Here is a 53896-nt window from a genome sequence, read left to right on the forward strand (position 1 = left end):
GAAAGCCATACCCGACATCCCTGGGTGATTCGAAGCCTAAGGCCGACGACCCCAAACACCCTTCAAGAAAGGTAAGGAAGCCGATGAAGAAGAAGCCGATGATCGAGATGTCCCCCAACAGGATGTACGGCTCGGCGATCGCACGCAGGCGCGGTGTCATCGGTAGCAGCACGGCGAGCCAGATCAGGCCGGAGAAGATCGCGGCGTGGAGGAACTTCTGCCTTCGCGCGAGGGTGACTTCCAGGCGCAGCGCGTTGACGACCCGTATCACGTCAGCCACCTCCCGGTGGTCTCGACGAAGACGTCGTCGAGTGTCGCCTCCCGGCTGTGGATGGTTTCGACGCGATGGTGTCGCAGCACGTCGTGAAACACCGGATCATCAGCCAGACCGTCCAGGTCGAATTCGCTGACTTCCAGTTCTCCGTTCGCAGCACGGTATTCGACCCGCACCCGCCGCTGGCTGCGGGCGATCTTGGGCTCGGTCGGGGTGTCCATGGCAACGATGCGTCCGTCGACCACGAAAGCGACCCTGTCGCAGAGCTCGTCGGCGGTGACCATGTCGTGGGTGGTCAGAAACACCGTGCGGCCACGCGCCTTCATGTCCAGGATGATGTCTTTGACCTTGCGGGCGTTGACGGGGTCCAGCCCCGACGTCGGCTCGTCCAGGAAGAGCAGCTCCGGGTCATTGATCAGCGACCGCGCGAATGTCAGGCGCATCTGCATACCCTTGGAGTACTTGCCGACTCGGGTGTTGGCGTCGTCTGCCAGCCCGACAGCGCGCAGTAGCGTCATCGGGTCGACTGTGTCGACCGAGTACAGCGACGCGAAGAACTGCAGGTTCTCCAGTCCGGTGAGTTTCTGGTAGTGGTTGGGCAATTCGAACGAGACGCCGATCCGCTCGTAGTAGTCCGGCCCCCACGCGAGCGGATCCTTCCCCCACACCGTGCTCTCGCCGCCGTGCCCGCGTAGCAGCCCGATCAGGATTTTCTGTGTGGTGGACTTGCCCGCCCCGCTCGGCCCGAGGAAGCCGAAGATCTCGCCGCGGCTCACCGAGAAGTCCATGCCCCGCACCGCCGGCTCTGCCGACTTCGGATATCGGTATGTCAACCCGCGCACGCGGATGACCTCTGTGGCAACGGTGCTCGATGCGGTTGCCGACGCTGTGGTGTCCATGTCCGGCGAAGTCCTTCCGAAGGAGCGCTTGATTCGTTCCGACCAGACTTCCCGGAGCACCACGAGCCACTATACTGACATTTCAGAGATTACTGAAGACAGTGAAGACACTGAAAAAGGGATGACCGTGGCCGATCTCGTCGGGCAGGACGCAGCCGAAGAGCTTGCCCTTGTCCTCACCAACCACGGGCTGCAACGAATGACCGCCCGCGTGCTGGCCACCCTGCTGTTCACCGAGCAGCCGACGATGACGGCCGGCGAGCTGGCCGACCGGTTGCAGGCCAGCGCCGGCGGGATATCGGGCGCATTGAAGATGCTGATCTCAGTCGGTCTGGCCGAGAGGGTGCCCGCGCCGACCAGCCGACGCGAGCACTACCGGCTGCGCGACAACGCTTGGGCGGTGCTGTACACGAACCAGAACGAGGTGATCGGGGCCATCCGGGCGGCGGCGCAGGCGGGCATCGCTGCGACCGAGAACGGCAGCCTGGCGCGTGAACGTCTGACCGAAATGCGCGATTTCTACGAATTCCTGTCCAGCGAAATCCCGGCGCTGGTCGAGCGGTGGCATCAGACCAGAAGCAGAACGTAGACCCATAACGGCGTGGCGTGCAGCGCTACCGTCGAACCATGATCGTCGAGCGAGCCGCCGTCATCGACGCACCGGCGGAGCGGGTGTGGGAGCGCATCGTGACCCAGGAGGGCATCAACGACGAACTGCGGCCGTGGATGACGATGTCGATGCCACGCGGCCGGGAATCGCTGACCGTCGACACCATCCCGGTCGGCACCCCGGTGGGCCGCTGCTGGATGCGGCTGTTCGGCGTGGTGCCGTTCGACTACGACAACTTGATGCTCGTCGAGCTGTGGCCGGGTCGCGGCTTTCACGAGGAGTCGACGATGGCGTCCATGCGGCTGTGGCGCCACGAACGCACCCTCGAACCGCAGGGCGAAACCAAAACCCTTGTCCGCGACCGGCTCACGTTCGAGATGCGCACGCCGCTGCGGTGGCTGACACCGGTCGTCGGGCCCGCTGTCGGCGCCCTGTTCAGTCACCGGCAGCGACGGCTGGCGCGGCACTTCACCGACCCAGCTCGTCGATCACGCACGTGACATACAGCGCCACCGCGAGCCCCGGCTCGTCGCGCTTGCGGTCCAGCAGTTTGGCGATCCTGTCGAGTCGGTAGATGAGCGTGTTGCGATGCACGTGGAGTTGATTGGCCGCCCGTGTGGTGTTGAAGGCGTTGTCGGCCCAGGCGATCAACGTCGACCGCAGCGTGGGCCAGTCCCGGTCGGCCAGTAACGGCGCGAGCATCGCGTGTACCAGACGCGTGCGCGAATCGATCGGCACCACGGCCAGCGCCTGCTGCAGCCGCACATCGTCGATTTGATGAATCGTGTTGTGCGGGTGAGCGATCGGACCCAGTTGCAGCGCGTCGAAGGCGTCGCGAGCCGACAGGTTCAACTCGGCGACGCCCTTGCCTGCCGATCCGATCGCGACCCGTACCCGCAAACCGCGCTCGTCGGCTTCGCGGACGAAATCCGCGCAACGCTGCGCGGTTTCATCGGACAGCAGCGCCACCGCGACCACCATTCGCGCCAGGAGCGCCACCAGTCGCCGCTCGCTGCCGAGCGCCTTCGACACGGCGCGGACGAGCGGTTCGGAATCCCCTTCCCCGGCTGTGCTGACGCCCTGAACAAGCACGATCCGCCGCGGCACGTTCAGGTCGTGTCCGAGCGTGCGGGCTCGCCGCAACAGCTGCGCCTTCTCGCCGCCGGCGTGATGCCACTCGCAGATCTCGCGCAGCAGCTCGGCGCCCGCGCGCTCCTGGGTGACCTGCAACCCGATTCGGGCCGCCTCCTGCATCAGGATCTCGGTCTGCCTCTTGACGACGAGACCGAACCGCTCGACCTCCTGCGGAGCCCCGGAGAGGCCGACGGTGCCCACCACTTCGTCGTCGATGATGAGCGGAACCGTGACCCCGGGCAGTGTGCCGACCAGATCGCGGACGTCCTCGGCGGAATGCGCCATCGTGCGTCTGCTGCGGATCACCTCGACGGATGCCTCATGGAACTGCCCGACGCGGGACTCGTCGCCGCTGCCCACCACGATTCCCGTCTGGTCGGTGATCAGCACGTTGTGTCCGATGACGTCGGTGATCTCGTTGGCGATCTGCTGGGCCAGCGCCTGTCCGAGCATGAAGCTCCTGTTGGTTAGGCATAGTGCACAGTTCGTGAGCGATAGCAGCTCGAATGCTAGTCGGTTTGCCTAGTGACCGCGGTCACGCGCACTTTTTACGATGGCGGCGTTCGTCGGCAAGGGAGTGGGGATGACAGCACTCGACTGGATCATGATCGCCGGGTATTTCGCACTGCTGATCGTGATCGGCGTCCAGACGATGAAGCGGGTGAAGGACCCCGACGACTTCGCGGTCGCCGGCAACAGGATCATCTGGCCGGTCTTCTTCGGCAGCCTGGCGGCCGCCTTCCTCGGCGGTGGCGCATCGATCGGCTTCGCCGGCGCAACGATGCGCGACGGCTACGTCTATATGTTCGCGTTCTGCGCGTTCGGCATCCAGACCGTGCTGGTCGGGCTTCTGATCGCGCCGCGACTGAAGAACTACGCCGGCGCGCACACGTTGGGCGACGTGATGGAGGAACACTACGGAAAGCCGGCCCGCATCGTCACCGGTGTGCTGTCGGTGGCGCTGTGCGCAGGCATTCTCGGCGCACAGGCGTTGGCGATCGGCACCATCGTCAACGCCACCCTCGACGTGCCGACCGGGCCCGCGGTCATCCTCGGCATGGGCATCGTGGTGCTGTATTCGTCCTTCGGCGGCGCGTGGGCGGTGATCCAGACCGACATGGTCCAGTTCGTGTCCTCGGCGTGTTCCTGCCGGTCGCACTGCTGATCGGCCTGCACGCGATCGGTGGCCCGAACGCGTTGCTCAGTGAGGTTCCGGCGTCGCATCTTTCGATGTTCGGTGACTACAGCGCGCTGAAATTCCTGACGTTGTTCTGCGCGCTGCTGCTCGGCGAAACGCTGGTGCCGCCGTATGCGCAACGCACCTTCTCCACCCCCGACTCACGGCACGCCCGGATCGGATTCACCACGGCGGGCGTCTTCTCGTTCTTCTTCTACTTCGTCTCGGCGTCCATCGGCCTCGTCGCATTTGTGCTCTACCCCGACATCGAGAGCGACCAGGCGCTGCCGACGGTGGTGATGAACCTGATGCCTATCGGCATCCTCGGGTTGGTTGTAGCTGCCCTACTCGCCGTCGTGATGTCCACTGCCAGTTCGTATCTCAACTCGACGGCGGTGGTGCTGACCAAGGACATCTACCAGCCGATCCGGTCGAGCGGCCTGCCCTCCGAGCGGTCGCTGACCCTCGAGCGGGTGACGAGTGTCATCGTCGGGGCGGCGGCGACGGTGTTCGCGTTGAGCGTGCCCACCATCGTCGACGCACTCCTGTACAGCTACTCGCTGTGGGCGCCCACCATCATCGTTCCGCTCTTCGGCGCCGTTCTGTTCGGGGTACGCTCGGCGCCTGCGGCACTCGCCGCCATCGCCACCGGCGCCGTCGTCACTGCGGTCTGGCAGTGGGTCCTCGGCGGACCGTTCGGGCTCGACGACGGCCTGATTCCCGGCGTCCTGGCCAATCTGATCGTCTATACGGCCGTCGCGGCGGCGACCGGGAAACGCTATCCACGCCGCAGGCAAGCGCCCCTCGTCAGGCAAGGAGGATCGGCATGATCGGCTATCTGCTCTACTACGGCGTGCCCGTCCTCGTCATCGTCGTGACCCTCGTCGTCGGGTTCCTCGGCTGGCGGTTCTACGTTCGAGAAGTGGTACGCGGCAACGACACTGAGGAGCCAACTACATGAAGATCGTTGTGATCGGCGCCGGCATCGTCGGCGTCACGACAGCGCACGCGCTGGCCGAGCGCGGCCACGAGGTGCACGTGTACGACCGCCGCTCCGAGGTGGCCGCCGACACCAGCGCCAGCACCGGAGGGTTGATCGCTCCCGGCCATTCCTACGCGTGGGCCTCCCCCAGCGCGCCGCGGATGCTGGTGCGGTCGCTGTTCGGGGCAGAGACCTCGATCAAACTCACCCCCCGTGTCGACGCCGACCTGATCCGGTGGGGCGTGAAGTTCCTGCGGGAGTGCACACCGGCGCGCTCGCGGGCGAACACGCTCGCCAAGTTCACGCTTGCCCGCTACAGCCAGCAGTTGACCGACGAACTCGCCCACCGCGAGGGCCTGGAGTTCTGCCACACCGACAAAGGGGTGCTCTACCTCTACCGCGACCAAGCTGAATTCCGTTCCGCGCAAGACAAATCCCAGCTACTTGTCGAACACGGCCGAAACCAGCGGCTGCTCGACGCCGACGAGTTGGTCGCCGTCGAACCCGCACTGCGGCACAGCAGCGCCCCGATCGTCGGCGCCATTCACGACACGTCCGATGCCTCAGGTGATCCGCACCGGTTCGCGGTCGGACTGGCCGAAACGTGCCGCAGGCTCGGTGTGCAGTTTCACTTGTCGACGCCGGTCACCGCGCTGAGCACCGACGGGATCCAGCGTCACCGAGGTCCACACGGCCGACGGCCCTGTCCGCTCGGAGGCCGTCGTGCTGGCCGCCGGCGCCGCCAGCCCGCTACTGACCAGGTCGATCGGTCTCGACATTCCGGTGTATCCGGCCAAGGGCTACTCGCTGACCGCACCGGTCAAGGATCCCGAGCGCGCCCCGTACGTCGGCGGCATCGACGAGCGCACCCTGGTCGCCTGGTCGCGCTTCGGCGCCGAAATCCGTATGTCGGCCAGCGCGGAATTCGTTGGCTACGACCGTAGTTCGTCGCCACGGGATTATGCGGGCATCGTCGCCACCGCCAACCAGTTGTTCCCCGGTGCGATCGATTGGGATGGTGCGCGCTACCGCACGGGCCTGCGCCCGATGACGCCCGACGGGCCGCCGCTGATCGGGCTCTGGCGACTGGACAACCTGTATTTCAACACCGGCCACGGCCATATCGGCTGGACGATGGCGTGCGGTTCGGCGCGGATGCTGGCCGACCTGGTCGACAGGCGCGCACCCGACATCGACCCCACCCCGTACAACCCGGTGCGCAGCAGGCGGCACCGCTAAGCCAGGAGCCCCAGCTCGCGGGCCTTGCGGACCGCGTCGCGGCGCTTGTTCACCTCGAGCTTGGCCAGGATCGCCGACACGTGATGGTCGACGGTCTTGGCCGAAAGGAACAGGCGGTCGGCCATTTCGGTGTTCGTCAGCCCGTCGTCGAGCAGCCGCAGCACGTCGACCTGCCGCGCGGTGAGGCCCGCGGGGTTGGCCAGGGTGGTTGACCGCCGCCGCGCAGGCACGACGGATTGCCCGCACGCCCGCAGATCGCGGCGCACCTTCGCGGCGACGGCGTCGGCGCCCAGCCGGTCCAGGATGTCGAGTGCGCGCGCCGCGAGCGGGACACCGCCGTCGAGCAACGCCAGCGCGGCGTCGTACGGCATCGAGAGCCGGTGGAACTCGTCGGCCGCCGCCTCGGCCGCCCCGTCGAGAGCCAGCCGGTACGGTTCCGCGACGCCCGCCGCCTCGACACGCTGTCCCACCCGTCGCAGCCACACCGCAAGTTCGCCGCGCGACCACTCCAGTCCGGCAACCGGGCCGTCGGACAGCATGTCGCGGCACAGCGCTAAACGATTGTCGGAAGCGCCGGTGAGCCAGCACCTTTCGACAATGGCCGCGGCGGCGGGAAGCATCCGGATCGGTTCGGCGAACCGGCACGCCAGCTGCCAAGCCTCGTCGAGCGCGGCCACCCCTGTGCCGTGTCTGCGCAAATCCACCAGCCCGCGGATGAGCGACGGCCAGGTCCTGGCCAGCGGGGCGCTGGGGCCGTCGAGGACACGGTCGGCGTCCGCGGTGGCGTCGTCCCACTCGCCCACCATCAGCGCCAGCCGGGCGCGGGAACCGAGCTGCCATGCCCGACAGATCGGCAGGTCGTGTTCGAGCATCAGCGGGATGCTGACGTCCAACAGTTCGGCCGCGGTATCCAGCCGGCGTTGCTCCACGTCGAAATAGGTGAGGTTGCTCCACCCGGACGAGTGCAACTCGTCGACGTGCCGCGGCGCGGACGCCAGGATGGACAGGATCTCGTCGCGCCCGGACGCGTCGCCGGTGAGCACCGCGGCATAGCCTTCGATGAGCCGGACCCGCACCAGCAGTGCGAAATCACCGGTCGTATCCGCGATTTCGCGAGCACGAGCCACCGATCGCCGAGTGCGCTCGAGGTCGCTGGCCTGCACCGCGAGAAAGGCCTGCATCGCGAACGCCTGACCCAACTGGGCCCGCTGCTGCGCCTCCTCGGCGTCGCACAGCACTGTCACGGCCTGGGCCGCATGATCTTCGGCGAGTCCGCGGTTGGCGTTGTACCACTGGTAGACCGACAGCGCGTGGTGGTTGGCGCTGGCGGCCGCCGTGTCACCCAGTTGCTGCCGGACCCGCAGTGCGCGGCTGCAGGCAACGATGGCGTCCGGCAGCTTGTCGATCAAATACGACTCCCACGCGATCCACTCGAGGAGTTCGGCCTCGTCGGCGGCCGTTGCCGCACCACCGTGCTCCAGCGCGATGTTGAGGAATTCGACGGCCTGCGTGTGCGCGCCGGCGCGGGCCGCCGCGACCCCCGCGTCGTACGCGGCCGCCCTGATCCGCGACTCGTCGCCCGCGCCGAGCGCGTGGAAGGTCAGCACCGCCGGATCTGCTTGTGGCGCAGCTTCATACGCATCGAGGAGGCGCCGGTGCAGACCGGCCTCGGCGCCGGGCGGGAGCACGCTGCGCAGCGCGCCGCGGCACAGATCGTGGCGTAACGCCACCCCGCGGCTCCCCCTCGCGATCAACCCTGCGTCGGACAGCTGCCGCAACGCGGGCAGCGTCACGCCCAGATCGGCGAGCAGGCCGTCGGGCACCGCGCCCGGCGAGCAGCTCAACAGGTTCAGCGCATCCCAGGCGGCTGCGTCGAGCTTCCTCGTGCGGGCCAGCACGGCGTCTCGCACAGTAGTGGGCAGGTCGGTCTGCGCGCCGCCATGCGCGAGCATCTCGCACACGAAGAACGCGTTGCCGCCCGTGACGCGGTGCAGCCACACAGAATCCACCGCGCTTGCCGAGGCAAGCCGTGCGACGGCGTCGGGTTCCAGCGGCGGCAGCGCCAGCGACACCGCCCGTGGCGAGCGTGCGACATCACCGAGCAACTCCCGCAACGGATGTGCGACGCCCACCTCGTCGTCACGGACGATGCCGACGGCAAGCGACCGCGTCCGCCCGACGCGCCGCAACACGAACCGCAGCAGATCGATCGTGCCCTGATCGGCCCACTGCAGGTCGTCGAGAACGAACACCGACGGCGCGGCGCGCAAATCTTCGGAGACGGCGGTGAATATGTCATAGGCCACCGCGCTTTCGGCCAACACCGTCTGCGTGGTAGGCGCAAGCCGGGTGCGCGACGTCGTGAACGGGCCCAAGCGGGCGCGGGGTGGGCAGCGGGTCGCACGCGCCCCACAGCACGCGCTCATCGCTCACCCAGCGCTCGATGAAGGATTCGACGAAGGCGGTCTTCCCCGCACCGGACTCGCCGGTGACGAAAAGCATGCCGCCGCGGCCGGCTCGCGCATCGTCGGCCCTGGCGATGATCTCGCCGAGCTGGTGATCCCGGCCGGCGAGCATCACGAGGGTCGATCGTAGTCCGCCGAACAGCACAAATAGCCAAACAGGCACAAAGATGGGGAACTTCTCCCCATGTGCAGGCGCCAAGTCTGCCGCAGCGTTGACCCTGCCCGCCACACAGTCGGGCGACCGATAACCAACAGGAGCGAAAACACCATGAAGCGCTACGTCATCGAACGCGAGATTCCCGGCGCCAGCGACCTGAGCCAGCAGGAGTTGGCCGCGATCGCATCCAAGTCCAACGACGTCGTTGCCTCATTGGGGGTGCCGTACCGGTGGATCACCAGCTATGTCGCCGGCGACAAGGTGTACTGCATCCACGAAGCCGACGACGAAGAGGCCATCCGCGAGCATGCTCGCCGTGGCGGATTCCCGGCGAACGCTGTCACCGTCGTCGCCAACGAGTTCGGGCCCGACACCGCGACGCGCTAACGGGTCAGCAGCGCGGCGCTTTCGATGTGGTGGGTGAGCGGGAAGGAGTCGAACACCCGAAGCTCCGCCACGCGATAGCCGTGCGACAGGTACAGGCCGATGTCGCGCGCGAATGACGCCGCTTCGCAACCGATGTGGATGATCCGCGGTACCTCGGCGGCGGCCAGGAGGTCGATCACCTCTCGGCCGGCGCCCGAGCGCGGCGGGTCCAGCACCGCCACGTCGGCGCGCCCGGGCTGATCGGCGAGCGCACGTCGCACCGAATCGGTGACGACCGAGACGCTGGGCAGGTCGACGAGCGCCGCCCGCGCCGAGCGCGATGCGCCACGCGAGGTGTCGACGCTGACGACTCGACCGGATTCGCCGACGGCTTCGCCGAGCACGGCGGCGAAAATGCCCGCCCCGCCGTACAAGTCCCACGCCACCATGCCCTCGCGGGCTTGCGCCCATTCGGCCACCAGGGCGCTGTAGCACCGGGCCGCGTCGCGGTGGGCCTGCCAGAACGCCGTCACCGGAACGCGCCACACCCGGCCGTTGACCCGCTGCGTCGCCTCGTAGGCGCCCTCGACGACGCGTGTCGACGTGCGCTTGCCGACCCGAGGGCCGGACTGCACGACGTGGCGGGCGCCGTCGTCGTCGAGCGCGACGTAGAGATGCGCGCCCGCCGGCCAACCGTTCTCGCTCAGACCGTCGAGAGCCCCCTGCGGCAATTGTCCGCAGCGCAGCTCGGTGACAAGCTCCGCGCTGTGGTAACGGTGAAATCCGGCGCGACCGTCGTCGGAGGTGTCCAGCCGGACCCTGGTGCGCCATCCCCTGGCCTCACCCGTGCCGAGCGGTTCGGCCGTCGCCTCGGATTCGTCCCGCCAGCGGTAGCCGCCCAACTTCGCCAGCTGGTTGGCCACGACGGCGCCCTTGAGCCGGCGTGCCGCCTCGGGTGTGGCGAACGCCAGATCGCAGCACCCCGCCCCGTCGACACCCGCGATCGGGCACAGCGGTTCGATGCGATCCGGCGAGGGGTCGAGTACCTCGATAACGTCGGCGTGCCAATACGATCCGCGGTCGGCCACCACCCTCACCCGCACGCGTTCGTCGGGCAGTGCGTAGCGCACGAAAACCACCCGGCCTTCGTGGCGGGCGATGCAGCTTCCCCCGTTGGCCGGCGGACCGGTGACCAGTGTCAGTTCGCCGATCACTCCAGGAAGCCTCGTCGAGCGTCACCCGGGGCGGCATGCGGCTGTAGTGTTTTCAACCGCTCCGACGAACTCAACTGCCAGGGCACCGAAGTCACCATCACGTTCGGCATGAACCGCAGCCTGCCCTTCAGCCGCAGCGCGCTTTGGTTGTGTAACAACTGTTCCCACCAATGGCCGACGACGTATTCGGGGATGAACACCGTGACGACGGTGCGTGGCGACTCCTTGCTGATCCGTTTGACGTAGTCGAGCACGGGACGGGTGATTTCGCGGTAGGGCGATGCGATCACCTTGAGCGGCACCGTGATGTCGCTCTCCTCCCACTTGTGCACCAACTCGCGGGTTTCGGCGTCGTCCACGCTGACGGTGATGGCCTCCAGCTCGTCGGGCCGGGTGGCGCGGGCGTACGCCAGCGCGCGCAGCGTCGGCAGGTGCAGTTTGGACACCAACACGATGGCGTGGTTGCGGCTGGGCAGCACCATGCCGTCCTCCTGGGCGGCGCGCTGCTCCTCCAGTTCGCGCGCGACCGTGGCGTAATGCTTGTGAATGGCCTTCATCATGAGGAACAGGAGGGCCATCGTGAGGATCGCGATCCAGGCGCCTGCGACGAACTTCGTGACGACGACAATGACCAGCACGATGCCGGTGCACACGCAGCCCACGGCGTTGATGATTCGTGACCGCTGCATCTTGGTGCGCGCGGCGGGATCGTTCTCGACGCCGAGCAGCCGGGTCCAGTGCCGGACCATGCCGATCTGGCTGAGGGTGAACGATACGAACACGCCGACGATGTACAGCTGAATCAGGGCGGTCACCTGCGCCTGGAACGCGACGATGAACGCGATCGCCGCGAACGCCAAGAACAGAATGCCGTTGGAGAACGCCAGCCGGTCGCCGCGGGTGTGCAGTTGGCGGGGCAGGTAACTGGCCTGCGCCAGAATCGAACCCAGCACGGGGAACCCGTTGAAGGCGGTGTTGGCGGCCAGCGCCAGGATCAGCGCGGTCACCCCGGCGATCAGATACAGGCCGAGCGGAAAGTCGTGGAAGACAGCGTCGGCGAGCTGGGCGATCAGTGTCTTCTGGTGGTAGTCGGGCGGGGCGCCGATGAGCTGCTCGTGCGGGCGTTCGGCGATCTGCACGCCTGTTTCCCTTGCCAGCATCACGATGCCCATGAACAGCGTCACCGCGATGATGCCGAGCATCAGCAGCGTCGTTGCGGCGTTGCGGGACTTCGGTTTCCGGAACGCGGGTACTCCGTTGCTGATGGCCTCCACACCCGTCAGCGCCGCGCAACCCGACGAGAACGCCCTGGCCACAAGGAACACCATCGCGAACCCGAGCACGTCACCGTGTTCGGCGTGTAATTCGAAGCCGGCCGATTCGGCGCGCAGCGGGGTGTCGAGCACGAATATCTGAAAGAAGCCCCAGCCCAGCATGGTGAAGATGCCGACGATGAAGGCGTATGTCGGGATGGCGAACGCGGTGCCGGATTCGCGGATGCCGCGCAGGTTCGCCGCGGCCAGAATCAGGACAGCGAGGACGGCGAACAGCACCTTGTGCTGGTTGATGAACGGCACGGCCGAGCCGATGTTGGACATCGCCGATGACATCGACACCGCGACGGTGAGCATGTAGTCCACCAGCAGGGCGCTGGCCACCGTCAAGCCCGCGGTGGCGCCGAGGTTGGTCGTCACCACCTCGTAGTCGCCGCCGCCGGACGGATATGCGTGCACGTTCTGGCGGTAGCTGGCGATCACGATCAGCATCACGGCGCCGACTGCCAGCCCGATCCACGGCGCCATGGAATAGGACGCCAGGCCGGCCACCGACAGCACCAGAAAGATCTCCTCGGGCGCGTAGGCCGTCGAGGAGAGCGCATCGGAAGCAAACACCGGCAGGGCGATCCGCTTGGGCAGAAGCGTGTGGGAGAGCCTGTCGCTGCGGAAAGGTCTGCCGAGGACCAGCCGCCGGGCGGCGGTCGAAAGCTTGGACACGAGAGCCAAGAGTAAGCCCAGACGAGATTGGCGGTAGCGTTCCCAGTGCGCAGACTTGAAGACGGCGATTTCAAGCTGCAGCCGAAAGGACCGCGAAGGTGCGAGTAGTGGTGATGGGATGCGGCCGGGTGGGCGCATCGCTGGCCGACGGCCTGGCCCGGATCGGCCACGATGTCGCAGTCATCGACCGTGACAGCACGGCGTTCAACCGCCTGTCCCCCGAGTTCCCCGGCGAACGGGTGCTGGGCATGGGTTTCGACCGTGATGTCCTGCTGCGGGCGGGCATCGAGGAGGCTTCCGCGTTCGCGGCCGTGTCCTCCGGCGACAACTCGAACATCATCTCGGCGCGGGTCGCCAGGGAGACCTTCGGCGTCGAGCGCGTGGTGGCCCGCATCTACGACGCCAAACGCGCCAAGGTCTACGAGCGCCTCGGCATTCCGACCGTGGCCACCGTGCCGTGGACCACGGACCGGCTGCTCAACGTCTTGACCCGCGAGACGGAAACCACGAAGTGGCGCGACCCGACCGGCAACGTCGGCGTAGCCGAACTGGCGTTGCACGAAGGCTGGGTGGGCCGCCGGGTGAGCGAGCTGGAGGCGGCCACCGGGGGACGGGTGGCGTTCATGATCCGGTTCGGCGGCGGGCTGCTGCCTGAGCAGAAGACCGTGATCCAGGCCGGTGACCAGGTATATCTGGCCGCCATCGCCGGACGCATCGGCGAGGCGCTGGCCATTGCGGCGCAGCCGCCGAGCGAGGACAGCGAGGGCTGATGAAGGTCGCTATCGCCGGTGCGGGCGCGGTCGGCCGGTCCATCGCCCGCGAGCTGCTGGAAAACGAGCACGAGGTCACGCTGCTGGAGCGCAACCCGGACCACATCGACGTCGATGCCATTCCGGGCGCGCACTGGCGTCTCGGCGACGCGTGCGAGCTCAGCCTGCTGGAGTCGGTGCATCTCGAGGATTTCGACGTGGTGATCGCCGCCAGCGGTGACGACAAGGTCAACGTCGTGGTCAGCCTGCTGGCCAAGACCGAGTTCGCGGTGCCGCGCGTGGTGGCCCGTGTCAACGACCCCCGCAACGAGTGGCTGTTCGACGAGGCGTGGGGCGTCGACGTCGCGGTGTCCACTCCACGGATGCTGGCCTCGCTGGTGGAGGAGGCCGTCGCCGTCGGCGACCTGGTGCACCTGATGGAGTTCCGCACCGGGCAGGCCAACCTGATCGAGATCACGCTTCCGGTCGACACGCCGTGGGGTGGCAAGCCGCTGCGCAAGCTGCAACTCCCCCGCGACGCCGCGCTGGTGACGATCCTGCGCGGCTCACGGGTGATCGTGCCGCAGGCCGACGAGCCGCTGGAAGGCGGTGACGAGCTGCTGTTCGTCGCGATCACCGAGGTCGAAGACGAGCTGCGCGAACTACTGCTGCACCCGCAGCCGCGCTAACGCGTGCCGGTCGGATACGCCGGCGGCGGTATCGCCCGGCTATGGAAGTGCGCCACGGTCTTCGCCGACACCCGGCTGTAGTCGTACTCCTGGTTTCGGATGCCCGCCCAGGAGACGAGTCCGGCGCTCACGAACAGCGCCACGGTCACATACGCGCCCTGCCGGAAACCGGCGAAATCGATTGTGTTGCCGACGATTACACCCATGAAGGCTATTGCGATCAGTCCCGCGATGCGGGAGATGGCGTTGTTGATCGCCGACCCGATGCCGCTCTGCTCCGGATTGACCGCGGCCAGGATGGCTGCCGTCAGCGGCGACACCGTCATCGACAGCCCGAACCCGAACACCACCAGACCCGGTAGCAGCTGAGTCCAGAAGTTGAACGGTTCGCCCGCACGGGTCATCAGCAGGTAGCCCGCCGCGGCGATGACCGGCCCCAAAGCCATGTACGCCCGCGGTCCGTGTCGGCCGGCGAGCGCGCCGAACCGTCGCGCCAGCGCGAACGAGAAAACCGGGATCGGCAGCGTCGCGACGCCCGCCTCAATGGCCGACATGCCCGCGGTCTCTTGAAGAAACAGCACCACCAGCAGCGTCCCCAACGACACCGCGGCATAGAAGAACACCGTCGCGAGATTGCTGACGGCGAAGTTGCGGGCGGCGAAGATTTCCAGCGGCATCATCGGATGCGCCGTCCTGGCTTCCCATAGCGGAAACGCTGCCAGACAAGCGATTCCGAGCACCAACGCGACCATCACCGAAGGGTGCGACAGCCCGAGGCGTTGCTGTTCGATCAACGCGTAGACGGCACCGGTCAGGCCGACGGCGGTGAGCACGGCGCCGACGACGTCGATTCTGGCGCGGCGCCGCGAGGCCAATTCGTCACCGGTGACCTTGGCGGTCAGAAACAGCGTGACCGCCAACGGCACGATGTTGACCCCGAAGATCCAGCGCCAGTTCAGCCCGTCGACAAGGACCCCTCCGAGCAGCGGGCCGACGACGAAAGCCGTTCCCGTCCAAGCGGTCCAGGAACCGATCGCCTTGGCCTGCGCGGCGCCGGAGAACCGGGCATTGATCATCGCCAGCGAGCTCGGCACCAGGAACGCGGCGCCGACGCCCTGCAGGCACCGCGCCGCCACCAGCATCGCGCCGCTCAGCGCGAACGCACACAGCAGCGACGAGGCGGCGAAGACACCCAGACCCACCCGCAGCACGAGCAACCGGCCGAAGGTGTCGGACACCGCGCCTGCGACAAGGATCAGCGCGCCGAGGGTGAGCAGGTAGCCGTCCACCACCCACTGCTGCAGCGCCAGCCCGCCGCCGAAGTCGCTGTCGATCGCCGGCAGCGCGAGGTTGACCACCGAGCCGTCCAGAAACGCCACGAACGAGGCGAGAATGGCGACCGCCAGCAGCGGCCGGTCGGTGTTGGCGCGGGTGTCGGCCAACTAGCTTTCCTGCACTGCGTCCTCGGTCTTCGCCGGTTCGTCGGTCTCGACGTCGTCGACGTCGGCTTCCGCCGGGGCCGGTGGATGCGCGGCGTGGATGGCCCGCTGCGCCGACCGGATGGCCAGATACGTCACCAGCGCCGCCAGCGCCGTCAGCGGCCATCCCATCGCGATGCGTGCGACCCCGAGCCATCCCGTCTCGTCGGCGTCGTAGAGGTGGCGCTGCACGACGAAGCGGGACGCGAACACCAGCACCCAGGTCATCGTGGCGAGGTCGAAGGCAAGCACCGCTCGGCGCACCTCGCGCCAGCGGGAGTCGTGGGTGTGGACCCAGTTCCAGATGTAGCCGACGACGGGCCTGCGGATGAGCACGGAGATCAGGAAGACCACCGCCCAGAACAGCGACACCCAGATGCCCCACAGGAAATAGCCCTTGGATTCACCCAGCACATAGGCGATCAGTGCGCAGAACGCGACGCCGATAAAGCCCGAGACCGCCGGCTGGGCGGTTTCCTTACGGGCCAGCCGCCACACCAGAACCAGCGCGGCCACCCCCACCGCCGAGATGATCGCGGGCATCAGCCCGAACAGCGACGAGACAGGCACGAACACCACGACGGGTAGGGAGGAATGAATCATTCCGCTGATGCCGCCCATCTGCTTGAGCAGGACCTGGGCGCCGGATCGCTTTTCGGTCACAAGTCAACGGTACGGGGTCGCGCGACTGTGATCGCGATCTCTACATCTAAAGACGCGCTACTTCTGAATTTCGTAGTGCGGGTTGTAGATCGCTTTGGTGCCGTTCTCCAGCTTGCCCATCCGTCCGTGCACGCGCAGCGTGCGCCCGGACTCGATGCCGGGGATTCGACGCTGGCCGAGCCAGACCAGCATCACCGTGTCGGTGCCGTCGAATAGTTCGGCCTTGATGCCGCCCGCGCAGCCCTTGGCGTTGGTTTCGACACTGCGCAAAGTGCCGACCATCGTCACTTCTTGGCCGCGTTGGCAGTCAATCGCTTTCTGCGCGCCGGTGTTGGCGGCTTCTTCGGTCAGTTCCGCGACGTCGAGTTGCTCCGGGTCTTCTGTAAGCCGACGTGTGAGCCGGCGTAGATACCCTTCGGCCGTAGCCATGGCGCCTCCCGCCATTTCTCTGTGAATCCACCGTGGATTCACAACCAACGCCACGGTAGACCTCTTACTGCCGAGACGCCATGACCGGGATGACCCGCCACGCCGGTGATTTAAACCACACTGCACCATCAATTTATGGCGGTCGATCTACGGGGTGTGACGGCGGTCCTATTGCCCGGCACCGGATCCGACGATGACTACGTCTACCGGGCCTTCGCCGCCGCCCTGCACGACGCCGGCGCCGTCGTGGTAACGCCTGCGCCGCAACCCGACCGACTCATCGACGGCTACGTCGCCGACCTCGACAGCGCCGCCCGAACCGGCCCGATCGCGGTGGGCGGGGTGTCCATCGGGGCGGCGGTGGCGACCCACTGGGCGTTGTCGCACCCGAGCCTCGCGGTGGCGGTGCTGGCCGCGCTGCCGGCGTGGTCCGGATCACCGCAGAGCGCACCCGCCGCGCAGGCCGCCCGCTACTCCGCCGACGTGCTGCGCCGCGACGGCCTGGTGTCGGCCACCGCGCAGATGCGGGCGTCGAGTCCGCCCTGGTTGGCCGACGAGCTGACCCGTTCCTGGCTCGGACAGTGGCCTGCGCTGCCCGACGCCATGGACGCCGCCTCCCGCTATGTCGCACCGACCTGCACCGAACTGGAGACGTTGGCGGCGCCGATGGGGGTGGCCGCCGCGGTGGACGATCCGGTGCATCCGCTCGAGGTCGCGCTGGAATGGGTGGCGGCGGCGCCGCGGGCGGCGTTGCGGACGGTCACGCTCGACGAAATGGGCGCCGACCCGTCGGTGCTCGGCGCCGCGTGCGTGGCGGCGCTGAACGACCTGTAGAAGTCATCTCGGCTGTGCGTCAGCCGCCGGTGATGGTGCGCAACTGCTGCATGGCCGTTCCGTGCTCGCTGCGGCGCGCGGCCGGCTGCGGCGGCGGCTGTTGTTGCTGCTGCTGTGCGGCCTGTTGCTGCGCGGCCTGTTCGGCGGCGGCCTGCAATTGCCGTGCCATCGGCTCCGGCAGCTGGATTGGCAGCGGCGTGCGCACCGGCAACGGGGTGTTGCCGCGCCGAACGACCGTGTCCGCCAACGCTTCTCGGGCTTCCTCACTGAGCGCATCGATGGTCTGGGCCGGCCCGTTGACCACACAGCGGATCATCCAGCGGTAGCCGTCGACGCCGATGAAACGCACCACTCCGCCCTGCGCGGCGCCGACCACCTCGCGCCCCCACGGCCCGTCCTCGATGCGCACCTCGGAGGCTTCCTTGCGCAGCGACTCGGCCAGCTCACTGGCGACCTCACGCCACAGCGGCGACGTCTTCGGCGCGGCATAGGCCGCGACGGTGAAGCGGCCGTTGGGTGTGACGACCCACACCGCGCTCGGCGCACCGCCCTCGGTGAGCTCGACTTGCACTTGCCCGGCAGCGGGCATCGGAATGAGCACCGAACCGAGATCCAGCCGCGCCACCTTGGCCGCTTCCGGATCGTCGAAATCGTCGATGTCGAACGGGCCGTCCAGCTCGTCGTCACCGAAGTCCGACTCGACCTGCACGGCCTCGTCGTCGTCGAAATCGTCGTCTTTGGCGTGTTTTCCCATAGCCATCACAAACTCGCATGTCCGCCGGAAGAACCGTAGCCGCCCTCGCCACGGGTAGTGCCCGCCAAGCCCGCCTCGTCGAACGAGGTCACCTCGACCAGCTCAGGCAACTCCACTCGCTGCACCAGCAGCTGAGCGATCCGATCGCCCCGGTGCACGACGATGGGCTCCTCGGGATCCAGGTTGATCAGCGACACCTTGATCTCGCCGCGGTAGCCGGCGTCGATCGTCCCCGGGCTGTTGACGATCGAAAGTCCCACGCGCGCAGCCAATCCCGACCGCGGATGCACCAACCCCACCATCCCGTGCGGAATGGCCACCGCGATGCCCGTCGGCACGAGAGCGCGATGGCCGGGCGCCAGCGTGACGTCGATCGCACTGAACAGATCGATGCCGGCGTCGCCGTCGTGGGCACGGCTGGGCATCGGCAAATCGCGGTCTAGGCGCACTACTGCCAAAGGGGTGGACACGAGGCTGAGATTACCCTTGGCCACGTGTCAGACACGCGCGCAGCACCACAAGTCGTGCGGTATTCCGAGCGGCTTCGGGTGCCGTGGTGGTGGTGGCCGCCCGGCCTGGGCCTGGCCGCGCTCATCGCCGTCGAGGTGAACATGGGAGTTCGCAGCCTGCCCGACTGGGTGCCCTACGCCGTGCTGCTGCCCGTGGCCGCTGTCGTGCTGGTGTGGTTCGGCAGAACCGAGGTGCGGGTGGTGTCCGGCACCGGTCCCGACCAGGAGACCGAACTGTGGGTCGGTGACGCGCACCTGCCCGTCAGCGTGATCTCTCGGTCGGCCGAGGTGCCGCGGTCAGCCAAATCCGCCGCCCTCGGGCGCCAGCTGGATCCGGCCGCATACGTCGTGCACCGGGCCTGGGTTGGTCCTATGGTGTTGGTCGTCCTCGACGACCCGGACGATCCGACGCCGTACTGGCTCATCAGTAGCCGCCACCCGGAACGGGTGTTGGCCGCGCTGCGCAGCTGAGCCGCGCTTCCCGCCACTGACGTGCGCTCTAGGCGGCGCAGTCAGAGCAGATCATCACGCCGTTCTTCTCGCTGGCGAGCCGGCTGCGGTGGTGCACCAAAAAGCAGCTCGAGCAGGTGAACTCGTCAGCCTGCTTCGGGATCACCCGCACCGACAGTTCCTCCCCGGACAGGTCGGCACCAGGCAGTTCGAAGCTTTCGGCGGTTTCTGACTCGTCGACGTCCACTACGGCTGATTGAGCTTCATTGCGCCGAGCCTTCAGTTCCTCAAGCGAGTCCTCGGAAACGTCGTCGGTCTCGGTGCGCCGTGGGGCGTCGTAGTCGGTAGCCATCTTTGTCCCCTCCGTGAACCTTGCGACAGAGCTTTGTACCAGCGTCGAACGCTTGCGCCAAACGATTCGTGCCCATATTGCAGTCTGAACAAGTGTGATTTACGTCACAATAGCTTGCTGACCGGCGCCGGGGGCCGACACCGAGAGTTTTAGAGTGCAGGGGTGGTCGCACAAATCACCCAGGGCACGGCGTTCGACAGACACGGTCGGCCCTTCCGCCGGCGCAACTACCTGCCCGGGATCCTGATGTTCGCGGTGCTGGCGGTGGCGACGATGACCATCTGGGTGATGGCGCTGAACCGGCCGGTCGACGTCGCCGAGCCCGTGGCCTGCAATCCGCCGGCAAATACACCCAACGACCCGGCCCTGCCCAAGCTGGGCGAACAGGTCAACCGCGCGTCGATGACGGAGGTCAGCCCCGCCCATCTCGTCGACACCAAGGTCCGCGTCCTCAACGCCAGCGGCCGGGGTGGGCAGGCCGCCGACGTGGCCAGTCAGTTGCGCGACCTCGGGTTCGCCGAGCCGGTCGCCGAGAACGACCCGCTCTATGCCAACAACCGGCTGGCGTGCCAGGGCCAGATCCGGTTCGGGCCCAACGGCAGGGCGGCCGCCGCGGCGGTGTGGCTGGTCGCCCCGTGCGTCGAGCTGTATCAGGACGAACGGCCCGACGACACCGTGGATCTGGCGATCGGCACCGAGTTCAACGAGTTGGCGCGCAACGACGACATCGACGCGGTGCTGTCCAGCCTGCGGCCCGACGCCACTCAGCCCGCCGACCCGGCACTGCTGTCGAAGATCCACAGCGGAACCTGCTGACCGATAGCGCTGCGGCACAACATCTTCCGTTAGCCGACGCCCGCGTCGCGCAGTGCGCTGGTCAGCGTGGCTTCGACGCCCGGCGCGGCGGCCACCACCGTCCCGCCGCCGCCGACCGCTCCGCTGGGAGCCGGTAGCCGCACCCGCGCACCGGCCTCCGCCGCGATCAGCGCGCCCGCCGCCCAGTCCCACACGTTGAGGTTCTCCTCGTAGTAGGCGTCGAGTTGGCCCGCGGCAACGTGGCACAGGTCCAGCGCCGCCGAGCCGAACCGACGGATGTCGCGGACCCGCGGCAGCAGCGTCGCCAGCACCGCCGCCTGGCGCTGACGAAGATCCGGGTCGTAGGCAAAACCGGTGCCCACCAACGTCATTGACAGATCGCCGACGTCGCTGCAGCGCAGCGGCGTGGTCGTGGTGCCGCGGCGCAGCTGAGCACCGTGACCCAGTGCTGCCGAATACAGCGAGCCTTCGGCGACGTGGGCGACGGCGCCCGCCACCGATCGGCCGTCGACCTGGGCGGCCACCGACACGGCGTAGGCGGGCAACCCGTAGACGAAGTTCACGGTGCCGTCGATCGGGTCGACCACCCAGGTGACCGCGCCCGCGGACTCCCGCGGCGCGCCCCCGCCCTCCTCGCCGAGGACATGCTCGCCCGGTCGCAGTTCGGCGAGCCGATCGCGCACCAGCCGTTCGGTTTCGGTGTCGACGATGGTCACCGGGTCGGTCGGGGAGCTCTTGGTGCGCACCGCCGGTCCGCCCGATTCCGGCGCGTCCGTGAACACCTCTTCCCTGCGCCGCCGCACGAAGTCGGCCGCTTCGACCGCCAGGCGCTCGGCGACCGAGCGCAATTCCACCGGGTCCTGCTCGAGACTTTCCACCGGTTCATCGCAACACAAGTTGTTGGCACCGGTTGCGCAGCACGCCCACTTAAGGGCTTCGGAGCTACTAGTGTGTGGGCACATGACCGCTACCGACACGCCCGCCGCCGAGCCCAGCACCAACGGTGCTCCGCAACACCGGGGATTCGGCGTTGACGTGGGCGGCAGCGGCGTCAAGGGCGGCATCGTCGACCTCGACACCGGCAAGCTGATCGGCGAACGATTCAAGATCGCCACCCCGAAGCCGGCCACCCCCGAGGCGGTCAGCAAGACCGTCGCCGCCGTCGTCCGCGAGTTCGGCTGGACCGAGAAGGTCGGCGTCACCTACCCCGGCGTGGTCACCGACGGCATCGTGCGCACCGCCGCCAACGTCGACAAGGGCTGGATCGGCTGCAACGCCGCGGAGTTCTTCAGCAGGCAACTGGACGGGCAACCGGTGACGGTTCTCAACGACGCCGACGCGGCGGGCCTGGCCGAGGAGAAGTTCGGCGCGGGCCGCGACAACACGGGCGTGATTGTGTTGCTGACATTCGGCACCGGGATCGGTTCGGCGGTGATTCACAACGGCGTGTTGCTGCCGAACACGGAGTTCGGCCACCTCGAAGTCGGCGGCAAAGAAGCCGAACACCGGGCCGCCTCGTCGGTCAAGGAGGCCAAGAAGTGGAGCTACGAGCGCTGGACCAAAGAGGTCACCAAGGTGCTCGTCGCGATCGAAAACGCAATCTGGCCCGACCTGTTCATCGCCGGCGGCGGGATCAGCCGCAAAGCCGACAAATGGATTCCGCTGCTGAAGATCCGCACGCCCATCGTTGCCGCCACCCTGCAGAACACCGCGGGCATCGTCGGTGCCGCGATGGCCGCCGACGTGGACGTCACTGCTACTGCCAAGTAGCACACGTCACAATTGCTGGAAACACGGATTGCGGTGTGTCAATTTGCCGCACGGCGCAGCGTTATCCAACACTGTCGTTACAATGGTCGTCGGCGGCCGCACCGGAGAAGCGGCGAAGTAACCGAGAAGGTATCAACGCCACATTCGACATAGAAGACGCTTTTCGATGGTGCATGCCCCCGAGACCATCGGAATCCCCAGGACCGAAAGGGTGACGTGGCAGCGACAAAGGCAAGCCCGGCAGCCACAAAGTCGGTGAAGCGCACCGCTACCAAGACTACTGCGAAGAAGGCCACGGCAGCCAAGAGCGCCAATGGGTCGGCGCCCGCCAAGCGCGCCACGAAGGCGGTCGGCAAGACCGAGAAGCCGGCGGCCAAGGGGCGCGCTGCGAGCAAGCCTGCCAAGGCGAGCAAATCCCGGGCCGGGTCGGCGAAGGCAGACGGCGCATCATCGCGTAGTCGCGCCAAGAAGGCCACCTCGCCCGAGCCGACGGCCAAGGCCGACCTCGTCGAAGACGACGACCTCGAGACCACCGACGAACTCGACGGCGAGCCCGAGAACCTGGTCGAGGAGGACCTCGATCTCGAGGAGCTGGCTGACGACGACGTCGCGGCCGAGGACGAGACGGACGAGACCGACGACGAGGCGGAAGACGAGGCCGACATCGACGTGAAGGCCGAAGAGCCCGCCGAGGACGTGGTCGCCGACGACGAGGAGATCGCCGAGCCCAGCGAGAAGGACAAGGCGTCGGGCGACTTCGTCTGGGACGAAGAGGAATCCGAGGCGCTGCGGCAGGCTCGCAAGGACGCCGAACTCACCGCATCGGCCGACTCGGTGCGCGCCTACCTCAAGCAGATCGGCAAGGTGGCGCTGCTCAACGCCGAAGAAGAGGTCGAGCTCGCCAAGCGCATCGAAGCAGGTCTGTACGCCACGCAGTTGCTCAACGAGATGGCCGAGCGGGGCGAGAAGCTGCCCGCCGCGCAGCGCCGCGACATGATGTGGATCTGCCGCGACGGCGATCGAGCGAAAAACCATCTGCTGGAAGCGAATCTGCGTCTGGTGGTGTCGCTGGCCAAGCGCTACACCGGCCGCGGCATGGCGTTCCTCGACCTGATCCAGGAAGGCAACCTCGGCCTGATCCGCGCGGTCGAGAAGTTCGACTACACCAAGGGTTACAAGTTCTCCACGTATGCCACCTGGTGGATCCGTCAGGCGATCACCCGCGCGATGGCCGACCAGGCCCGCACCATCCGCATCCCGGTGCACATGGTCGAGGTCATCAACAAGCTCGGCCGCATTCAGCGTGAGCTGCTTCAGGATCTGGGCCGCGAGCCCACCCCTGAGGAGCTCGCCAAGGAAATGGACATCACGCCCGAAAAAGTGCTGGAGATTCAGCAGTACGCGCGTGAGCCCATCTCCCTCGATCAGACCATCGGCGATGAAGGTGACTCGCAGCTAGGCGATTTCATCGAGGACTCCGAGGCCGTCGTCGCCGTCGACGCGGTGTCGTTCACGCTGCTGCAGGATCAGCTGCAGTCGGTGTTGGAGACGCTGTCGGAGCGCGAAGCCGGCGTGGTCCGGTTGCGGTTCGGCCTGACCGACGGCCAGCCGCGCACACTCGACGAGATCGGCCAGGTGTACGGCGTCACGCGCGAACGCATACGGCAGATCGAGAGCAAGACGATGTCAAAGTTGCGGCACCCCAGCCGTTCTCAGGTCTTGCGCGACTACCTCGACTAGACCGCCTCAGCACGCTCCGGGGAAGTTCAGGCCGAACGGGTTCGGGATACAAGGGCCATTCGGCGGCGGTGCGTCGTCGGCTGCCGGCTCCGGTGCCGGAGCGCGTTCTGCAGGTGGCGGGGCCTCTGCAGGAGCAGGCTGCTCGGCCACGACCGGCTTGGGTTCCTCCGGAGGGGCCGCCGGCGGCGGTGGCGGTGGCGCGGGCACACATTTGAACGCGGTGAGGCTGTCCCACGTACCCGAGTCGGCGCCGTCACGGAACGTGTAGCTGCCATGTCCCCTGTCGTCGCCGCCCACCGCGCCGTCGAGGACCAACGGCGTATAGGAGCGGCCGCTGCCCTGACGGCTGACCTCCAGGTGGATCTTGTTGCCGTTGATGTCGCCGACCACGGTGCCGGGCATGCTCGTCCCGTTGGGATAGAACGTGGTGCCCTTTGTGTCAACGTGCGTGCCGCCGGCGACGGTGGAGAACTTCGTCTCGCCGATGTTCGGATAGTGCAAAACGACTTCCCCGCCGGGAAACTGGTAGCCCGCGCACGCATTCGGTGCAAGCGGAGCGGGCGGATAGGCGTGGGCGGGTGCGGGGCTTCCCAGAAGCGTGGCCGCGGCGACCACCACTGCGCCGCCCGTGAGTTTCTTGCCGTACGAGGAAGACATGAGCGGACGCTAACAACGCGCGAGCAGCCAAGATATAGGGTGATTCCCTAGATTTCGGCGGATGTCGGACGCGCGTTGAGTCAGCCGACCACGTCGAACGCGACTCGCTTGACCAGAAGATCCCCCGCGGGCAGACAACTGGTGCCCTGGTCGGCGGAGAATCCGTCGCACACCGGGCCGGACAGCTTCCAATACACCTCGGCGACGTGTCGCCCGACCGGCAGCGGGTTCAGCGCGCCAAGATTCGAGGTGTTGATGGCAGGCAGGCCGGGCGCTTCGGGAAGCTGGCCCACCCAGATCTTGTTGTCGGCGGGAAACGACCGGTTGAATCCGGAACCGGCGCCTCCGTCAACGATGTATTCGACGGACTTGAGTTTGCCCCGGAAGTCGGCCGTCGGCGTGGGGTAATCGGTGGCAAAACCCGGCGGCTTCTGGTCGAATGCGTCGGCCATGATCCACGGGACCGACACCGCCCACCGCTCGCCCGCCGCGAGCTGGGTGCAGTCGGACGTGACGACCGCGACCGAGTAGCCGTACTGGTTCTTCAGCGCAGTACCGCTCGACGAGACGCACGGCTCGTCGGTTGCCCACTTCGCGACCGCCGACGGCGCGGCCGCCAACGCCGCCGAGCAAACGACGCCGGTGCAGACCAGCGCGCGCCAAACCCCACGAAAATTGGCAAGTATCGGCATCGCCGCCCCTCCCCTTTGCTACCAATGCACTAAGCCAACTGCCAGCGAAGGGTGGAAGTCAACGAGCTCGCAAAGGTTGACGACTGCGACAATAACCGTGAACAGTACAACTCGTCGTCAGCCCGCAAATGCGTTGCGGCAGAGCGTTTGTCGGCGCTCATGTTGCGCCATCACTTCTTCTTGGGGCGCACTTTGTATGTGGCAGGCCATGATTCGCGGGTCTCGTCGGAAGACAGCGGGACGCCCTTGCTGCCGATGCGAATGTCGTACGGCTCCTTGTTGGGCCCGACTTCGCGTTTGACCGCCTCGGTGGCCGCATACATCAACTGGTCGATCTCGGCTTCGGCGAACGTGACGAAGGATGTCTTGCGCACCTCGTCGTCGCCGGGCGCCATCCTCTCCGGTAACACTCGCGATGCCAGCGCCGCCAGGCCAAGCAGCGTGAACGGGATGACCCAGTAGCAGACGAACGACAGCGGCGTCCTGGTGTCGAGAATCGTTGCCTCGCCGTAGACGATCGGCGGGATCATCGACGACACCGTCATGCCGCCGAACGCGGCGATCCAGATCCAGGTCAGCAGCGTGGTGATGCGCTTGAACGTATCGCTCTCGATCACCTCTTCGGGCTGGTCGACTTCGGCGAACTCCCGCACGAACGGCCGACCGGCCAGCAGGCTGCCCAGCGCCACCAGGAAGATGCCGGCGTTGCTCAGCGGCTGCATCCATTGCTCCATGAACGTCTGGCTCACCGTGAACGTCAGGATCGCCAGCACGACGAAGACAGCCATGGCCCCGACCTCCAGGGTTCGGCCCGGTGTGCCCTTCATCCGCCCGATCACGAACGACGCCACCGCGACCGCAAGCGCGACCAGCACGGCGGTCTCGAAGGGCACATTGCCGACCAGCACCCAGTAAACGATCCAGGGCGCGAAACCCACCAGAATGCTCACGGTGGGTCAGTGTAGGGAGTGGCGCTTCGCCGAGGCGACACTCCGCAGTAATTTTGTAACGGTGAGTCCTCGCCTCAACGTCTCGTCGGGATCCGAGTTCGAAAAAGTGGTCGGATACTCGCGTGCGGTGCGCATCGGACCCCACGTCGCGGTGTCCGGCACCACCGCCGCGGGTGACACGATCGCCGATCAGACGCGAAATGCGTTGCGACGCATAGAGATCGCACTCGCCGAGGCAGGCGCGTCGTTGACCGATGTGATCCGGACCCGGATGTTTGTCACCGAAATCTCCCGGTGGCGGGAGGTGGGGGCCGTGCACGCCGAGGTGTTCGGCGACATCCGGCCTGCGGCCACGCTGGTGGAGGTGTCGGCGCTCGTGTCGCCGGAGTTGATGGTCGAGATCGAGGCCGACGCCTACGTGCCGGACAAGTCCAGCGGCGCGAACGAGCCGTCCGGCCCCGGCAGGTAGGGCGTGACACTGCTCACAGCCGCGATCGGCAGCGGTCCATACAAATGCGGGAAGAGCATCGACGCCGGATCGGTGGGTACGCCCGGCTCCCACCGCACGCGAGCGGTCAACCGGTCGGGGTCGACATGTAACAGCATCAGATCGGTGCGGCCGGCGTAGAGCCGATTGGCGGGCAGATGCACCTGGTCAGGGGCGGAAAGGTGGATGAAGCCAACGTCATCGAGCGACGACGGGCGGTGCTCGCCGCGCTCCTGGGCAAGGCGCCAGTCGTCAATGGCACAGATGTGCAGAAGCATCTCTTCAGCGTGCACGGTCGGCAACTTCGCTAGCCGTGAAAAACGACACACCCGGGTACGGCCGGGGAACAACGCTCAAACCGAATACGTCTGAGAGAGTGGAGATGCGCCAAAGCGGGTATTAACCCGGCACCACACGAGCAGATGCGGAGGAGCCATGAACGCAACTCTGACCAGTCCGCCACTGACCCGGGCTGATCGCTGCGATCGTTGCGGCGCCGCTGCTCGCGTTCGGGCGAAGTTACCGTCGGGAGGCGAGTTGCTGTTTTGCCAGCATCACGCCAACGAACACGAGGCCAAGCTTGTTGAGTTGGCGGCAGTGCTGGAAGTCAGCCCATCGGAACCGGTCGACGCCTAACCCGATAACCCCCAGCCTGGGTACGACGACGCTACGTCAGGAATGCTGGACTGGTCATGAGTGACCAGCCTCCGGTGTCGCGCCATCACATCTGGCACATTACGAAGCGGACGCTGTCGAAAAGCTGGGACGATTCGATCTTCTCTGAGTCCGCGCAGGCGGCTTTCTGGTCTGCGCTGTCGTTACCGCCACTGTTGTTGGGGATGCTCGGCAGCCTTGCCTACATCGCGCCGATGTTCGGGCCGGACACGCTGCCGACGATCGAGGACCAGTTGATCGGCACCGCGTCGCGGTTTTTCTCGCCCAACGTCGTCAACGAGATCATCGAGCCGACGGTGCGCGACATCGTGCGAGGCGCGCGCGGTGAGGTCGTCTCGATCGGGTTCGTCATCTCGTTGTGGGCGGGGTCGTCGGCGATCTCGGCGTTCGTCGACTCGATCACCGAAGCCCACGACCAGACGCCGCTGCGGCATCCGGTGCGCCAGCGGTTTTACGCGCTGGGGTTGTACGTGGTGATGCTGATCGGCGTCATCGCCGCCGCCCCATTCGTCGCGCTGGGGCCGCGCAAGATCGCCGAGTACATCCCGGACAGCTGGGATCACATCCTGCAGTATGGCTACTACCCGGTGTTGTTTCTCGCTCTGGTGATCGCGGTGGGCATCCTCTACCGGGTGTCGCTGCCCAAGCCGCTGCCGTCGCATCGGCTGATCTACGGATCGCTGCTGGCCGCCATCGTCTTCCTGATCGCGACGTACGGGCTGCGGGTCTATCTGACGTGGATCACCACCACCGGCTACACCTACGGCGCGCTGGCCACGCCGATCGCGTTCCTGCTGTTCGCGTTCTTTCTGGGCTTCGCGATCATGCTGGGCGCCGAGCTCAACGCCGCCATCGAGGAGGAATGGCCCGCGCCGACCACCCACGCCACGCGGCTGCGGCAGTGGCTGGGAAGCAAAACCGCCGAGTCGCGGGTGTCGCTCAACGGCAACTCGTCCGGCGACTCCGGCGGCGATTCCCCCGGCGATTCGGCGCCGCAGGCGACGACCGCGCCCGCGGCGGCGAAGGGCGAGCCGTCTACTTCTTGAGCCGGTCGTAGATCTTCTTGCAGTCCGGGCACACCGGCGACCCGGGCTTGGCGGCCTTGGTCACCGGGAAGACCTCACCGCACAACGCGACCACGTGCGTCCCCATGACGGCGCTCTCGGCGATCTTGTCCTTCTTGACGTAGTGGAAGTACTTCGGGGTGTCGTTGTCGGTTCCATCGTCGACGCGTTCGTCGACGTCGGTGCGCTCGATGGTCTCGGTCTGCATGCCTTCATTGTGCCTGGCGACAGACCCGTTAGAAACCGCTCGGTTCAGACACCGGCGAATGTGAAACAGTGGAGGTATGAAACACGGCCCACAGCTGGGTTTCGACGACGACGGACGTCCCGTCCTCATCACCGCCGCCGCACCCGCCTATGAAGAACAGCACCGCGCGCGGGTACGCAAGTACCTCACGTTGATGGCGTTCCGGATCCCCGCATTGGTGCTCGCCGCCATCGCCTACGGGGTGTGGGAGAACGGGCTCATCTCGCTGGCGATCATCGTCGTGTCGGTGCCTTTGCCTTGGATCGCCGTGCTGATCGCCAATGACCGGCCGCCGCGCAGCGCCGAAGAGCCGCGGCGCTATGCCGCCAGGCGCACACCGCTGTTCCCGACCGCGGAGCGGCCGGCGATCGAGCAGCGACCGCAGGGGGCACCGCAACACGACGGCACCGCCCCGATAGACGATTTCCCTTCCTGAGCAGCGTCTAGACGTATTCTCAGACGATTCTCAGGTCGTCGGCGCAAAACCGCTGATCAACGTGTGTGAACCGGCCGGTTCGTGGGAACTCTTCAGCGCAATTGAGCGTTGAAAGTCTTGACAGTTCGAGCCGAGCAGGAGGCCCTGATGGCAAATGCCACGATAAGCCGCGTTGACCAAGATCTGGACGCGCAGAGTCCAGCCGCTGATCTGGTGCGCGTGTACCTGAACGGCATCGGCAAAACGGCTTTGCTCAACGCCGCAGATGAGGTGGAACTCGCGAAGCGCATCGAGGCAGGCCTTTACGCGCAGCATCTGCTGGAGACACGGAAGCGCTTGGGAGAGAACCGCAAACGTGATCTTGAGGCGGTCGTGCGCGACGGCGAGGCTGCCCGTCGCCATCTCCTCGAGGCGAATCTGCGCCTGGTGGTCTCCCTGGCGAAGCGTTACACCGGCCGTGGTATGCCGCTGCTGGACCTGATCCAGGAAGGCAACCTGGGTTTGATCCGCGCGATGGAGAAGTTCGACTACACCAAGGGCTTCAAGTTCTCCACCTATGCCACGTGGTGGATCCGCCAGGCGATCACCCGCGGCATGGCCGACCAGAGCCGCACCATCCGGCTGCCGGTGCACCTCGTCGAGCAGGTCAACAAGCTGGCCAGGATCAAGCGCGAAATGCACCAGAACCTCGGCCGGGAGGCCACCGACGAGGAACTGGCCGCCGAGTCGGGCATCCCCGTCGAGAAGATCACCGATCTGCTGGAGCACAGCCGCGATCCGGTGAGCCTCGACATGCCCGTCGGCACCGATGAGGAGGCCCCGCTGGGCGACTTCATCGAAGACGCCGAGGCGATGTCGGCCGAGAACGCCGTCATCTCCGAGCTGCTGCACACCGACATCCGGTACGTGCTGGCCACCCTCGACGAGCGCGAACAGCAGGTGATTCGCCTGCGGTTCGGCCTCGACGACGGCCAGCCCCGCACGCTCGACCAGATCGGCAAACTCTTCGGGTTGTCCCGCGAGCGGGTCCGCCAGATAGAGCGTGAGGTCATGGCCAAGCTGCGCAACGGCGAGCGTGCCGATCGCCTGCGCTCCTACGCCAGTTAGCGGCTGATTTCGTGAAAGACCCGCCGGTGCACGCCGGCGGGTCTTTTGCTACACGCCGAACATGTAGCTGCCCTATCCGCCCAGCTAGGACGGTAGACTTTGGCGTGACGAAGGGTTGGTTATGAACGATCTAGTCGATACCACCGAGATGTATCTGCGGACCATCTACGACCTCGAGGAAGAGGGCGTGGTGCCGCTGCGTGCCCGAATCGCCGAGCGTCTCGAGCAGAGCGGCCCGACCGTCAGCCAGACGGTGTCGCGGATGGAGCGCGACGGGCTGCTGCACGTCGCCGGTGATCGACATCTCGAGCTGACCGAGAAGGGCCGCGCGCTGGCCATCGCGGTCATGCGCAAGCACCGGCTCGCGGAGCGTCTGCTGGTCGACGTGATCGGACTTCCGTGGGAGGAGGTCCACGCCGAAGCCTGCCGCTGGGAGCACGTGATGAGCGAGGACGTGGAGCGTCGCCTCGTGCAGGTGCTCGACAACCCGACCGTCTCCCCGTTCGGTAACCCCATCCCGGGGCTGGCGGAGCTGGGCGTCGACGACGCCATGGCCTCCGAGGACCGCAACCTGGTCCGGCTGACCGAGCTGCCCGCAGGCTTCCCCGTCGCCGTGGTGGTGCGCCAGCTGACCGAGCACGTGCAGGGCGACGTCAGCCTGATCGCCCGGCTGAAGGAGGCCGGCGTGGTGCCGAACGCCCGCGTGACCGTCGAAGCGGGCCCCAACAGCGGCGTCATGATCGTCATCCCCGGCCACGAGCAGGTGGAGCTGCCGCACGAGATGGCCCACGCCGTCAAGGTCGAGAAGGTCTGACCGTCCCGCTGACGGGCCGCCACCACTTCCGCGGCGTCTAGCCCGCTCGCCTACCCCAGCTTCTGCGTTTGGGTAGTTCGACGCCGAGCTTCTTGGCGAGCCGGTAGCCGGTCGCGGCGAGTTGGCGGATCTCCTCGGGTCGCATCCCCGAATGCAGGGCCCGATCGAGCATGCCTGCCATCCGGTGGCTCGGGTCGCAGCGCAGCGCCGCCTCCAGCGACACCCCGGCCAGCGGCCCGTCGCCGCGCGCGTAGGCGGAGAACGCCAGCAGCACCAGCGCCTCGACCCGCCACGGCGCCGGCAGCGCCCGGCACATCGCCGCCCACAGCGACTCGGCCTGTGCGGCCTTGTCCCCCACCGCAAGCGCGTACAGGGTGTCACGCACCTGCGGGTCGGTCAGGGCATGCGCGAGTTCGGCCATCGCCGGACCGGCCAGCTCGTCGCCGTCTGCCACCTGCGCGGCCGCCGACATGGCCTGCCGGACGGCGCTCGCCGCGTCGACGTCACCGTCGGCCAGCCCGCGAATGACGTCGGCCAACGCCTCGCTGGCGGCCTGGTCGGTGACCGCGATGACCTGCGCAAGGTCGTCGCGACGCGCGTAGAGCCTGCGGCCGTCCAACACGGCCGCCATTGCCAGAGGAGAGGCACCGGGATCGTCGACGGTGCCCCACGCACCGTCGAGGCAATGCCACCGCCCGCCCGGCGCGATCCGGTCGACGACGTGGAAGTCGAGCAGTTCGACCTCCAGGTCGGCCAGACAGGCGGCCAGTCGGTCCCCCAGCTCCCGGTACTCGTCGTTGCACAGCCGGCAGTTCGCCCCGTCGGCGTCCACCACGACCGCGATCGCGGCATCGGGGTGGGCCGCCGCGGCCACCTGCGCCAGATGATCGATCGAGTCATGCAGCTCGTCGGAGAGGTCCACCCGCATCACACACCCCATCTCCCCGGCGTCGGCGGTGACCAGGACGAGGGACTTCTCGGGAACGAAGCCCAGAATCGCGGGCAGCGCCGCGATCAGCGCGCCGGGTCGGTTGAGGCGGAAGTCGAAACGCGATGTCGTCATGCCTCGACCGTTGTCGCTTCGACCGACGTTCGGGTGACGTGGCGGGCCGGCGACGGCAAACTTGGGGATGAACGCGCAACTGGGGATGGTTACCGCGGCACGAAGCGGCGCACCTTGAGCACCGCGTCACTGAACAACGTGTCGAGCGCGTCGGTGGCGGCGTCCGGTTCCGCCCCGGAGGTGTCTTCGCCCTGCCAGGACGCCGTCACCCGCACGTCACCCACCAACGCCACCAGCGTCAACATCCGCGCTGCGCCACCCGCGGGCTTTGATGCGGTCTGGTCGACGGCGTAGGCGTCGTCGGCGTCCACGGGCGGGGGCGGCGTCAGCTTCACGGTCACCTTCTGGCTGGAATCGTCGTCGCCCGTGACCGTGACCGAGGGACACTCCTCGAGCTGGCTGATTCGCGCACGCAGCGACGGCACCGGTCGGATGACCGTGACGGTGAGGCGGGCGCCGTTGTCGTCGACTCCCTGTACGGCCGCTTTCTGCGGCGCCAGCACCGGCAGCGGCGCGCACTCCGGCGGCGTGACGTCCGAACCACCTGCGACGCCGTCGATTTCGGCGACCACCCTGTCGGTGTCCCTGGGGTCGAGGACGGCAGCCGGGTACTGCGGCGGGAACTGTGACGGCTCGATCAGCAGGTCGGCCACCCGGACCGGCGCGGCGGGCGTCGGGGCCGACTCGGCGGCCCTGCCGGTGCCGGTGACGACTCGGGTACATCCGCCGACCAACGCCGTCGCCGTCACCACGAGGACCGCGGACAGCCATATTCCGCGCGGATCCTTCCGAACCGTGCTGATCATTGCCCTCATCGTCTCATTGCGCGCTCTCGGGTGCCTTCAGGCGCGCGGTCGAGGCAGCGGCGGCGCGGCGGGGCCGGAATTGTTCATCAGGTATTGACCGAGTCGGCATGCGAGACGGCCGCAAACGGCGTAGAGATTCTGTTATGCCTTCGGAGCTGGAGTACGACCTTGTGGTCATCGGTTCGGGTCCCGGCGGTCAGAAGGCCGCCATCGCGGCGGCAAAGCTGGGCAAGTCGGTCGCCGTCATCGAGCGAGGCAGGATGCTCGGCGGTGTCTGCGTCAACACGGGCACCATTCCGTCCAAGACCCTGCGCGAAGCGGTGGTCTACCTGACCGGTCTGAGTCAGCGGGAACTCTACGGCTCCAGCTACCGGGTCAAGGAGAAGATCACCCCGGCCGACCTGTTGTCGCGCACCGCCCACGTCATCAACAAGGAACAGGACGTGGTGCGCAGCCAGCTGATGCGCAACCGGGTCGACCTGTTCACCGGCCACGGCCGGTTCCTGGATCCGCACAGGATCTGCGTCGAGGATCAGTCCCGCGGTGAAAAGACAACTGTGCGTGGCGAATTCATCGTCATCGCCACCGGCACCAAACCGGCTCGGCCCGCCGGTGTCGAGTTCGACGAGGAGCGGGTGCTGGACTCCGACGGCATCCTGGACCTCAAACAACTGCCGTCGTCGATGGTGGTGGTCGGCGCCGGCGTGATCGGCATCGAGTACGCCTCGATGTTCGCCGCGCTGGGCACCAAGGTCACCGTGGTGGAAAAGCGCGAGAACATGCTGGAGTTCTGCGACCCGGAAGTGGTCGAGGCGCTGAAGTTTCACCTGCGCGACCTGGCGGTCACCTTCCGCTTCGGCGAGGAAGTGACGGCCGTGGACGTCGGTTCGGCAGGCACGGTGACGACGCTGGCCAGCGGCAAGCAGATCCCGGCGGAGACGGTGATGTATTCGGCGGGGCGCCAGGGCCAGACCGAACATCTCGACGTGGAAAACGCCGGCCTCGAGGTCGACAGCCGCGGCCGCATTTTCGTCGACGACCAGTTCCAGACCAAGGTGGACCACATCTACGCCGTCGGCGACGTCATCGGCTTTCCCGCACTCGCCGCCACGTCGATGGATCAGGGCAGGCTGGCGGCCTACCACGCGTTCGGCGAGCCCGCCAAGGGCATGACCGACCTGCAGCCCATCGGCATCTACTCCATTCCCGAGGTGTCCTATTGCGGCGCAACCGAAGTCGACCTCACCCGCGACTCGATCCCGTATGAGGTCGGCGTGTCGCGCTACCGCGAACTGGCCCGCGGCCAGATCGCAGGCGACTCGTACGGCATGCTCAAGCTGTTGGTGGCAACCGAGGACCTGAAGGTGTTGGGCGTGCACATCTTCGGCTCCAACGCCACCGAGTTGGTGCATATCGGTCAGGCCGTGATGGGATGCGGCGGCACCGTCGAATACCTCGTCGACGCCGTCTTCAACTATCCGACGTTCTCGGAGGCGTACAAGGTGGCGGCGCTCGACGTGATGAACAAGTTGCGGGCGCTCAACCAGTTCCGGTCCTAGCAGTCGTCGTCGAGCACCGCCGGCGCCGTGTCGCCGGGCCCGCCCGCTTCCGCGCGGTTGCGCAACGCCACCACCGCGTCGTCGAAAGGCGGTGAGAATGACAGGTTTTCGTCGCAGCCGCCGCCGTGCGGGCCGCCGGTCAGCCCGATGATCGTCGACCCGCTGACCCACGGCGCGCCGCTGGTCCCGCCGACCAGCCCTTCGCACGGCAGCGACGGAAAGCCTTCCGGCGTGATCTCCGTCGTGGCGCGGCAGCCGATCGGCCCTCCGCCGACTCCCATCGGATAGCCGGTGACTTCGACGGCCGTCCCAGGCTTTGGCGAGGGCCCCAGCCCGAGGCCGCCGCCAGCTTCGGCCCGCACCGACCCGCCGCCGTCGCGCGACACTCGCAGAATTGCGAAGTCCGCCAACGGATCCTGGCTGTCGATCCATCGCGGGTCGAGGAACACCGCATCCACCTTCCAGATGTCGGGCTCGTCGGCGCTGTCCTTGAAGCCGGCGACGAAGGTGGTGTCGATGCCTTCGACGACACAGTGGGCGGCGGTGAGAATCAAGTTTTCGCTTGCCGAATCGAGCACGCCGGCGCTGCAGGTGTGTAGATCGCCCGCCCCGAGAAACAGCGCACCGACCCGGCGGTCGGGCGGCACCGGCGTCGCGGTCTTCTCCACCACCGCCTGCTCAGACACCGCGGTCGAGTCTCCGCTCGGATGGGTGCCCGGATCCGGGTCGCCGGCGCAGCCGACGGTCAGCGCGAGCAGCCCACTCGCCAACACCGCCCGCACCCGCATAATTCGAATCCTGCCCGATTGCCCCGAAACGGACCCGCTGGACGGGCACATCGACGCCGGGCCAGACGTTGGCGTAGACAGGCCTGGATACGGGACACGGACCCAGACCGTGAAGCCTCCGTGCTGGCGAATGAGACACTGGAGGCAGCGGTGTAGAAGGAGGTGAGCCATGGACGACCAGCACAACCAGCGCTACGAACCCGAGCAGAGTGGGATGTATGAGCTCGAGTTCCCTGCGCCGCAGCTGTCGTCGCCAGATGGCCGCGGACCTGTGATGATTCATGCCCTCGAAGGTTTCTCGGACGCCGGCCACGCGATCCGGCTGTCGGCCCAGCACCTCAAGAACAGCCTGGACACCGAGCTGGTGGCGTCGTTCGCGATCGACGAACTGCTGGACTACCGCTCGCGGCGACCCCTGATGACGTTCAAGACCGACCACTTCACCCACTACGAGGAACCCGAGCTGAGCCTGTACGCGCTGCACGACAGCGTCGGTACGCCGTTCCTGTTGCTCGCGGGTCTGGAGCCGGACCTGCGCTGGGAGCGCTTCATCACCGCGGTGCGGCTGCTGGCCGAGCGGCTCGGGGTGCGCCAGACCATCGGGCTGGGCACCATTCCGATGGCGGTGCCGCACACCCGCCCGATCACGCTGACCGCCCACTCCAACAACAAGGAGCTGATCGCCGACCACACGCCGTGGGTCGGTGAGGTGCAGGTGCCCGCCAGCGTGTCCAACCTGTTGGAGTACCGCCTGGCCCAGCACGGCCACGATGTAGTCGGGTTCACCGTGCACGTGCCGCACTACCTGGCCCAAACCGACTACCCGGCGGCCGCCGAAGCGCTGCTCGGCGAGGTCGCGCGGTCGGGTCAGCTGGAGTTGCCGCTGGCCGCGCTGTCCAAGGCGGCCGCCGAAGTGCACGAGAAGGTGCAGGAGCAGGTCAACGCCAGCGCCGAAGTCGCTCAAGTGGTGGAGGCGCTGGAGCGCCAGTACGATGCCTTCATCACGGCGCAGGAGAACCAGTCGTTGCTGGCGCGAGAGGATCTGCCCAGCGGCGACGAACTCGGTGCCGAGTTCGAACGGTTCCTCGCCCAGCAGGCCCGGGAGAAAAAGGGCAAAGACGGCTTCCAAGACAGGGACGACGATTAGGCCGTCCCCTGTCCGACGACGAGGTTGGCGACCATGACCGTACGAAAGGCCAATCTTCGTCCTGTGCGGGAGGTGACGCCGTCGCTGCAGTACCGCACGATCCACGGATACCGGCGCGCGTTCCGCATCGCCGGATCCGGTCCGGCGATCCTGCTGATTCACGGCATCGGCGACAACTCCACCACGTGGAGCGCCGTGCAGTCCGCGCTCGCGCAGCGGTTCACCGTGATCGCCCCGGATCTGCTCGGCCACGGCAAGTCGGACAAGCCGCGCGCCGACTACTCGGTGGCCGCCTACGCCAACGGCATGCGGGACCTGCTCAGCGTGCTCGACATCGACCGGGTGACGGTCGTCGGGCACTCGCTCGGCGGCGGTGTCGCGATGCAGTTCGCCTACCAGTTCCCGCAATTGGTGGAGCGGCTGATCCTGGTCGGCGCGGGCGGCGTAACCAAGGACGTCAATTTCGCGCTGCGGATCGCCTCCTTGCCGATGGGCAGCGAGGCGCTCGGACTGCTGCGGCTGCCGCTGGTCCTGGACGCGGTGCAGACGCTGGGCCGCATCGCGGGTTTCGCGATCGGGTCCACCGGCCTCGGCCGCGACCTGCCCCAAATGCTGCGCATCCTCAAGGATCTGCCCGAGCCGACCGCGTCGTCCGCGTTCGCCAGGACCCTGCGCGCGGTCGTCGACTGGCGCGGTCAGGTGGTGACCATGCTGGACCGCTGCTATCTGACCGAATCGGTTCCGGTGCAATTGATCTGGGGTTCGCGTGATTCAGTGATCCCTGTCAGCCACGCGCGGCTGGCGTACGCCGCGATGCCCGGCTCGCAACTCGAGATCTTCGAGGGCTCCGGGCACTTCCCGTTCCACGACGACCCGGACCGGTTCGTCGAGGTCGTAGAGCGCTTCATCGATTCCACCGAGCCTGCCGTCTACGACCAGGAGCTGCTGCGCCGCCTGCTGCGCACGGGCGCCAGCGAGAACACCATCAGCGGGTCGGTGGACACCCGTGTCGCGGTTCTCGACGCGATGGGCACCGACGAGCGCAGCGCCACCTGACCCGGCGTTCGTCGTCTGCGTCGTAGCATCGGCCCATGGCAATCGATGTGACGGTGTTGCGCGTCTTCACCGATGAGGACGGCAAGTTCGGTAATCCGCTCGGTGTGGTCGATGCGAGTACGGTGGCCCCCGGCGATCGACAACGCGTTGCCACCGAACTGGGTTACAGCGAAACGATTTTCGTCGACCTGCCCGAGCCCGGCACGGCGACTGCTCACGCGCGGATCTTCACACCGGCAACCGAACTGCCGTTCGCTGGACACCCCACCGTTGGTGCGTCGTGGTGGCTGCGCGACATCGGCACGCCGGTGCACACGTTGCGGGTGCCCGCCGGGGTGGTGCAGGTGACCTACGACGGCGACATGGCGGCGGTGCGGGCGCGCGCCGAGTGGGCGCCGGAGTTCGCGATCCACGACCTGTCCTCGGTTGACGAGTTGTTGGCCGCCGATCCGAACGACTACCCCGACGACGTCGAGAACTATCTGTGGACGTGGACCGACCGCGACGCCGGCGTGATCCGGTCACGGATGTTCGCCCCCGGGCTCGGCATCCCCGAGGACGAGGCGACGGGCGCGGCGGCGGTGCGAATCACCGACTACCTCAGCCGCGACCTCACGATCGTGCAGGGCAAGGGTTCGATCATCCAGACGCAGTGGAGCCCGGACGGCTGGGTGCGGGTCGCCGGGCGCGTGGTCAACGACGGGACGCGGCAGATCGACTGAGCCCTTCGCACAGTCGGCGCAGCCGGGCCGTCAGCCCGACGTGGAGACCTTGCGATGGGCGCGCAGCGCGGCGATTTCGCGTTCGAAGTCGTCGGCGGAGGAGAACGACCGATACACCGACGCGAACCGCAGGTAGGCGACTTCGTCGAGGTCGCGCAGCGGCCCCAGAATCGCCAACCCGACCTCGTGGCTGGGCACCTCGGGCGAGCCCGTGGCCCGCACGGTGTCCTCCACCTGTTGCGCCAGCAGATTCAGGGCGTCGTCGTCGACCTGCCTGCCCTGGCAGGCACGACGCACGCCGCGGATGACCTTCTCGCGGCTGAACGGCTCGGTGACGCCGCTGCGCTTGACGACGGCCAGCACCGCCGTCTCCACCGTGGTGAACCGACGCCCGCACTCCGGGCAGGATCGGCGGCGCCGAATGGCCTGACCCTCATCGGTTTCCCGGGAGTCAACGACCCGGGAATCGGGATGACGGCAAAACGGACAGTGCATGACTGCTCCTTCGCCGCGCCGACAAACACCTAACTCGAACGCCTCCGAGCCTACCTTTGTACCGCACTGCGAACCCACCCTCCGGGTGTTTGGCCCCTGCCCGATCCGTCCAACGGCCACCGCCGTTGTGCGGCATCGCGTTTCGTACCGCATGACTTGCCGCGCCGCCCGGTCAGCCGACGGGCGCGATCAGCGTCCGCCCGGCGTCCAGCGCCGCGGACTCCAGCTGGTTGAGTTCCCGGATGCGGTCGACGACGTGGGCCACGGGCGCATCGGGCGCCACGCGATGGGCCACGTGCTCGAGCGTCTCCCCCTCCTGGACCTGAACCACGGCCAGCGTGTTGGGCACCGGCGCCGGCGAATCGGTGGCGCCGACGACACCGCCGAACTCGGCGATTACGCCCAGCCACACCGTGATCAGCGCGGCCAGCAGGGCCAGCCCCACGGTGGCGGCCGGGGTGATGGGGCGCCTGCGGTGCGAGGCACGCGACATCAGCACGCCGGTGCCGCGGTACCGCAGCGGTGCCCCTGCGGGCCTGCGGCGGTTCTGCGGGCCACGGTGAGGCGGCCGGATTCGGGCCGGCCGCTGCGGCACCCGCACGGGCCGCGCATAGGGCTCTGCCAGGGGTCCTGCCAGGATTTCTCTGCTGTCCAGAACGGTCATCCGCCTCGCCTTCCGCTCCACCGGTTCGCTCCTGTGTTCGAACTGTACTCGATCATGTGTTCGATGAATAGAACGTGTGATCGAACTGTTGCGAAACGATAGAACAGCCCACCGACAAGAATCGGCGCCGGGTTTTCCGGGGGTCACCGACAACGGCGACATACCGCGACACACCTCGAACACATGTTTGATTCTCGGGTGTTTCCCGACTACATTCGGCGCCATGAGCGACGACCGCACCGACACTGCGCAGGGCACCGTCGGCACCGACAGCAACGACAACCGCCGCGGTAGTGACAGCGGCCTGACCGAGCGGCAGCGCACCATCCTCGAGGTGATCCGTGCTTCGGTCAGCACGCGCGGCTACCCGCCGAGCATCCGTGAGATCGGCGACGCGGTGGGCCTGACGTCGACGTCATCGGTCGCCCACCAGCTGCGCACACTCGAACGGAAGGGCTATCTGCGCCGAGACCCGAACCGGCCGCGCGCGGTGGACGTGCGCAGCGCCGACGACGTGGTGACGCCGATCGTGACCACGGATGTCGCCGGCTCCGACGCGTTGCCGGAACCGACGTTCGTGCCGGTGCTCGGCCGCATCGCCGCGGGCGGCCCGATACTGGCCGAGGAGGCCGTCGAGGACGTCTTTCCGCTGCCCCGCGAACTGGTCGGTGAAGGGTCGCTGTTTCTGCTCAAAGTGGTCGGTGACTCAATGGTCGACGCGGCCATCTGCGACGGCGACTGGGTGGTGGTGCGTCAGCAGAACGTCGCCGACAACGGCGACATCGTGGCGGCGATGATCGACGGGGAGGCCACCGTCAAGACGTTCAAGCGCACCCGCGGCCAGGTCTGGTTGATGCCACACAACCCGGCCTTCGACCCGATCCCGGGCAACGACGCGGCGATCCTCGGCAAGGTCGTCACCGTCATCCGCAAAATCTAGGGGCCGCTAGTCCCGTCTGACGAAACCGTTGGCGCGGGCGAAATCCTCGTTGACGAAATAGACCTCGGCGGGCACGTGGTCGTAGTACTCGTCGTCGGGCAGCCAGTACAGACCCGACCTGGTGTCGGCCTTGATCGGATAACCGTCGGGCGCCAGGTAGGGATCATCCAGCGGTAGGTGAATTGCGGTGTGCGCCTCTGAGGTTTCGGTGGTGTCCTCTTCGACATCGTCCTCGTCGGCGTCGTCGGCGTCGTCGTCTTCGGCGTCGTCGACGTCGTCAGATGTCGCCTCGTGCAGACCCGCGGCACCACTCACCGCCGCCGCCGCTGCGGCCGCCTCACCGGCACCTGCCGCGTCATAGCCGCCGTTGCCGCGTGGCTCGTCGAGCGCCATCGCCGCGTGCCGACCGGGGCTCAACTCCTCTTCGGTGGGGATGGGTGTCGGCGCGGTGTCGGACTCGTCGGGTTCGGGTTCGAGGTCGCTGAACTCGTCGGCGACATCGTGGCTGTCGTCCTCGGCGCGCTCGAACGGGTCCTGGTCCGAACGGCCGAGTCCGCCGAGCCCGTATGGCTCCGAACCCGGTGGGCGGGCGTAGCTTTCGGCCAGCTTCGCGGTCGAGTCGTCCTCACCGGCACTATCGGCATCGGCCGACCGCGGCTCCTCGGCCTCGGCCGTCTCCCGGGCGGTGTCGAAGTCGAAACCTTCGTCCAGCGACTCCTCGTGCCCGCCGCCGCGGTTGCGCAGCGTCGCCACCAACACCAGCGCGACCAGCACCGCCAGCGGAATGCCGGCCAGCAGCCACCACCACGACGGCGTGAACCAGTTGCGCTTGCCGGGCTCGGCCGAAGCGGGAGCCGCCGGCGTCTCCGGTGGTTCGTAGCCGGGCACCTGCAGGTCGCTCAGACCCGCGGCGAGGTTGGCGGGTTCGGTGCTGAACTTGTTGGTCTGTCTGTCCCACGAGATCTGGCCGCCGGTGAACCGCTGGGAGACGACGTTGCCGTCCTCGGTTTGATCGGCCACCGGCGGTCCCATGGATCCCGTGGCGCCGCCGAGCTTGGTCCACGCCGCGTTCATCGCCCCGCGCACGATGAAGGCCCCGTAATCGGGCGTCCAGAAGATGACCGGCTTGTCTTTGGCGGCGAATGCGCTGACCCGGCTGCCTGTCTTCCACCCCCCGTCGGTTTCACTGCTGATCGGAAGGCCCAGATCCCCTTCCGGCCCGCCGACGGACTCGTACTTCTTGAGGACCTGACCGGTCACGACATTTGCGCCGGTGGCCGGACTGTAGAAGATCTTGCCGCCGGCGAAATCCTGGCCTGCGCCGTCCTTGCCGATCGCGTACTGCTGCCCCTGCTTGGCGCCCAGCGGACCCAGCGCACCGCCGGCCGCCCGTCGCGCCGCGTTGATCGCCGACGTGGCGTCTTCGGGGACGTTCAGTCCGTCCAGCTGGCCGGCGAGTTCCGGCGGCACCGTGGCGAATTTCTTGCTGACGCGGTTCCATGACAGCTCGCCGCCGGTGAACTTCTGTGTGACGGCGTCGCCGTTGTAGACCTCGTCCTCGGTGGGGACACCCAGCGGGCCCGCAGACCCGCCGAGCTTGTCCCACGCCGCGTTGATGGCGCCGCGCACGACGTGGGCCCCGGTTTCGGGAGTCCAGAAGATGACCGGTTTGTCGGACGCGCTGAAGGTGCTGTTGCGGCTTTCCGGGCTGATCCGCCCGGGTCCCTCATCGATCGTCGGGAAACCCAGGTCGCTGTCTGCGGGACCGCCGAGCGACTCGTATTTGGCCAGGATCGCGCCGCCCATCAGATGCGCGCCCGTTTCCGGCGTGAAGAAGATCTTGCCGCCGGCGTAGTTCTGGCCGAACCCGGCGCCGATCGGGTAGACGCCGCCGTCGGGCGGTCCCATCGGGCCGGCGGGGCCGCCGCTGCCGTCGTAGGTCCGGGTGATCACATCCGCGGCATCAGATTCCGGCGTTGCCAGCGCGACGGGAGCCAGCGCAAAGGCGACCATCGCAGCCAGTAACGCTGCTGTTGCCCGGCCCAATGTGGTGATCAGCAGGGCACCCTCCCCGTGAGACGCTAAGACCCCCCTGAAACTAGCGCGTTGTACAGCCCTAGGTCAGAAGGACACGATATCGAAGGTTTCCCAGCGCTGCGGAGAGGCCTTCGCCGTGGCGTCTCTACACGCCCAGCGAACGCCCGATGATCTCCTTCATGATCTCGGTGGTGCCGCCGTAGATGGTCTGCACCCGGGCGTCCAGATATGCCCGCGCAACCGGGTATTCCCGCATGTAGCCGTAGCCGCCGTGCAGCTGCAGGCAGCGGTCGATGAGGTGGACCTGCTTCTCGGTGGAGTACCACTTGGCCATCGCGGCCTGTTCCGCGGAGAGTTTGCCCTCGAGATGCAGCTTGATGAACTCGTCGACCATGATGCGCACGACCGTTGCCTCCGTGGCCAATTCGGCCAACAGGAATCGGCTGTTCTGCTGGCTGCCGATCGGCTTGCCAAAAGCCTTGCGCTCCTTGGCATATTGCAGCGTGTCAGTCAGCACGGCCTCCATGGCGGCGGCGGCCATCACGGCGATGTTGAGCCGCTCCTGGGGCAGGTTCTGCATCAGGTAGATGAAGCCCATGCCCTCCTCACCGAGGAGATTCTCGGCGGGCACCTTCACGTCGGTGAACGACAGCTCGGCGGTGTCCTGGGCGTCCAGGCCGATCTTGTCGAGGTGACGGCCGCGTTCGAAGCCCCCCATGCCGCGTTCGACCACCAACAGCGAAAAGCCCTGCGCGCCTTTGTCGGGGTCGGTCTGGGCGACCACGATCACCAGGTCGGCGTTGATGCCGTTGGTGATAAACGTCTTGGCGCCGTTGAGGATGTAGTGGTCGCCCTGCTTGACCGCCCTGGTTTTGATGCCCTGCAGATCGCTGCCGGTGCCAGGTTCTGTCATGGCGATCGCGGTGATCATCTCGCCCGTGCAGAACTTCGGCAGCCAGCGCTGCTTCTGCTCCTCGTTGGTCAGGTTGAGCAGGTACGGCGCGATGATGTCGTTGTGCAGGCCGAAGCCCAGGCCGCTGTAGCGTCCCGCGGTGGTCTCCTCGGTCAGGATGACGTTGTAGCGGAAGTCGGGGTTGCCGCCCCCGCCGTACTCCTCGGGCACCGCCATGCCCAAAAAGCCCTGCTTGCCGGCCTCCAGCCAGACGCCGCGGTCGACGATCTTGTCCTTCTCCCACTGGTCGTGGTACGGCGCGACGTGCCGATCGAGAAACGCGCGGTAGGACTCGCGAAACAGCTCGTGCTCGGGTTCGAACAGGGTGCGCTCGTACTTGACGACGTTGCCCATGGCGGACCTCCGGTGATAGGCGAGGGCTTTGCCTCGACGATATACCAGCCAACCGGATGGTTGGTCGCTGGGGGCGGCGCGCGGCCTAGAATCACGCGGATGGCTGCGGGGGAAACGCTGCAGGTCGACGACGGTGGGCGGCTGATCGCGTTCACCTACGACGACATGATGCGCTACCACGGTCCGCACTCCCCCGCCGGTGTCGCGGTCGCGTTCAAGGTCATGCAGCGCGCGTTCGGCGAACTCTGCGCCGACGCGCCCCCGCCGCGCCGCTCGGTGGCCGTGCGTACCGCTTTCCGCGGCCCGGGCGCCCGTGACGGCTTCGAGGCGGTGCTGCGGGCCGTCACCGGCGGCCGTTATGTCGTGGACCGCTCGCTGGTGCGCGGCGACCGCGGTCGGCTGCTCGAGGACTTCGTCTTCGAGGTCACGATCGGCCGGCGCGCGGCGACGCTGCTGCTGCGCGACGGGTTCGTCACCGAGGAGTTCATCGACCTGGCGCGCATCGAGGGCCGGACCCCCGAGCAGGAACGCCGGCTCGATGAACTCAAGGCCGCGCTGGCGCAGCAGGTGATGGCCGCCGACGCGCGCGATCTCTTCGATCTCGAATGATCCGGCGGTTGTTGTGAGCCCGGCCACGGCTTTGCCGATAGGCGTTTAGCGAAGTGGGCATACGGGGAACGAACACCGCAACATCCGATCTCGCAGGAAGGCAGCGCAATGGCGGAGAACAACAGCGGTCCCGAGGAAGCCATCAAGGGCGTCGTCGAGGGCGTGAAGGGCAAGGCCAAGGAAGTCGCAGGCGCAGTCGCCGGCCGCGACGACCTCTATCGCGAGGGCCAGGCTCAGCAGGACAAGGCCGACGCTCAGCGCAACGCGGCCCAGAAGGAGGCCGAGGCTGAGAGCGCACGCGCCGCGGCCAAGACCGCCGAGAAGCGGCAAGAGGCCGAACAGAACTAACCACATCGCACAGGAGATGGGGCGCGCGCAGCGCCCCATCTTCTTTGCCGTTTTCACACGCAAATAGCGCGTCACCGCCGCCGACGTACGAGTCGTATTCACCGGAAATGGGTGTCACACCCGATTGGCTTATCCCGGTTGCCGGGCGACACTGGCGCTACTGGCTCCAGAGGGGGTTGGGGATGAGTTCGCCGCGCCGACAACCCGACATGGACGTTTACACGCTGCGCTGGCCGCGGTGGCTGCGCCTGCCCGATGCCCGAAATCGCTCCGGCGATCAGATCGACCGGTTGATCCGCACGATCGCCATCGCCATCGCGCTGGTGGCGCTGCCCATCGCGCTGAGCGTGGGCGCCTCGGTCTACAAGGCGCATAGCGAGATGTACGCCCTGCAGGCGCAAACGCGCAGCAACATCACCGCCACCGTCACGGGGGACACCGCCACGCCGGACCTGCGCCGCGGCAGCGCGCGCGTCGGCGTCGAATGGTATTCGGCGGGAATGCAACACACCGGCACGGTCCGCGTGCCATCCGCGGTTAAGCCGGGTGATTCCGTGCCGATCTGGGTCGACGAGAACGGGGCGCTGGTGCCCGCGCCGAAATCCGCCACGACGGCGCTTCTCGACGCGATCGTCGTCGGGATCGCAACCTGGGTGGTGGCGGCCGCCATCACCGCTGCAGCCGCCGTCTGGATTCGGGCGTTCCACATGTGGTTGCGACAAGAGGCCTGGCAGCGCGATCTCGACCGGCTGCTCGGCACCGACTAGAACGTCGCGAACTCACTTAGGCTGGCAGCCAAGGGAATTGGCACGCGCGCCTTGATCCGCGTGCCTTCGGGCTGGTGTTCGGTGGCGTCGACCCGACCATCGGCGTGCACCCGGGCCACCAGGTCGCCGCGGTCGTACGGGATGGTGACGTCGACCATGGTGTCGGTCGGCGTGACGAGTTGCGCCATCCGCTGCTGCAGCTGGTCCAGCCCCTCACCGGTGCGCGCCGAGACGAACACAGCTCCTGGCAGCGCACGCCGCAGCTGCGCCAGGGTCAGGCCGTTGGCCGCGTCAATCTTGTTGACCACCACCAACTCTGGTGCCGGCTGCCCTTTGCGCTCGGCGATCACTTCGCCGATCACCTGGCGGACGGCGTCGATCTGCTTCAGCGGGTTGACGTCTGAGCCGTCGACCACGTGCACAAGCAGATCGGCGTCGACGACCTCCTCCAGCGTCGAGCGGAACGCCTCGACCAACTGGGTGGGCAGATGCCGCACGAAGCCGACGGTGTCGGTCAGCACGAACGGCCTGCCGTCGCTGAATTGGCCACGGCGCGTTGTGGGTTCCAGGGTGGCGAACAGCGCGTCCTCCACCAGAACGCCCGCGCCGGTGAGCGCATTCAGCAGGCTTGACTTGCCGGCGTTGGTGTAACCGACGATCGCGATCGAGGCCACGTCGGAACCGCGCCTGCGGCTGCGCTGAGTGTCGCGGACCTTCTTCATGTCCTTGATCTCGCGGCGCAGCTTGGCCATCCGTTCACGGATGCGACGACGATCGGTCTCGATCTTCGTCTCACCGGGGCCGCGCAGACCCACACCGCCGCCGCTGCCGCCGGCCCGGCCGCCGGCCTGCCGGGACATCGACTCGCCCCAGCCGCGCAGCCGCGGCAGCATGTACTCCATCTGCGCCAGCGTCACCTGCGCCTTGCCCTCACGGCTCGTGGCGTGCTGGGCGAAGATGTCGAGGATCAGCGCCGTGCGGTCGATGACCTTGACCTTCACCGCCTTCTCCAGGGCGGTCAACTGCGCAGGGCTGAGCTCACCGTCGCAGATGACGGTGTCTGCGCCGGTCGCGACGACCACCTCGCGCAGTTCGGCCGCCTTGCCGGAGCCGATGTAGGTGGAGGGGTCGGGCTTGTCGCGGCGCTGGATCAGTCCTTCCAGCACTTGCGAGCCGGCGGTTTCGGCGAGCCGGGCCAGTTCGGCCAGGCTGGCTTCGGCGTCGGCGGCGGTGCCTTCGGTCCAGACGCCGACCAGCACCACCCGCTCCAGGCGCAGCTGTCGATATTCGACCTCGGAGACGTCGGTGAGTTCGGTCGACAGACCTGCCACGCGGCGTAGCGCCGTGCGGTCTTCGAGGGCCAGCTCACCCGAGCTCGGGGTGCCGTTGATGGGAAAATCAGGAAAAGTCATAAGCATCAGAAATGGTGCACGCTGAATTGATTTCGTGCACCTGATTTAACGTGCCAGGCCACGCCACCATTCCTCGGATGTTTCGCCGTCGGCGATCAGAACGGACGGTCCGCGCAGAAAACTGCTGGCCTCGGTGATGGTCACGCTGACTTCTCCGCCGGGGATGCGGACCTGCAAAGAACCGGTCGCCGCGCCCTGGTGAGCCAGCGCCGCGACGGCGGCCGCGACGGTGCCGGTGCCGCACGATCTTGTTTCTCCCACACCGCGCTCGTGTACCCGCATCGACACCGAACCACTCGACGGGGCGGTCAGCACTTCGACGTTGACGCCGTCGGGGAACTGCGCGGTGTCGAACTGCACCGGCGCAGCGACGTCCAGCGCCGCCAACTCATCGGCGGTCAAATCGGGTTCGACGCATGCCAGGTGCGGGTTGCCGACGTCGATCGCCAGCCCGCGGAACCGTCGCCCGCCGACGGTGGCCGTGCCCGCTCCGAGCTGGTTGGTCTTGCCCATCTCGACGGTGACGTCGGCCGTGGTGTCGTCGAAGCTGTGCAGTACCACCGGCCGCGGCCCGGCCAGCGAGCCGACGACGAATTCGTCGCGCGTCTCCAGCCCGCTGGCGCGCAGGTAGTGGGCGAACACGCGAACACCGTTGCCGCACATCTGGGCGATCGAGCCGTCGGCGTTGCGGTAGTCCATGTACCAGTCGCCTGCGGCCACCCCTTCGGGCAGCCGGTCGAGCACACCCGCGTCGGCGGCGGCTCCTGCCGTCGTCACGCGCAGCACGCCGTCGGCGCCGATCCCCCGGCGACGGTCGCACAGCACGGCCACGGCGGCGGGTGCCAGCGTCAACGCCCCGTCGAGGTCGGGCAACAGCACGAAGTCGTTCTCGGTGCCGTGGCCCTTGGCGAACTTCACCTGCTCAGGATACGTGTCGCCACGTCCGTATCGCCTCGTCGACGGTGTCCTCGGCCGCGCCGTCGAGCCAGCGGATCCGATGGTCGCGGCGGAACCAGGACCGCTGCCGCCGCACGTAGCGACGGGTCCCGATGAAGGTCGGTTCGCGCGCGGCCGAGCCGTCGCCGCCGCCGTCGAGGTCGGCGATCACCTGCGCGTACCCCAGCGCACGCGACGCGGTGACGCCGTCGCGCAGACCGCGGGCCAGCAGCGCACGAACCTCATCGACCAGGCCGTCGGCGAACATCTTGTCGGTGCGCTTCGCCAATCGCTCGTCGAGAATTGTTGTCTCCCAATCCAATCCGACGATAGCGGTGTCCCAGCGCGGCGCCCCGATGGTCGGCGCCGACGCCGCGAACGGCTTGCCGGTCAGCTCGACCACCTCCAACGCCCGCACGATGCGGCGGCCGTCGGTCGGCAGGATCGACGCCGCGGCAGCCGGATCCACCTGCGCCAACTGTTCGTGCAGCGCCGCGACACCGACTTCGGCAAGCCGCTGCTCCCACTTGGCCCGCACTTCTGGGTCGGTGGCGGGGAACGCCCACTGGTCGAGCAGCGACTGGATGTACATCATCGAGCCGCCGCAGATGATCGGCACCGCCCCCGCGGCAAGGATCCGCTCGACGTCGGCGGCGGCGTCACGCTGATAGCGCGCGACGGTTGCGGTTTCGGTGACCTCGAGCACGTCGAGCTGATGGTGCGGGGCGCCGCGACGTTCCGCGGGCGGAAGTTTCGCGGTGCCTATGTCCATGCCGCGGTAGAGCTGCATGGCGTCGGCGTTGACGATCTCACCGCCCAGCCGCTCGGCCACCTCCAGCGCCAGCTCCGACTTGCCGGTGCCGGTCGGGCCGATGATCGCCAGCGGCCTCATGGCTGCCAGACGCCGGCGAAATAGCCGACGCCGAAGGGCGCCCCGCGATACAGCTCCTTGGCCGAGCGCGGGCGCTCGGCGAGCCCTGCGAGCACCTGGTAGGCGACCCGCCCGACGACCGCGCGCGACAGCCGGGTCAGGGCGGCCGGATCGCCTGCGGCGAGGGCGTCGTCGAGCGCGGCCTGCACCGACACCGAGTCGGGGTCGTAGCCGCCGGGCGCGGGCGGGGTGAGCGTGGTCAGGCCGTCGGCTACCACTAGCACGCCGACGGGATCGGCAGCCTCGTCGATCTCGGCGCGCAGCCGCCTGCCCAAGTCGACGGCGGCGTCCGCGTCGCGACTGTCGGCGAAGACGCGCACCTGGGCGCGGGCACCCGGGTCGACCCGGCCGCGCAGCCAGCCGGTGATCAACGCGCACAACGGCAATTCGGCGGGCCCGGCCCCGGAGGGCTGCGGTGACAGCGAAACCTTCACGTCGACGCCGTAGCCGGCGAACGTCCCGGTCTGGTCGGGGTCGATCACGGCATCGGCGGCCCCGACGCCGACGGCGACCCAGCGCGGCGGCAGCGCGGCGGCGGCGGTGTCCACCGCGTCGCGGAGGTCGGCCAGCTCGGGGGCGGCCGTCGACGCCAGCTCGGGCACCATGACGGGCGCCGACGGGACGATCGCGATGGCGCTCAGCACGTCACCAAACTATCCGTCACGCGGGCGCTTTCGCAGAGGCGGTGACCGCTTCGCCGCGGGCCAGCGCGGCCGTCGCCACCACCATCACCGCCACCGCGACGATGAGGGTGAACCAGCCCGCGTCGCCGGGCCGCATCGCTTCGCCGAGCACGACGATGCCGAGCACCGACCCGACGACCGGTTCGGCCACCGTCATGGTCGGCAGCGACGCCGTCAACGAGCCCGCCCGAAACGAGGCCTGCTGATACGCCGTGCCCCCGATAGCCACCAGCGCCCACACGTACAGCTCCGGTGTGCGCGACAGCGCCCACAGCCCGTCGTCGAGCCGGTCGACGACGCCCTTGGTCAGCACCGCGAAAACCCCCCACAGCGCACCGGATACGAATCCCAGCAGCACCGCGCTGGCGGGCCCGGTGACCACATTGGCGACCAGCACGCACACCACCAGCATCGGCCCGAGCACCAGCACCACCGCCGTCCAGGTTTCCAGCGAGGCGCGCGAATGTCCCTCGGTGGGATTGCCGACCGTGACGATGACCGCGACCGCGGCGGCCAGCAGCGCCGCCCACAACCATTCCCAGCGGGTCACCCGGCGACGGCTCACGCGGGCGTTGATCGGCAGCGCGAACAGGAGCGACGTCACCAGCAGCGCCTGCACCAGCAGCACCGAGCCGAGGCCAAGCGCGGCAGCCTGCAGCGCGAACCCCACCGCGGCGACGAGGCTGCCCGACCACCACCGCCGGTCACGCAGCAGCCTGCCGAACAGTTCCAGATGGCTGACCGTCTCGTCAGTCACCTCATGCGCGGAGCGCTGGTGAATGACATCGCCGATGGCGATAAACAAGGCGGCCCCGAGGGCGAGCAAAGCGGCGATCTCCGCCTTGGCCATCGGTACCCTTCCGTCGTCCTTGGCACCGAGCGTAAGCAAAAGCGGAGCATCTGCTTGCGCAGCCCGGTCGAACTGCTTGAATAGCGGGCGTAGCAATCGGGCGCCGCGTCGCGCGGCAGGTGCGCGGATCGCTCCGCGCGGAAGTACGAGGGACCAGGATGACGACCAGCGAGCCGGCGGGTCCGGAAGGCACGGGCCAGGCGACCGGGGGTATCCAACCGGCCGCGCCGAAACCCATACCCCGCCCGGGACCGCCCCGCCCAGGCCCGCGGCCCGGTCCGACGCCGGTCGTGCACGCCGCGACCGCGACCCCCAGCTGCGACCCACACCAGTACGGCCGCGTCGATCCCGACGGCACGGTGTGGCTGGTCAGCAGCGCCGGTGAACGCGTCATCGGGTCCTGGCAGGCAGGCGACCCCGAGGCGGCCTTCGCGCATTTCGGCAGGCGCTTCGACGATCTCAGCACCGAAGTCGCGCTGATGGAGACCCGGCTGGAGTCGGGCACCGGCGACGCCCGCAAGATCAAGGCGGCCGCGACGTCACTGGCCGAAAGCCTGCCCACGGCCGCGGTGCTCGGCGACGTCGATGCGCTGGCGTCCCGCTTGGCGACCATCATCGAGCACGCCGACAGCGCGGCCGCCGCCGAGAAGGCCCGCCGCGAGGAGTTCCGCGCCGCGCAGACCGCCCGCAAGGAAGCGCTGGCAGCCGAGGCCGAGGAGTTGGCCGCCAACTCGACGCAGTGGAAGGCGGCCGGCGACCGGCTGCGCGAGATTCTCGACGAGTGGCGCACCATCACCGGGCTGGATCGCAAGACCGACGACGCGCTGTGGAAGCGCTTTTCGGCGGCCAGGGAGAGCTTCAATCGGCGTCGCGGATCGCATTTCGCGGAACTCGACCGCGAGCGGGCCAGCGCGCGGCAGGCCAAGGAGGCGTTGTGCGAACGCGCCGAGGAACTGGCCACCTCGACCGACTGGGGTCCGACGTCGGCGGCGTTCCGCGACCTGCTGGCCGAGTGGAAGGCCGCGGGCCGCGCCAGCAAGGAGGTCGACGACGCGCTGTGGCGGCGGTTCAAGGCCGCCCAGGACACGTTCTTCACCGCCCGCAACGCGGTGTCGGCCGAGCGTGAGGCCGAATTCCGCGCCAACGCCGAGGCCAAGGAGGCGTTGTTGGCCGAAGCCGAGAAGTTGGACACCTCCGATCTGGAGGCCGCCCGTGCGGCCCTGCGCGTGATCGGCGAGAAGTGGGACAGAATCGGCAAGGTTCCGCGTGAGCGCAGCGCCGAGCTAGAACGGCGGCTGCGGGCCGTGGAGAAGCGGATCCGCGAGGCGCCGACGCGCGGGGTCGATCCCGAGGCGCAGGCGCGTGCCGACCAATTCCGGCAGCGCGCAGAACAATACGAGCGCCAGGCCGAGAAGGCGGCCGCCGCGGGCCGCACCAAGGACGCCGAGGAGGCCCGTGCCAACGCCGCGCAGTGGCGGCAGTGGGCCGAGGCGGCCGCCGAGGCGCTCGGCAAGCGCGGCTAGCTCGGCTGCGGCCCGTCGTCGCGACGGTCGGGACCCTCGCCGCCGTCAGGGCTGTCGGGGTCGTCAGGGTTTTCAGGGTTTTCAGGGTTTTCCGGGTTTTCAGGGTTACTGCCGAAGCTGTCCAGCAGCCCCTTGTTCTGCTGTTCCCTGGCGATCCGGCGCCGCTCCTCCTCGGCGGCGAGGTGCAGCGCCGTGCGCGCCCACACCGCCCTGGCCCAGTTGTAGGTCAGCACGATCACCGTCACCCAGGCGAGGATCAGCCCGATGCCGGGCCCGGGATACTGCGCGGCCGCGGTCTGCCGCGACCACACCGCCAGCAGTCCCATGAACGACGCCACCGTCGACCCTGCCAGCGCGACCCAGGCCAGCGCCCACCGCCTGGTCAGCAGGGCCAGCATCGAGAAACCGACGGCGAACACCAGCGTCAGCCAGATGAACACGCGCGACGGCAGCGCGATCCCGACGCTGATCGCGGCGTCGTTGCCGGCCAGCACATCCCAGCCCCTTGCGCTGCCGGTGTGCGGAAGGATGAACGTCACCAGCAACACGAAGACCGCTATGGCGATCACCAAAGCCCGTGGACCGGGGTCGATCTCGCGGGCTACGCGCCGCTCGGCAGCCTCGAGGTCGTTCTTGAACTGCTCGAATTCTTTGTTGGCGTCGTCGCCTGGGGTCACCGGGCACATCCGCTAGCGGTCGGTTGGCTTGCCGGTGCACCGATGCCGGGCATGCCGAGACCGACACCGCGGGGCCTCATCCCGGCGGCGTGGGCGTCACCCGCCCTGGTCCGTCGGTGCGTCAGCACGGGCCCGTCGGCGATGAGGTGGTGCGGTGCGGAGTCGGTGACGGTGGTGGTCACGATGTCGCCGGGGCGGATGTCGGCGCCCATCGGAGCGAAGTGCACGAGGCGGCCGTCGCGGGCGCGGCCCGACATCCTGGCGGTGCGGCTGTCCTTGCGGCCTTCCCCGACGGCGACCAGCAGTTCAACGGTGCGGCCGATCTGTGCGGCGTTCTCCTCCAGCGAGATCCGCTCCTGAAGCTCGATCAGACGCTGATACCGTTCCTGCACAACCTCTTTCGGCAGCTGGCCAGGCAGCTCGGCGGCCGGGGTGCCTGGCCGCTTCGAGTACTGGAACGTGAACGCGGCGCTGAACCTGGCCGCCGCCACCACGTCAAGCGTGTCCTGGAAGTCCTGCTCGGTCTCCCCCGGGAAGCCGACGATGAGGTCGGTGGTGATGGCGGCGTGCGGGATGGCCGCGCGCACCTTCTCCAGGATGGACAGGAAGCGCTGCGAGCGATACGAGCGACGCATGGCGCGCAGCACGCGGTCCGAACCCGACTGCAGCGGCATGTGAAGGGCCGGGCACACATTCGGCGTGTCGGCCATCGCCTCGATGACGTCGTCGGTGAACTCGGCGGGGTGCGGCGAGGTGAACCGAACCCGCTCCAGACCCTCGATGCGGCCGCAGGCGCGCAGCAGTTGGGCGAACGCGCCGCGGTCGCGCGGTTGATCGGGGTCGGCGAACGACACGCCGTAGGCGTTGACGTTCTGGCCGAGCAGCGTCACCTCGAGCACGCCCTGGTCCACCAACGCCTGCACTTCGGCGAGCACGTCGCCCGGCCTGCGGTCGACCTCCTTGCCGCGCAGCGCGGGCACGATGCAGAACGTGCAGGTGTTGTTGCAGCCGACGGAAATGGAAACCCAAGCCGCGTAAGCGGATTCACGCGCGGCGGGCAGGTTCGACGGGAACTCCTGCAGGGACTCCACGATTTCGACCTGCGCGGCCTTGTTGTGCCGGGCCCGGTCGAGCAGCGTGGGCAGCGATCCGAGGTTGTGGGTGCCGAACACCACATCCACCCAAGGGGCCTGGCGCAGCACCGCATCGCGGTCCTTTTGCGCCAGACAGCCGCCGACGGCGATCTGCATGTCGGGGTTGGCCTGCTTACGGGGGGCCAGGTGGCTGAGGTTGCCGTAGAGCTTGTTGTCGGCGTTCTCGCGGACCGCGCACGTGTTGAACACCACCACGTCGGCGTCGGCGCCGTCGTCGGCGCGCCGGTAACCGGCGGCTTCCAGCAGGCCGGCCAGCCGCTCGGAATCGTGCACGTTCATCTGGCAGCCGTAAGTGCGCACCTGGTAGGTGCGCGCAGGTCGGGTTGCCATCGATGTCACGGCCCCATGGTACGGGCGGCAACACGACGTTAATCGGGCGGATTGACGAGTTGCAGACAAGCTGCGCTTTCCGTGGGTAAGGTCAGCACCCGTGGGTACGAGCGGGTCTCAAGTCGAGGTAGGCGAAGCGACTCGGCAGACGGTGCCGATGGTCTCGATCCGGGGCGTCAACAAGCACTTCGGCGACCTCCATGTGCTCAAGGACATCAAC

63 protein-coding genes and 1 pseudogene (1 of these 64 cut by a window edge) are annotated in these 53896 nt (G+C 67.7%); 31 read left to right on the forward strand and 33 right to left on the reverse strand.

Annotated elements, in window-relative coordinates; genetic code table 11:
* Window positions 1-271, reverse strand: a 271-nt coding sequence (locus CQY20_RS18615; protein ID WP_474630425.1) for a fluoroquinolone export ABC transporter permease subunit, incomplete at its 3' end; no start/stop codon positions are given.
* Window positions 268-1173: an ABC transporter ATP-binding protein gene (locus CQY20_RS18620; RefSeq protein WP_097941570.1), complete on the reverse strand. Its 906-nt coding sequence runs from the start codon at window positions 1171-1173 to the stop codon at window positions 268-270. The genes CQY20_RS18615 and CQY20_RS18620, both read right to left, overlap by 4 nt.
* Window positions 1174-1294: 121 nt before the next feature.
* Between CQY20_RS18620 and CQY20_RS18625 the strand changes: the two genes are divergently transcribed.
* Together CQY20_RS18625 and CQY20_RS18630 are read left to right on the forward strand one after the other, a co-directional pair.
* Window positions 1295-1762 (forward strand): GbsR/MarR family transcriptional regulator, encoded by a 468-nt coding sequence (locus tag CQY20_RS18625; RefSeq protein WP_097941571.1) that lies wholly within the window; start codon window positions 1295-1297, stop codon window positions 1760-1762.
* 38 nt (window positions 1763-1800) lie between these two features.
* Window positions 1801-2283, forward strand: a complete 483-nt coding sequence (locus CQY20_RS18630) for an Rv1443c family protein (protein ID WP_097941572.1) — start codon at window positions 1801-1803, stop codon at window positions 2281-2283.
* Here CQY20_RS18630 and CQY20_RS18635 read toward each other — a convergent pair.
* Entirely contained in the window at window positions 2252-3370 is a 1119-nt protein-coding gene (locus CQY20_RS18635) for a CdaR family transcriptional regulator (protein WP_097941573.1), read from the reverse strand. The two genes, CQY20_RS18630 and CQY20_RS18635, sit on opposite strands and share 32 nt — an antisense overlap.
* A gap of 130 nt (window positions 3371-3500) precedes the next feature.
* Between CQY20_RS18635 and CQY20_RS35525 the strand changes: the two genes are divergently transcribed.
* The 5 genes and pseudogenes from CQY20_RS35525 (at window position 3501) to CQY20_RS35960 (ending at window position 6315) form a co-directional block, all read left to right on the forward strand.
* Window positions 3501-4082 carry a sodium:solute symporter family protein gene (locus CQY20_RS35525; protein ID WP_234816306.1) on the forward strand — a complete coding sequence of 194 codons (582 nt, stop codon included), beginning with the start codon at window positions 3501-3503 and terminating at the stop codon, window positions 4080-4082.
* On the forward strand, window positions 4058-4924 hold the full coding sequence (locus tag CQY20_RS35530; RefSeq protein WP_234816307.1) for a sodium:solute symporter family transporter: 867 nt from the start codon (window positions 4058-4060) through the stop codon (window positions 4922-4924). Before CQY20_RS35525 ends, CQY20_RS35530 begins: the two co-directional genes overlap by 25 nt.
* Complete coding sequence (locus tag CQY20_RS35950) at window positions 4921-5055, forward strand: hypothetical protein (protein WP_272938818.1); 135 nt, start codon at window positions 4921-4923, stop codon at window positions 5053-5055. The genes CQY20_RS35530 and CQY20_RS35950 overlap by 4 nt, the downstream gene beginning before the upstream one ends.
* Window positions 5052-5684, forward strand: a pseudogene (locus CQY20_RS35955) (FAD-dependent oxidoreductase); the annotation flags it as partial. The gene CQY20_RS35950 and the pseudogene CQY20_RS35955, both read left to right, overlap by 4 nt.
* A gap of 115 nt (window positions 5685-5799) precedes the next feature.
* A complete protein-coding gene (locus CQY20_RS35960; protein ID WP_272938819.1) occupies window positions 5800-6315 on the forward strand; it encodes an FAD-dependent oxidoreductase in 516 nt (171 codons plus the stop codon).
* Here the strand turns inward: CQY20_RS35960 and CQY20_RS18650 are convergent.
* Together CQY20_RS18650 and CQY20_RS35535 are read right to left on the reverse strand one after the other, a co-directional pair.
* Window positions 6312-8639 carry a LuxR C-terminal-related transcriptional regulator gene (locus tag CQY20_RS18650; RefSeq protein WP_234816308.1) on the reverse strand — a complete coding sequence of 776 codons (2328 nt, stop codon included), beginning with the start codon at window positions 8637-8639 and terminating at the stop codon, window positions 6312-6314. The genes CQY20_RS35960 and CQY20_RS18650 overlap by 4 nt on opposite strands.
* Entirely contained in the window at window positions 8611-8892 is a 282-nt protein-coding gene (locus tag CQY20_RS35535; RefSeq protein ID WP_234816312.1) for an AAA family ATPase, read from the reverse strand. Before CQY20_RS35535 ends, CQY20_RS18650 begins: the two co-directional genes overlap by 29 nt.
* A gap of 156 nt (window positions 8893-9048) precedes the next feature.
* On the opposite strand from CQY20_RS35535, the gene CQY20_RS18655 reads away from it, so the two are divergent.
* The gene (locus CQY20_RS18655; RefSeq protein WP_097941574.1) at window positions 9049-9324 is read left to right on the forward strand and encodes a DUF4242 domain-containing protein; all 276 of its coding nucleotides are present in this window, start codon (window positions 9049-9051) and stop codon (window positions 9322-9324) included.
* Here CQY20_RS18655 and CQY20_RS18660 read toward each other — a convergent pair.
* A complete protein-coding gene (locus CQY20_RS18660) occupies window positions 9321-10514 on the reverse strand; it encodes a class I SAM-dependent RNA methyltransferase (RefSeq protein ID WP_097941627.1) in 1194 nt (397 codons plus the stop codon). The genes CQY20_RS18655 and CQY20_RS18660 overlap by 4 nt on opposite strands.
* Complete coding sequence (locus CQY20_RS18665) at window positions 10514-12511, reverse strand: APC family permease (protein ID WP_097941575.1); 1998 nt, start codon at window positions 12509-12511, stop codon at window positions 10514-10516. The genes CQY20_RS18660 and CQY20_RS18665 overlap by 1 nt, the downstream gene beginning before the upstream one ends.
* Before the next feature lie 98 nt (window positions 12512-12609).
* On the opposite strand from CQY20_RS18665, the gene CQY20_RS18670 reads away from it, so the two are divergent.
* Window positions 12610-13281 carry a potassium channel family protein gene (locus CQY20_RS18670; protein ID WP_097941576.1) on the forward strand — a complete coding sequence of 224 codons (672 nt, stop codon included), beginning with the start codon at window positions 12610-12612 and terminating at the stop codon, window positions 13279-13281.
* The gene (locus CQY20_RS18675; RefSeq protein WP_097941577.1) at window positions 13281-13949 is read left to right on the forward strand and encodes a potassium channel family protein; all 669 of its coding nucleotides are present in this window, start codon (window positions 13281-13283) and stop codon (window positions 13947-13949) included. Before CQY20_RS18670 ends, CQY20_RS18675 begins: the two co-directional genes overlap by 1 nt.
* On the opposite strand, the gene CQY20_RS18680 is transcribed toward CQY20_RS18675, so the two are convergent.
* The 3 genes from CQY20_RS18680 to CQY20_RS18690 all read right to left on the reverse strand — a co-directional run bounded on the left by CQY20_RS18680 (window position 13946) and on the right by CQY20_RS18690 (window position 16519).
* Complete coding sequence (locus CQY20_RS18680; protein WP_234816309.1) at window positions 13946-15391, reverse strand: MFS transporter; 1446 nt, start codon at window positions 15389-15391, stop codon at window positions 13946-13948. The genes CQY20_RS18675 and CQY20_RS18680 overlap by 4 nt on opposite strands.
* Window positions 15392-16048, reverse strand: coding sequence for a DUF3159 domain-containing protein (locus CQY20_RS18685; protein WP_097941629.1), 657 nt, complete (start codon window positions 16046-16048; stop codon window positions 15392-15394).
* 99 nt (window positions 16049-16147) lie between these two features.
* Window positions 16148-16519, reverse strand: coding sequence for an OB-fold nucleic acid binding domain-containing protein (locus CQY20_RS18690; RefSeq protein WP_097941578.1), 372 nt, complete (start codon window positions 16517-16519; stop codon window positions 16148-16150).
* Window positions 16520-16654: 135 nt separating this feature from the next.
* Here CQY20_RS18690 and CQY20_RS18695 point away from each other — a divergent pair, with 135 nt between their 5' ends.
* Window positions 16655-17353: an alpha/beta fold hydrolase gene (locus CQY20_RS18695; protein WP_097941579.1), complete on the forward strand. Its 699-nt coding sequence runs from the start codon at window positions 16655-16657 to the stop codon at window positions 17351-17353.
* Between the two features lie 19 nt (window positions 17354-17372).
* Here CQY20_RS18695 and CQY20_RS18700 read toward each other — a convergent pair whose 3' ends face one another.
* Both CQY20_RS18700 and dut read right to left on the reverse strand, forming a co-directional pair.
* Window positions 17373-18116, reverse strand: coding sequence for a DUF3710 domain-containing protein (locus CQY20_RS18700; RefSeq protein WP_371870988.1), 744 nt, complete (start codon window positions 18114-18116; stop codon window positions 17373-17375).
* A complete protein-coding gene (gene dut / locus CQY20_RS18705) occupies window positions 18113-18577 on the reverse strand; it encodes a dUTP diphosphatase (protein ID WP_097941630.1) in 465 nt (154 codons plus the stop codon). The genes CQY20_RS18700 and dut overlap by 4 nt, the downstream gene beginning before the upstream one ends.
* Window positions 18578-18601: 24 nt before the next feature.
* Between dut and CQY20_RS18710 the strand changes: the two genes are divergently transcribed.
* Window positions 18602-19087: a DUF3093 domain-containing protein gene (locus CQY20_RS18710; protein WP_097941581.1), complete on the forward strand. Its 486-nt coding sequence runs from the start codon at window positions 18602-18604 to the stop codon at window positions 19085-19087.
* Between the two features lie 28 nt (window positions 19088-19115).
* On the opposite strand, the gene CQY20_RS18715 is transcribed toward CQY20_RS18710, so the two are convergent.
* Window positions 19116-19418, reverse strand: a complete 303-nt coding sequence (locus CQY20_RS18715; RefSeq protein WP_046366510.1) for a DUF4193 domain-containing protein — start codon at window positions 19416-19418, stop codon at window positions 19116-19118.
* A 162-nt stretch (window positions 19419-19580) separates the two neighbouring features.
* On the opposite strand from CQY20_RS18715, the gene cei reads away from it, so the two are divergent.
* On the forward strand, window positions 19581-20234 hold the full coding sequence (gene cei, locus CQY20_RS18720) for an envelope integrity protein Cei (RefSeq protein WP_097941582.1): 654 nt from the start codon (window positions 19581-19583) through the stop codon (window positions 20232-20234).
* A gap of 29 nt (window positions 20235-20263) precedes the next feature.
* Here cei and CQY20_RS18725 read toward each other — a convergent pair whose 3' ends face one another.
* Entirely contained in the window at window positions 20264-21112 is an 849-nt protein-coding gene (locus tag CQY20_RS18725) for an inositol monophosphatase family protein (RefSeq protein ID WP_174814639.1), read from the reverse strand.
* Between the two features lie 82 nt (window positions 21113-21194).
* On the opposite strand from CQY20_RS18725, the gene ppgK reads away from it, so the two are divergent.
* Together ppgK and CQY20_RS18735 are read left to right on the forward strand one after the other, a co-directional pair.
* Window positions 21195-22004 (forward strand): polyphosphate--glucose phosphotransferase, encoded by an 810-nt coding sequence (gene ppgK / locus CQY20_RS18730; protein ID WP_097941584.1) that lies wholly within the window; start codon window positions 21195-21197, stop codon window positions 22002-22004.
* A 216-nt stretch (window positions 22005-22220) separates the two neighbouring features.
* Complete coding sequence (locus tag CQY20_RS18735) at window positions 22221-23744, forward strand: RNA polymerase sigma factor (RefSeq protein ID WP_097941585.1); 1524 nt, start codon at window positions 22221-22223, stop codon at window positions 23742-23744.
* 6 nt (window positions 23745-23750) lie between these two features.
* Here CQY20_RS18735 and CQY20_RS18740 read toward each other — a convergent pair whose 3' ends face one another.
* The 3 genes from CQY20_RS18740 to CQY20_RS18750 all read right to left on the reverse strand — a co-directional run bounded on the left by CQY20_RS18740 (window position 23751) and on the right by CQY20_RS18750 (window position 26043).
* Window positions 23751-24401 (reverse strand): hypothetical protein, encoded by a 651-nt coding sequence (locus CQY20_RS18740; RefSeq protein WP_097941586.1) that lies wholly within the window; start codon window positions 24399-24401, stop codon window positions 23751-23753.
* Window positions 24402-24481: 80 nt separating this feature from the next.
* Window positions 24482-25093: a hypothetical protein gene (locus tag CQY20_RS18745; protein WP_097941587.1), complete on the reverse strand. Its 612-nt coding sequence runs from the start codon at window positions 25091-25093 to the stop codon at window positions 24482-24484.
* 170 nt (window positions 25094-25263) lie between these two features.
* Window positions 25264-26043 carry a hypothetical protein gene (locus CQY20_RS18750; RefSeq protein WP_097941588.1) on the reverse strand — a complete coding sequence of 260 codons (780 nt, stop codon included), beginning with the start codon at window positions 26041-26043 and terminating at the stop codon, window positions 25264-25266.
* A gap of 61 nt (window positions 26044-26104) precedes the next feature.
* Between CQY20_RS18750 and CQY20_RS18755 the strand changes: the two genes are divergently transcribed.
* On the forward strand, window positions 26105-26512 hold the full coding sequence (locus CQY20_RS18755; protein ID WP_234816310.1) for a RidA family protein: 408 nt from the start codon (window positions 26105-26107) through the stop codon (window positions 26510-26512).
* Here the strand turns inward: CQY20_RS18755 and CQY20_RS18760 are convergent.
* Window positions 26458-26808 (reverse strand): DUF952 domain-containing protein, encoded by a 351-nt coding sequence (locus tag CQY20_RS18760; protein WP_097941632.1) that lies wholly within the window; start codon window positions 26806-26808, stop codon window positions 26458-26460. The genes CQY20_RS18755 and CQY20_RS18760 overlap by 55 nt on opposite strands.
* Window positions 26809-26965: 157 nt before the next feature.
* Between CQY20_RS18760 and CQY20_RS18765 the strand changes: the two genes are divergently transcribed.
* Window positions 26966-27166 carry a DUF7455 domain-containing protein gene (locus tag CQY20_RS18765; protein ID WP_097941589.1) on the forward strand — a complete coding sequence of 67 codons (201 nt, stop codon included), beginning with the start codon at window positions 26966-26968 and terminating at the stop codon, window positions 27164-27166.
* A 56-nt stretch (window positions 27167-27222) separates the two neighbouring features.
* On the forward strand, window positions 27223-28251 hold the full coding sequence (locus CQY20_RS18770) for a YihY/virulence factor BrkB family protein (RefSeq protein WP_097941590.1): 1029 nt from the start codon (window positions 27223-27225) through the stop codon (window positions 28249-28251).
* Here CQY20_RS18770 and CQY20_RS18775 read toward each other — a convergent pair.
* Window positions 28241-28477: a DUF3039 domain-containing protein gene (locus CQY20_RS18775; protein ID WP_097941591.1), complete on the reverse strand. Its 237-nt coding sequence runs from the start codon at window positions 28475-28477 to the stop codon at window positions 28241-28243. The two genes, CQY20_RS18770 and CQY20_RS18775, sit on opposite strands and share 11 nt — an antisense overlap.
* A gap of 76 nt (window positions 28478-28553) precedes the next feature.
* Here CQY20_RS18775 and CQY20_RS18780 point away from each other — a divergent pair, with 76 nt between their 5' ends.
* The 3 genes from CQY20_RS18780 (at window position 28554) to CQY20_RS18790 (ending at window position 30873) form a co-directional block, all read left to right on the forward strand.
* Window positions 28554-28952, forward strand: a complete 399-nt coding sequence (locus CQY20_RS18780; protein ID WP_097941592.1) for a DUF3099 domain-containing protein — start codon at window positions 28554-28556, stop codon at window positions 28950-28952.
* Between the two features lie 144 nt (window positions 28953-29096).
* Window positions 29097-30059: a sigma-70 family RNA polymerase sigma factor SigB gene (gene sigB / locus CQY20_RS18785; protein WP_371871087.1), complete on the forward strand. Its 963-nt coding sequence runs from the start codon at window positions 29097-29099 to the stop codon at window positions 30057-30059.
* Between the two features lie 121 nt (window positions 30060-30180).
* A complete protein-coding gene (locus tag CQY20_RS18790; protein ID WP_097941594.1) occupies window positions 30181-30873 on the forward strand; it encodes an iron-dependent transcriptional repressor DtxR in 693 nt (230 codons plus the stop codon).
* A gap of 37 nt (window positions 30874-30910) precedes the next feature.
* Here CQY20_RS18790 and CQY20_RS18795 read toward each other — a convergent pair whose 3' ends face one another.
* Together CQY20_RS18795 and CQY20_RS18800 are read right to left on the reverse strand one after the other, a co-directional pair.
* The gene (locus tag CQY20_RS18795) at window positions 30911-31936 is read right to left on the reverse strand and encodes a DUF4192 domain-containing protein (RefSeq protein ID WP_097941595.1); all 1026 of its coding nucleotides are present in this window, start codon (window positions 31934-31936) and stop codon (window positions 30911-30913) included.
* Window positions 31937-32025: 89 nt separating this feature from the next.
* Window positions 32026-32742: a hypothetical protein gene (locus tag CQY20_RS18800; protein ID WP_097941596.1), complete on the reverse strand. Its 717-nt coding sequence runs from the start codon at window positions 32740-32742 to the stop codon at window positions 32026-32028.
* 143 nt (window positions 32743-32885) lie between these two features.
* Here CQY20_RS18800 and sthA point away from each other — a divergent pair, with 143 nt between their 5' ends.
* Entirely contained in the window at window positions 32886-34301 is a 1416-nt protein-coding gene (gene sthA / locus CQY20_RS18805) for a Si-specific NAD(P)(+) transhydrogenase (protein WP_097941597.1), read from the forward strand.
* On the opposite strand, the gene CQY20_RS18810 is transcribed toward sthA, so the two are convergent.
* On the reverse strand, window positions 34298-35089 hold the full coding sequence (locus CQY20_RS18810) for a trypsin-like serine peptidase (RefSeq protein WP_097941598.1): 792 nt from the start codon (window positions 35087-35089) through the stop codon (window positions 34298-34300). The two genes, sthA and CQY20_RS18810, sit on opposite strands and share 4 nt — an antisense overlap.
* A 169-nt stretch (window positions 35090-35258) precedes the next feature.
* On the opposite strand from CQY20_RS18810, the gene CQY20_RS18815 reads away from it, so the two are divergent.
* From CQY20_RS18815 to CQY20_RS18825, 3 genes are read left to right on the forward strand one after another with little or no spacing between them, the layout of a single operon-like run.
* Window positions 35259-36236 carry a proteasome assembly chaperone family protein gene (locus CQY20_RS18815; RefSeq protein ID WP_097941599.1) on the forward strand — a complete coding sequence of 326 codons (978 nt, stop codon included), beginning with the start codon at window positions 35259-35261 and terminating at the stop codon, window positions 36234-36236.
* 33 nt (window positions 36237-36269) lie between these two features.
* Window positions 36270-37292 carry an alpha/beta fold hydrolase gene (locus CQY20_RS18820; protein WP_097941600.1) on the forward strand — a complete coding sequence of 341 codons (1023 nt, stop codon included), beginning with the start codon at window positions 36270-36272 and terminating at the stop codon, window positions 37290-37292.
* A gap of 35 nt (window positions 37293-37327) precedes the next feature.
* A complete protein-coding gene (locus CQY20_RS18825) occupies window positions 37328-38014 on the forward strand; it encodes a PhzF family protein (RefSeq protein ID WP_097941601.1) in 687 nt (228 codons plus the stop codon).
* 30 nt (window positions 38015-38044) lie between these two features.
* Here the strand turns inward: CQY20_RS18825 and nrdR are convergent, their stop codons facing one another.
* Both nrdR and CQY20_RS18835 read right to left on the reverse strand, forming a co-directional pair.
* The gene (nrdR, locus tag CQY20_RS18830; RefSeq protein ID WP_097941602.1) at window positions 38045-38509 is read right to left on the reverse strand and encodes a transcriptional regulator NrdR; all 465 of its coding nucleotides are present in this window, start codon (window positions 38507-38509) and stop codon (window positions 38045-38047) included.
* 172 nt (window positions 38510-38681) lie between these two features.
* Window positions 38682-39173 (reverse strand): LysM peptidoglycan-binding domain-containing protein, encoded by a 492-nt coding sequence (locus tag CQY20_RS18835; RefSeq protein WP_097941633.1) that lies wholly within the window; start codon window positions 39171-39173, stop codon window positions 38682-38684.
* 223 nt (window positions 39174-39396) lie between these two features.
* On the opposite strand from CQY20_RS18835, the gene lexA reads away from it, so the two are divergent.
* On the forward strand, window positions 39397-40113 hold the full coding sequence (gene lexA / locus CQY20_RS18840; protein ID WP_097941603.1) for a transcriptional repressor LexA: 717 nt from the start codon (window positions 39397-39399) through the stop codon (window positions 40111-40113).
* Window positions 40114-40119: 6 nt separating this feature from the next.
* Here lexA and CQY20_RS18845 read toward each other — a convergent pair whose 3' ends face one another.
* Together CQY20_RS18845 and CQY20_RS18850 are read right to left on the reverse strand one after the other, a co-directional pair.
* Window positions 40120-42126: an LGFP repeat-containing protein gene (locus tag CQY20_RS18845; RefSeq protein ID WP_097941604.1), complete on the reverse strand. Its 2007-nt coding sequence runs from the start codon at window positions 42124-42126 to the stop codon at window positions 40120-40122.
* 169 nt (window positions 42127-42295) lie between these two features.
* Window positions 42296-43456, reverse strand: coding sequence for an acyl-CoA dehydrogenase family protein (locus CQY20_RS18850; RefSeq protein WP_097941605.1), 1161 nt, complete (start codon window positions 43454-43456; stop codon window positions 42296-42298).
* A gap of 99 nt (window positions 43457-43555) precedes the next feature.
* Here CQY20_RS18850 and CQY20_RS18855 point away from each other — a divergent pair, with 99 nt between their 5' ends.
* The 3 genes from CQY20_RS18855 to CQY20_RS18865 all read left to right on the forward strand — a co-directional run bounded on the left by CQY20_RS18855 (window position 43556) and on the right by CQY20_RS18865 (window position 45180).
* On the forward strand, window positions 43556-44065 hold the full coding sequence (locus CQY20_RS18855; protein ID WP_097941606.1) for a hypothetical protein: 510 nt from the start codon (window positions 43556-43558) through the stop codon (window positions 44063-44065).
* Between the two features lie 108 nt (window positions 44066-44173).
* Window positions 44174-44413, forward strand: a complete 240-nt coding sequence (gene mbp1 / locus CQY20_RS18860; protein ID WP_097941607.1) for a microaggregate-binding protein 1 — start codon at window positions 44174-44176, stop codon at window positions 44411-44413.
* A 182-nt stretch (window positions 44414-44595) separates the two neighbouring features.
* Entirely contained in the window at window positions 44596-45180 is a 585-nt protein-coding gene (locus tag CQY20_RS18865; protein WP_133119085.1) for an Rv1733c family protein, read from the forward strand.
* Here CQY20_RS18865 and hflX read toward each other — a convergent pair.
* The 5 genes from hflX to CQY20_RS18890 are packed head-to-tail and all read right to left on the reverse strand — an operon-like array spanning window position 45177 to window position 49992.
* Window positions 45177-46592 (reverse strand): GTPase HflX, encoded by a 1416-nt coding sequence (gene hflX / locus CQY20_RS18870; RefSeq protein WP_097941609.1) that lies wholly within the window; start codon window positions 46590-46592, stop codon window positions 45177-45179. The two genes, CQY20_RS18865 and hflX, sit on opposite strands and share 4 nt — an antisense overlap.
* Window positions 46593-46637: 45 nt before the next feature.
* Window positions 46638-47510 carry a diaminopimelate epimerase gene (gene dapF / locus CQY20_RS18875; protein ID WP_097941610.1) on the reverse strand — a complete coding sequence of 291 codons (873 nt, stop codon included), beginning with the start codon at window positions 47508-47510 and terminating at the stop codon, window positions 46638-46640.
* Between the two features lie 4 nt (window positions 47511-47514).
* Entirely contained in the window at window positions 47515-48420 is a 906-nt protein-coding gene (gene miaA, locus CQY20_RS18880; protein ID WP_097941611.1) for a tRNA (adenosine(37)-N6)-dimethylallyltransferase MiaA, read from the reverse strand.
* Window positions 48417-49103, reverse strand: a complete 687-nt coding sequence (locus tag CQY20_RS18885; RefSeq protein WP_097941612.1) for a class III extradiol ring-cleavage dioxygenase family protein — start codon at window positions 49101-49103, stop codon at window positions 48417-48419. Before CQY20_RS18885 ends, miaA begins: the two co-directional genes overlap by 4 nt.
* Window positions 49104-49119: 16 nt before the next feature.
* Window positions 49120-49992 (reverse strand): DMT family transporter, encoded by an 873-nt coding sequence (locus CQY20_RS18890; protein WP_097941613.1) that lies wholly within the window; start codon window positions 49990-49992, stop codon window positions 49120-49122.
* Between the two features lie 158 nt (window positions 49993-50150).
* On the opposite strand from CQY20_RS18890, the gene CQY20_RS18895 reads away from it, so the two are divergent.
* A complete protein-coding gene (locus CQY20_RS18895; RefSeq protein WP_163700353.1) occupies window positions 50151-51515 on the forward strand; it encodes a DUF349 domain-containing protein in 1365 nt (454 codons plus the stop codon).
* Here CQY20_RS18895 and CQY20_RS18900 read toward each other — a convergent pair.
* Together CQY20_RS18900 and miaB are read right to left on the reverse strand one after the other, a co-directional pair.
* Entirely contained in the window at window positions 51512-52201 is a 690-nt protein-coding gene (locus CQY20_RS18900) for an Rv2732c family membrane protein (RefSeq protein ID WP_234816311.1), read from the reverse strand. The genes CQY20_RS18895 and CQY20_RS18900 overlap by 4 nt on opposite strands.
* Window positions 52189-53676, reverse strand: coding sequence for a tRNA (N6-isopentenyl adenosine(37)-C2)-methylthiotransferase MiaB (miaB, locus tag CQY20_RS18905; RefSeq protein ID WP_097941634.1), 1488 nt, complete (start codon window positions 53674-53676; stop codon window positions 52189-52191). Before miaB ends, CQY20_RS18900 begins: the two co-directional genes overlap by 13 nt.
* Before the next feature lie 157 nt (window positions 53677-53833).
* On the opposite strand from miaB, the gene CQY20_RS18910 reads away from it, so the two are divergent.
* A protein-coding gene (locus CQY20_RS18910; protein ID WP_097941615.1) for an amino acid ABC transporter ATP-binding protein crosses the window boundary here: on the forward strand, window positions 53834-53896 show its start. Its footprint extends 666 nt past the window's final position; the window shows 63 of its 729 coding nt (coding positions 1-63); it begins with the start codon at window positions 53834-53836; the stop codon falls past the right edge of the window.

Origin of the sequence: Mycolicibacterium agri (genome assembly GCF_002553505.1) — a bacterium.
Classification (GTDB): domain Bacteria; phylum Actinomycetota; class Actinomycetes; order Mycobacteriales; family Mycobacteriaceae; genus Mycobacterium; species Mycobacterium agri.

Excerpts from the sequence above, each read along its gene's own strand:
- CQY20_RS18825 (WP_097941601.1), top strand. The coding sequence starts at position 37,328 with ATGGCAATCGATGTGACGGTGTTGCGCGTCTTCACCGATGAGGACGGC.
- lexA (WP_097941603.1), top strand. The coding sequence starts at position 39,397 with ATGAGCGACGACCGCACCGACACTGCGCAGGGCACCGTCGGCACCGAC.
- CQY20_RS18695 (WP_097941579.1), top strand. The coding sequence starts at position 16,655 with ATGGCGGTCGATCTACGGGGTGTGACGGCGGTCCTATTGCCCGGCACC.
- CQY20_RS18780 (WP_097941592.1), top strand. The coding sequence starts at position 28,554 with ATGAAACACGGCCCACAGCTGGGTTTCGACGACGACGGACGTCCCGTC.
- CQY20_RS18835 (WP_097941633.1), bottom strand. The coding sequence starts at position 39,173 with ATGACCGTTCTGGACAGCAGAGAAATCCTGGCAGGACCCCTGGCAGAG.
- CQY20_RS18895 (WP_163700353.1), top strand. The coding sequence starts at position 50,151 with ATGACGACCAGCGAGCCGGCGGGTCCGGAAGGCACGGGCCAGGCGACC.
- ppgK (WP_097941584.1), top strand. The coding sequence starts at position 21,195 with ATGACCGCTACCGACACGCCCGCCGCCGAGCCCAGCACCAACGGTGCT.
- CQY20_RS18625 (WP_097941571.1), top strand. The coding sequence starts at position 1,295 with ATGACCGTGGCCGATCTCGTCGGGCAGGACGCAGCCGAAGAGCTTGCC.
- miaA (WP_097941611.1), bottom strand. The coding sequence starts at position 48,420 with ATGAGGCCGCTGGCGATCATCGGCCCGACCGGCACCGGCAAGTCGGAG.
- CQY20_RS18810 (WP_097941598.1), bottom strand. The coding sequence starts at position 35,089 with ATGCGGGTGCGGGCGGTGTTGGCGAGTGGGCTGCTCGCGCTGACCGTC.
- nrdR (WP_097941602.1), bottom strand. The coding sequence starts at position 38,509 with ATGCACTGTCCGTTTTGCCGTCATCCCGATTCCCGGGTCGTTGACTCC.
- CQY20_RS18815 (WP_097941599.1), top strand. The coding sequence starts at position 35,259 with ATGGACGACCAGCACAACCAGCGCTACGAACCCGAGCAGAGTGGGATG.
- CQY20_RS18745 (WP_097941587.1), bottom strand. The coding sequence starts at position 25,093 with ATGCCGATACTTGCCAATTTTCGTGGGGTTTGGCGCGCGCTGGTCTGC.
- CQY20_RS18675 (WP_097941577.1), top strand. The coding sequence starts at position 13,281 with ATGAAGGTCGCTATCGCCGGTGCGGGCGCGGTCGGCCGGTCCATCGCC.
- sthA (WP_097941597.1), top strand. The coding sequence starts at position 32,886 with ATGCCTTCGGAGCTGGAGTACGACCTTGTGGTCATCGGTTCGGGTCCC.
- CQY20_RS18850 (WP_097941605.1), bottom strand. The coding sequence starts at position 43,456 with ATGGGCAACGTCGTCAAGTACGAGCGCACCCTGTTCGAACCCGAGCAC.
- hflX (WP_097941609.1), bottom strand. The coding sequence starts at position 46,592 with ATGACTTTTCCTGATTTTCCCATCAACGGCACCCCGAGCTCGGGTGAG.
- CQY20_RS18775 (WP_097941591.1), bottom strand. The coding sequence starts at position 28,477 with ATGCAGACCGAGACCATCGAGCGCACCGACGTCGACGAACGCGTCGAC.
- CQY20_RS18820 (WP_097941600.1), top strand. The coding sequence starts at position 36,270 with ATGACCGTACGAAAGGCCAATCTTCGTCCTGTGCGGGAGGTGACGCCG.
- CQY20_RS18760 (WP_097941632.1), bottom strand. The coding sequence starts at position 26,808 with ATGCTTCTGCACATCTGTGCCATTGACGACTGGCGCCTTGCCCAGGAG.
- CQY20_RS18715 (WP_046366510.1), bottom strand. The coding sequence starts at position 19,418 with ATGGCTACCGACTACGACGCCCCACGGCGCACCGAGACCGACGACGTT.
- CQY20_RS18630 (WP_097941572.1), top strand. The coding sequence starts at position 1,801 with ATGATCGTCGAGCGAGCCGCCGTCATCGACGCACCGGCGGAGCGGGTG.
- CQY20_RS18655 (WP_097941574.1), top strand. The coding sequence starts at position 9,049 with ATGAAGCGCTACGTCATCGAACGCGAGATTCCCGGCGCCAGCGACCTG.
- CQY20_RS35950 (WP_272938818.1), top strand. The coding sequence starts at position 4,921 with ATGATCGGCTATCTGCTCTACTACGGCGTGCCCGTCCTCGTCATCGTC.
- CQY20_RS18635 (WP_097941573.1), bottom strand. The coding sequence starts at position 3,370 with ATGCTCGGACAGGCGCTGGCCCAGCAGATCGCCAACGAGATCACCGAC.
- CQY20_RS18620 (WP_097941570.1), bottom strand. The coding sequence starts at position 1,173 with ATGGACACCACAGCGTCGGCAACCGCATCGAGCACCGTTGCCACAGAG.
- CQY20_RS18770 (WP_097941590.1), top strand. The coding sequence starts at position 27,223 with ATGAGTGACCAGCCTCCGGTGTCGCGCCATCACATCTGGCACATTACG.
- CQY20_RS18800 (WP_097941596.1), bottom strand. The coding sequence starts at position 32,742 with ATGATCAGCACGGTTCGGAAGGATCCGCGCGGAATATGGCTGTCCGCG.
- CQY20_RS18790 (WP_097941594.1), top strand. The coding sequence starts at position 30,181 with ATGAACGATCTAGTCGATACCACCGAGATGTATCTGCGGACCATCTAC.
- CQY20_RS18890 (WP_097941613.1), bottom strand. The coding sequence starts at position 49,992 with ATGGCCAAGGCGGAGATCGCCGCTTTGCTCGCCCTCGGGGCCGCCTTG.
- CQY20_RS18900 (WP_234816311.1), bottom strand. The coding sequence starts at position 52,201 with ATGTGCCCGGTGACCCCAGGCGACGACGCCAACAAAGAATTCGAGCAG.
- CQY20_RS18845 (WP_097941604.1), bottom strand. The coding sequence starts at position 42,126 with ATGGTCGCCTTTGCGCTGGCTCCCGTCGCGCTGGCAACGCCGGAATCT.
- CQY20_RS35525 (WP_234816306.1), top strand. The coding sequence starts at position 3,501 with ATGACAGCACTCGACTGGATCATGATCGCCGGGTATTTCGCACTGCTG.
- CQY20_RS18765 (WP_097941589.1), top strand. The coding sequence starts at position 26,966 with ATGAACGCAACTCTGACCAGTCCGCCACTGACCCGGGCTGATCGCTGC.
- mbp1 (WP_097941607.1), top strand. The coding sequence starts at position 44,174 with ATGGCGGAGAACAACAGCGGTCCCGAGGAAGCCATCAAGGGCGTCGTC.
- miaB (WP_097941634.1), bottom strand. The coding sequence starts at position 53,676 with ATGGCAACCCGACCTGCGCGCACCTACCAGGTGCGCACTTACGGCTGC.
- CQY20_RS18865 (WP_133119085.1), top strand. The coding sequence starts at position 44,596 with ATGAGTTCGCCGCGCCGACAACCCGACATGGACGTTTACACGCTGCGC.
- CQY20_RS18795 (WP_097941595.1), bottom strand. The coding sequence starts at position 31,936 with ATGACGACATCGCGTTTCGACTTCCGCCTCAACCGACCCGGCGCGCTG.
- CQY20_RS18740 (WP_097941586.1), bottom strand. The coding sequence starts at position 24,401 with ATGTCTTCCTCGTACGGCAAGAAACTCACGGGCGGCGCAGTGGTGGTC.
- CQY20_RS18855 (WP_097941606.1), top strand. The coding sequence starts at position 43,556 with ATGGCTGCGGGGGAAACGCTGCAGGTCGACGACGGTGGGCGGCTGATC.
- CQY20_RS18690 (WP_097941578.1), bottom strand. The coding sequence starts at position 16,519 with ATGGCTACGGCCGAAGGGTATCTACGCCGGCTCACACGTCGGCTTACA.
- CQY20_RS18685 (WP_097941629.1), bottom strand. The coding sequence starts at position 16,048 with ATGGGCGGCATCAGCGGAATGATTCATTCCTCCCTACCCGTCGTGGTG.
- CQY20_RS35535 (WP_234816312.1), bottom strand. The coding sequence starts at position 8,892 with ATGCTCGCCGGCCGGGATCACCAGCTCGGCGAGATCATCGCCAGGGCC.